The sequence below is a fragment of the Bradyrhizobium sp. SRL28 genome, from assembly GCF_018596315.1.
In the GTDB taxonomy this organism is placed as follows: Bacteria; Pseudomonadota; Alphaproteobacteria; order Rhizobiales; family Xanthobacteraceae; genus Bradyrhizobium.
Genome location: NZ_JAHEAG010000006.1, coordinates 228777 through 285196, shown reverse-complemented (window position 1 = coordinate 285196; position 56420 = coordinate 228777). Strand labels below are relative to the sequence as shown.

Annotated in this window: 52 protein-coding genes and 1 other RNA gene (2 of these 53 cut by a window edge); 33 read left to right on the top strand and 20 right to left on the bottom strand. The window is 63.8% G+C overall.

The features are described from left to right. On the bottom strand, positions 1-1449 hold the 5' portion of the coding sequence (locus KIP88_RS17010; protein WP_214489068.1) for a DNA polymerase III subunit gamma/tau. 396 nt of this gene lie to the left of the window's left edge; 1449 of the gene's 1845 nt are visible here — the first part of the coding sequence; it begins with the start codon at positions 1447-1449; its stop codon lies off the left edge, out of view. 109 nt (positions 1450-1558) lie between these two features. Next, an RNA gene (gene ffs / locus KIP88_RS17005) (signal recognition particle sRNA small type) lies at positions 1559-1655 on the bottom strand. Positions 1656-1879: 224 nt separating this feature from the next. Here ffs and KIP88_RS17000 point away from each other — a divergent pair. The 5 genes from KIP88_RS17000 (at position 1880) to KIP88_RS16980 (ending at position 5286) form a co-directional block, all read left to right on the top strand. Continuing rightward, positions 1880-2305, top strand: a complete 426-nt coding sequence (locus tag KIP88_RS17000; RefSeq protein ID WP_214489067.1) for an HIT domain-containing protein — start codon at positions 1880-1882, stop codon at positions 2303-2305. Positions 2306-2309: 4 nt separating this feature from the next. After that, positions 2310-3260, top strand: coding sequence for an NAD(+) diphosphatase (gene nudC, locus KIP88_RS16995; RefSeq protein ID WP_214489066.1), 951 nt, complete (start codon positions 2310-2312; stop codon positions 3258-3260). Positions 3261-3340: 80 nt separating this feature from the next. Next, complete coding sequence (locus KIP88_RS16990) at positions 3341-4303, top strand: sugar kinase (protein WP_214489065.1); 963 nt, start codon at positions 3341-3343, stop codon at positions 4301-4303. A gap of 68 nt (positions 4304-4371) precedes the next feature. Beyond that, positions 4372-4872, top strand: a complete 501-nt coding sequence (locus KIP88_RS16985) for an Lrp/AsnC family transcriptional regulator (protein ID WP_057839684.1) — start codon at positions 4372-4374, stop codon at positions 4870-4872. Positions 4873-4992: 120 nt separating this feature from the next. Beyond that, positions 4993-5286, top strand: coding sequence for a hypothetical protein (locus tag KIP88_RS16980; protein WP_308163588.1), 294 nt, complete (start codon positions 4993-4995; stop codon positions 5284-5286). 95 nt (positions 5287-5381) lie between these two features. Here KIP88_RS16980 and KIP88_RS48180 read toward each other — a convergent pair whose 3' ends face one another. Continuing rightward, complete coding sequence (locus tag KIP88_RS48180) at positions 5382-5615, bottom strand: hypothetical protein (RefSeq protein WP_308163587.1); 234 nt, start codon at positions 5613-5615, stop codon at positions 5382-5384. A 284-nt stretch (positions 5616-5899) separates the two neighbouring features. On the opposite strand from KIP88_RS48180, the gene KIP88_RS48175 reads away from it, so the two are divergent. Then, a complete protein-coding gene (locus KIP88_RS48175) occupies positions 5900-6778 on the top strand; it encodes a methyl-accepting chemotaxis protein (protein ID WP_308163586.1) in 879 nt (292 codons plus the stop codon). 167 nt (positions 6779-6945) lie between these two features. Here the strand turns inward: KIP88_RS48175 and KIP88_RS16970 are convergent, their stop codons facing one another. The 4 genes from KIP88_RS16970 to KIP88_RS16955 all read right to left on the bottom strand — a co-directional run bounded on the left by KIP88_RS16970 (position 6946) and on the right by KIP88_RS16955 (position 13122). Beyond that, positions 6946-8445 (bottom strand): phosphomannomutase/phosphoglucomutase, encoded by a 1500-nt coding sequence (locus tag KIP88_RS16970; RefSeq protein WP_214489063.1) that lies wholly within the window; start codon positions 8443-8445, stop codon positions 6946-6948. 121 nt (positions 8446-8566) lie between these two features. Next, positions 8567-9073, bottom strand: a complete 507-nt coding sequence (locus KIP88_RS16965) for a TIGR02281 family clan AA aspartic protease (RefSeq protein ID WP_214489062.1) — start codon at positions 9071-9073, stop codon at positions 8567-8569. A gap of 123 nt (positions 9074-9196) precedes the next feature. Continuing rightward, complete coding sequence (gene hrpB / locus KIP88_RS16960; RefSeq protein ID WP_214489061.1) at positions 9197-11674, bottom strand: ATP-dependent helicase HrpB; 2478 nt, start codon at positions 11672-11674, stop codon at positions 9197-9199. Between the two features lie 128 nt (positions 11675-11802). Beyond that, a complete protein-coding gene (locus tag KIP88_RS16955; protein WP_214489060.1) occupies positions 11803-13122 on the bottom strand; it encodes a UDP-glucose/GDP-mannose dehydrogenase family protein in 1320 nt (439 codons plus the stop codon). Between the two features lie 179 nt (positions 13123-13301). Between KIP88_RS16955 and KIP88_RS16950 the strand changes: the two genes are divergently transcribed. The 3 genes from KIP88_RS16950 (at position 13302) to KIP88_RS16940 (ending at position 18517) form a co-directional block, all read left to right on the top strand. Beyond that, positions 13302-14354 carry an acyltransferase family protein gene (locus KIP88_RS16950; protein ID WP_214489059.1) on the top strand — a complete coding sequence of 351 codons (1053 nt, stop codon included), beginning with the start codon at positions 13302-13304 and terminating at the stop codon, positions 14352-14354. Between the two features lie 189 nt (positions 14355-14543). Continuing rightward, positions 14544-17612, top strand: a complete 3069-nt coding sequence (gene polA, locus KIP88_RS16945; RefSeq protein WP_214489058.1) for a DNA polymerase I — start codon at positions 14544-14546, stop codon at positions 17610-17612. A gap of 269 nt (positions 17613-17881) precedes the next feature. Further along, on the top strand, positions 17882-18517 hold the full coding sequence (locus KIP88_RS16940) for a LysE family translocator (RefSeq protein ID WP_214489057.1): 636 nt from the start codon (positions 17882-17884) through the stop codon (positions 18515-18517). Positions 18518-18703: 186 nt separating this feature from the next. Here KIP88_RS16940 and KIP88_RS16935 read toward each other — a convergent pair whose 3' ends face one another. Next, positions 18704-19330 (bottom strand): glutathione S-transferase family protein, encoded by a 627-nt coding sequence (locus tag KIP88_RS16935; RefSeq protein WP_214489056.1) that lies wholly within the window; start codon positions 19328-19330, stop codon positions 18704-18706. Between the two features lie 192 nt (positions 19331-19522). Between KIP88_RS16935 and pyrE the strand changes: the two genes are divergently transcribed. Together pyrE and KIP88_RS16925 are read left to right on the top strand one after the other, a co-directional pair. Continuing rightward, positions 19523-20086 (top strand): orotate phosphoribosyltransferase, encoded by a 564-nt coding sequence (gene pyrE, locus KIP88_RS16930; protein WP_214489055.1) that lies wholly within the window; start codon positions 19523-19525, stop codon positions 20084-20086. 163 nt (positions 20087-20249) lie between these two features. Further along, positions 20250-21059, top strand: coding sequence for a DUF2865 domain-containing protein (locus KIP88_RS16925; RefSeq protein WP_214489054.1), 810 nt, complete (start codon positions 20250-20252; stop codon positions 21057-21059). A 198-nt stretch (positions 21060-21257) separates the two neighbouring features. Here the strand turns inward: KIP88_RS16925 and KIP88_RS16920 are convergent, their stop codons facing one another. Next, complete coding sequence (locus KIP88_RS16920; RefSeq protein WP_214489053.1) at positions 21258-21689, bottom strand: hypothetical protein; 432 nt, start codon at positions 21687-21689, stop codon at positions 21258-21260. A gap of 59 nt (positions 21690-21748) precedes the next feature. On the opposite strand from KIP88_RS16920, the gene KIP88_RS16915 reads away from it, so the two are divergent. Beyond that, a complete protein-coding gene (locus KIP88_RS16915; RefSeq protein ID WP_214489052.1) occupies positions 21749-22090 on the top strand; it encodes a hypothetical protein in 342 nt (113 codons plus the stop codon). Positions 22091-22110: 20 nt separating this feature from the next. On the opposite strand, the gene KIP88_RS16910 is transcribed toward KIP88_RS16915, so the two are convergent. Then, the gene (locus KIP88_RS16910; protein ID WP_214489051.1) at positions 22111-22341 is read right to left on the bottom strand and encodes a hypothetical protein; all 231 of its coding nucleotides are present in this window, start codon (positions 22339-22341) and stop codon (positions 22111-22113) included. A 222-nt stretch (positions 22342-22563) separates the two neighbouring features. On the opposite strand from KIP88_RS16910, the gene KIP88_RS16905 reads away from it, so the two are divergent. From KIP88_RS16905 to rocF, 3 genes are all read left to right on the top strand, one after another. Further along, a complete protein-coding gene (locus KIP88_RS16905; RefSeq protein WP_214489050.1) occupies positions 22564-25095 on the top strand; it encodes a glycogen/starch/alpha-glucan phosphorylase in 2532 nt (843 codons plus the stop codon). A gap of 346 nt (positions 25096-25441) precedes the next feature. Further along, positions 25442-26260 (top strand): acyl-CoA thioesterase II, encoded by an 819-nt coding sequence (locus KIP88_RS16900; protein ID WP_214489049.1) that lies wholly within the window; start codon positions 25442-25444, stop codon positions 26258-26260. Between the two features lie 118 nt (positions 26261-26378). After that, positions 26379-27350, top strand: coding sequence for an arginase (rocF, locus tag KIP88_RS16895; RefSeq protein WP_214489048.1), 972 nt, complete (start codon positions 26379-26381; stop codon positions 27348-27350). Between the two features lie 190 nt (positions 27351-27540). Here the strand turns inward: rocF and KIP88_RS16890 are convergent, their stop codons facing one another. Next, on the bottom strand, positions 27541-29157 hold the full coding sequence (locus KIP88_RS16890) for a phosphoenolpyruvate carboxykinase (RefSeq protein ID WP_214489047.1): 1617 nt from the start codon (positions 29155-29157) through the stop codon (positions 27541-27543). 115 nt (positions 29158-29272) lie between these two features. Here KIP88_RS16890 and KIP88_RS16885 point away from each other — a divergent pair, with 115 nt between their 5' ends. Beyond that, entirely contained in the window at positions 29273-29446 is a 174-nt protein-coding gene (locus tag KIP88_RS16885; protein ID WP_214489046.1) for a hypothetical protein, read from the top strand. A gap of 1 nt (position 29447) precedes the next feature. Here KIP88_RS16885 and KIP88_RS16880 read toward each other — a convergent pair whose 3' ends face one another. After that, entirely contained in the window at positions 29448-32045 is a 2598-nt protein-coding gene (locus tag KIP88_RS16880; protein WP_214489045.1) for a CHAT domain-containing tetratricopeptide repeat protein, read from the bottom strand. Positions 32046-32134: 89 nt separating this feature from the next. Then, positions 32135-32869 (bottom strand): HugZ family protein, encoded by a 735-nt coding sequence (locus KIP88_RS16875; RefSeq protein WP_214489044.1) that lies wholly within the window; start codon positions 32867-32869, stop codon positions 32135-32137. Between the two features lie 216 nt (positions 32870-33085). Between KIP88_RS16875 and KIP88_RS16870 the strand changes: the two genes are divergently transcribed. The 5 genes from KIP88_RS16870 to KIP88_RS16850 all read left to right on the top strand — a co-directional run bounded on the left by KIP88_RS16870 (position 33086) and on the right by KIP88_RS16850 (position 37074). Next, complete coding sequence (locus KIP88_RS16870; RefSeq protein WP_027541437.1) at positions 33086-33787, top strand: response regulator transcription factor; 702 nt, start codon at positions 33086-33088, stop codon at positions 33785-33787. 100 nt (positions 33788-33887) lie between these two features. Continuing rightward, on the top strand, positions 33888-35696 hold the full coding sequence (locus tag KIP88_RS16865) for a sensor histidine kinase (protein ID WP_214489043.1): 1809 nt from the start codon (positions 33888-33890) through the stop codon (positions 35694-35696). Beyond that, positions 35693-36217, top strand: a complete 525-nt coding sequence (locus KIP88_RS16860) for an HPr kinase/phosphorylase (RefSeq protein ID WP_214489042.1) — start codon at positions 35693-35695, stop codon at positions 36215-36217. The genes KIP88_RS16865 and KIP88_RS16860 overlap by 4 nt, the downstream gene beginning before the upstream one ends. Positions 36218-36349: 132 nt before the next feature. After that, entirely contained in the window at positions 36350-36751 is a 402-nt protein-coding gene (locus KIP88_RS16855; RefSeq protein WP_214489106.1) for a PTS sugar transporter subunit IIA, read from the top strand. Beyond that, the gene (locus tag KIP88_RS16850; RefSeq protein ID WP_214489041.1) at positions 36748-37074 is read left to right on the top strand and encodes an HPr family phosphocarrier protein; all 327 of its coding nucleotides are present in this window, start codon (positions 36748-36750) and stop codon (positions 37072-37074) included. Before KIP88_RS16855 ends, KIP88_RS16850 begins: the two co-directional genes overlap by 4 nt. Positions 37075-37174: 100 nt before the next feature. Here the strand turns inward: KIP88_RS16850 and KIP88_RS16845 are convergent, their stop codons facing one another. Together KIP88_RS16845 and KIP88_RS16840 are read right to left on the bottom strand one after the other, a co-directional pair. Then, positions 37175-37972 carry an SDR family NAD(P)-dependent oxidoreductase gene (locus KIP88_RS16845; RefSeq protein ID WP_214489040.1) on the bottom strand — a complete coding sequence of 266 codons (798 nt, stop codon included), beginning with the start codon at positions 37970-37972 and terminating at the stop codon, positions 37175-37177. 36 nt (positions 37973-38008) lie between these two features. Next, positions 38009-39607 carry a glycosyltransferase family 39 protein gene (locus KIP88_RS16840; RefSeq protein ID WP_214489039.1) on the bottom strand — a complete coding sequence of 533 codons (1599 nt, stop codon included), beginning with the start codon at positions 39605-39607 and terminating at the stop codon, positions 38009-38011. A gap of 112 nt (positions 39608-39719) precedes the next feature. Here KIP88_RS16840 and lepA point away from each other — a divergent pair, with 112 nt between their 5' ends. Next, on the top strand, positions 39720-41531 hold the full coding sequence (lepA, locus tag KIP88_RS16835; RefSeq protein WP_214489038.1) for a translation elongation factor 4: 1812 nt from the start codon (positions 39720-39722) through the stop codon (positions 41529-41531). A 119-nt stretch (positions 41532-41650) separates the two neighbouring features. On the opposite strand, the gene KIP88_RS16830 is transcribed toward lepA, so the two are convergent. Then, entirely contained in the window at positions 41651-42142 is a 492-nt protein-coding gene (locus KIP88_RS16830) for a GNAT family N-acetyltransferase (protein WP_214489105.1), read from the bottom strand. A gap of 223 nt (positions 42143-42365) precedes the next feature. Between KIP88_RS16830 and KIP88_RS16825 the strand changes: the two genes are divergently transcribed. The 4 genes from KIP88_RS16825 to KIP88_RS16810 all read left to right on the top strand — a co-directional run bounded on the left by KIP88_RS16825 (position 42366) and on the right by KIP88_RS16810 (position 45896). Further along, positions 42366-43601, top strand: coding sequence for an MFS transporter (locus KIP88_RS16825; protein WP_214489037.1), 1236 nt, complete (start codon positions 42366-42368; stop codon positions 43599-43601). Between the two features lie 89 nt (positions 43602-43690). Continuing rightward, positions 43691-44863, top strand: coding sequence for an acyl-CoA dehydrogenase family protein (locus KIP88_RS16820; protein WP_214489036.1), 1173 nt, complete (start codon positions 43691-43693; stop codon positions 44861-44863). Between the two features lie 96 nt (positions 44864-44959). Beyond that, entirely contained in the window at positions 44960-45346 is a 387-nt protein-coding gene (locus KIP88_RS16815; RefSeq protein WP_214489035.1) for a plasmid stabilization protein, read from the top strand. 79 nt (positions 45347-45425) lie between these two features. Beyond that, complete coding sequence (locus KIP88_RS16810) at positions 45426-45896, top strand: DUF1801 domain-containing protein (RefSeq protein WP_214489034.1); 471 nt, start codon at positions 45426-45428, stop codon at positions 45894-45896. A 102-nt stretch (positions 45897-45998) separates the two neighbouring features. Here KIP88_RS16810 and KIP88_RS16805 read toward each other — a convergent pair whose 3' ends face one another. Both KIP88_RS16805 and KIP88_RS16800 read right to left on the bottom strand, forming a co-directional pair. Continuing rightward, on the bottom strand, positions 45999-48206 hold the full coding sequence (locus KIP88_RS16805; protein WP_214489033.1) for a bifunctional diguanylate cyclase/phosphodiesterase: 2208 nt from the start codon (positions 48204-48206) through the stop codon (positions 45999-46001). 305 nt (positions 48207-48511) lie between these two features. Beyond that, the gene (locus tag KIP88_RS16800; RefSeq protein ID WP_214489032.1) at positions 48512-49696 is read right to left on the bottom strand and encodes an FAD-dependent monooxygenase; all 1185 of its coding nucleotides are present in this window, start codon (positions 49694-49696) and stop codon (positions 48512-48514) included. Between the two features lie 118 nt (positions 49697-49814). Here KIP88_RS16800 and KIP88_RS16795 point away from each other — a divergent pair, with 118 nt between their 5' ends. Continuing rightward, positions 49815-50816 (top strand): tripartite tricarboxylate transporter substrate binding protein, encoded by a 1002-nt coding sequence (locus tag KIP88_RS16795; protein WP_214489031.1) that lies wholly within the window; start codon positions 49815-49817, stop codon positions 50814-50816. Between the two features lie 275 nt (positions 50817-51091). Further along, the gene (locus KIP88_RS16790) at positions 51092-51898 is read left to right on the top strand and encodes a phytanoyl-CoA dioxygenase family protein (protein WP_214489030.1); all 807 of its coding nucleotides are present in this window, start codon (positions 51092-51094) and stop codon (positions 51896-51898) included. A 56-nt stretch (positions 51899-51954) separates the two neighbouring features. Here the strand turns inward: KIP88_RS16790 and KIP88_RS48170 are convergent, their stop codons facing one another. Beyond that, positions 51955-52152, bottom strand: coding sequence for a L,D-transpeptidase family protein (locus KIP88_RS48170; RefSeq protein WP_214489029.1), 198 nt, complete (start codon positions 52150-52152; stop codon positions 51955-51957). Between the two features lie 29 nt (positions 52153-52181). On the opposite strand from KIP88_RS48170, the gene mepA reads away from it, so the two are divergent. From mepA to modC, 5 genes are all read left to right on the top strand, one after another. Further along, positions 52182-53129 carry a penicillin-insensitive murein endopeptidase gene (gene mepA / locus KIP88_RS16780; protein ID WP_214489028.1) on the top strand — a complete coding sequence of 316 codons (948 nt, stop codon included), beginning with the start codon at positions 52182-52184 and terminating at the stop codon, positions 53127-53129. Between the two features lie 31 nt (positions 53130-53160). Next, the gene (locus KIP88_RS16775) at positions 53161-53685 is read left to right on the top strand and encodes a Spy/CpxP family protein refolding chaperone (protein ID WP_249790832.1); all 525 of its coding nucleotides are present in this window, start codon (positions 53161-53163) and stop codon (positions 53683-53685) included. A gap of 199 nt (positions 53686-53884) precedes the next feature. Further along, positions 53885-54670, top strand: a complete 786-nt coding sequence (modA, locus tag KIP88_RS16770; RefSeq protein ID WP_214489026.1) for a molybdate ABC transporter substrate-binding protein — start codon at positions 53885-53887, stop codon at positions 54668-54670. Then, positions 54670-55365 (top strand): molybdate ABC transporter permease subunit, encoded by a 696-nt coding sequence (gene modB / locus KIP88_RS16765; RefSeq protein WP_214489025.1) that lies wholly within the window; start codon positions 54670-54672, stop codon positions 55363-55365. Before modA ends, modB begins: the two co-directional genes overlap by 1 nt. 2 nt (positions 55366-55367) lie before the next feature. Beyond that, positions 55368-56027, top strand: a complete 660-nt coding sequence (gene modC / locus KIP88_RS16760) for a molybdenum ABC transporter ATP-binding protein (RefSeq protein ID WP_214489024.1) — start codon at positions 55368-55370, stop codon at positions 56025-56027. 165 nt (positions 56028-56192) lie between these two features. On the opposite strand, the gene ilvD is transcribed toward modC, so the two are convergent. Continuing rightward, positions 56193-56420 carry the end of a dihydroxy-acid dehydratase gene (gene ilvD / locus KIP88_RS16755; RefSeq protein ID WP_214489023.1) on the bottom strand. It continues 1617 nt past the right edge of the window, so the window shows 228 of its 1845 coding nt (coding positions 1618-1845); its start codon lies off the right edge, out of view — the gene reads right to left on this strand; the stop codon is at positions 56193-56195.

The following is a 56420-nucleotide window of genomic DNA, read 5'->3' as shown; positions in this document are numbered from 1 at the left end:
GGCTACGAGCTGCGGAAAAGTGGCGAGCCGCAGGACGGGTGCGGACTCGGTTTGGGCCGACGGCGCCACCATTTGCGGCCGCGCGGACGCTTCCGCGCCGGAGCGAGGCGATGCAGGCGTCCGCATCGGCGACGGGGCAGACATTGAAGATACCGGTGCGGTGGGCGCGGCCCGCGCCGGCGCCGCGCCGCCGGAAGCAATTTGCGCTCCGCCGCCATTCTGGTCGAGCATCCGGATCGCCTCATCCGGGGTCGGCAGGTCTGCGACATAGGCGATGCGGACCAGCACCATTTCCGCGGCCGCGGCGGGCCGGGTCGCGGTCTGGACTTCTGCGATGCCCTTGAGCAGCATCTGCCACATCCGCGACAGCACCCGCATCGACAGTTTTGCGGCGAATTCGCGGGCGCGGACGCGCTCGGTCTCACCGAACGCGACATTGTCGGCAGTGGCTGGAACGATCTTCACCCGGGTGACGAAATTGACGAATTCGGCGAGGTCAGACAGCACCACGACCGGATCGGCGCCGACGTCATATTGGGCGCGGAATTCACCAAAGGCGCTGGCGATATCGCCGCGCGCCAGATGCTCGAACAGATCGATCACCCGGGTGCGGTCGGCAAGGCCCAGCATCTGCCGCACCGCGTCGGCACGGACAAGGCCCGCCGCATGCGCGATCGCCTGGTCGAACAAAGAGAGCGAATCGCGCACCGAGCCTTCCGCAGCGCGCGCGATGATGCCGAGCGCCTCGGGCTCGACCTCGACGCCTTCCTTTTTCGCGATGTTGGAAAGGTGCCCCATCAGCACATCCGCCTCGACCCGGCGGAGATCAAAACGCTGGCAGCGCGACAGCACCGTGACCGGGACTTTGCGGATTTCGGTGGTGGCGAAGACGAATTTGGCGTGCTCGGGCGGCTCCTCCAGCGTCTTCAGGAAGGCGTTGAAGGCCGCCGTCGACAGCATGTGGACTTCGTCGATGATGTAGACCTTGTAGCGGGCGCTGGCCGGCGCATAGCGCACGCTGTCATTGATCTGGCGGACGTCGTCGACGCCGGTATGGGAGGCGGCGTCCATTTCCAGCACGTCCATGTGCCGGCTTTCCATGATCGCTTGGCAGTGCACGCCTAGGTCAGGCATGTGGATGGTCGGCCCCTTCACCGAACCGTCCTGCTTTTCGTAGTTCAGCGCGCGGGCGAGAATCCGCGCCGTGGTGGTTTTGCCCACACCGCGGACGCCGGTCAGGATCCAGGCCTGCGGAATCCGGCCGGTTTCGAACGCATTCGAAACAGTGCGGACCATGGCCTCTTGGCCGATCAGGTCGTCAAAACTGGAGGGGCGGTATTTGCGTGCCAGCACCCGGTAGGGCTTGGCGGCCTCGCCCTGGCCGCCGAGTTCGAAACCGCTCTGGCCGGCGCCGTCTGATTTGTCGGGGGGAGCGCCAGCATCACTCATCGGTCGATCCGCAATTGATTGTCTCTCGGCGCTGGCTTGCGGAAAGGAGCGAAATCAGGCGCAAGGCGCGGACTTTGCCGCCACCTAGCGCGATTCGCTCGAAAAACAGGTAGGAGACTGACGAGCGACCCGATCCGGACCTCGTTAGGGCTGCTTCCTTCCGGACCTGACCCGGTTGGCGAGTGGCTCGTCCACCGCCAATCTCCCGGTCCTTATTTGGGGCCAAAAGGGCCGGAAAGCAAGCGGGGCTTTCCCTGTCATACCCCGCGAAAGCGGGGTATCCAGTAGGCTGCGGCCCATCAGTAAACAGAGGCGCCGCGGCGTACTGGATCACCCGCTTTCGCGGGTGATGACGCCTTGCTATGAAACTGAAGGAGTGCCCCAGCAGGCACTTTATAGGCCCGACATAGATCGGGCGTGGGAACCCTTGATGCCCTCTGACGCCTCCGCCTGGTCGCTGCATTCCCAGCTCAAAAAGGACACGATCGACATCGGCGACCTGCCGCTGTGCAAGGTGCTGGTCATCAAGGATGCGCATTACCCATGGCTGCTGCTGGTACCGCGCCGGGAGGGTGCGGTAGAAATTATCGATCTCGACGAGGTCGCGCAGGCCCAGTTGATGACCGAAATCTCCCGCGTCTCGCGCGCCCTGAAAGAGGTCACCAATTGCGACAAGCTCAATGTCGCAGCCCTCGGCAATCTGGTGCCGCAGTTGCATGTCCACGTTATCGCGCGGCGCACCAGCGATGCGGCCTGGCCGCGTCCGGTCTGGGGCGTGATGCCGCCGCTGGCGCATGACGCCGAGGAAGTACAGAATTTCATCAACGCGCTTCGCCGCAAGATCTGGTTGGGTTGAACAGATGTCCGCATTCGACAAGTATCCGCTGGGAAAGCCCGCTTTCGTTACGCATATTCTCGATCGCGCCGCACATCTGCGCACCAATGACGAAAAACTGTTCACACTGGAGAGCCAACGCAACGCCGGCGCCTATGTGATCTACCGCGACTCGCTTCTGGTGAAGCAGGAGGCGGACGGGCCGCGCGTGCTGCTCGGGGTCGAAGAGGCCGTGAAGCTCGGCGCCAATCCCGGCACGATCTTTTTGGGGCTACGCGACGGCGCGCCTGTTTTCGGCATGGGCATCGCAGCCGCCGCGGTAGAGAAGCTGATGACGCGCGACGACGTCGCCGTGACCGAGCTGCGCGGCATGGCCATGCAGGGCACGGTGCCACCGGAACAGCTCTCCGCCATCGCCATGGCCAAATCGATGGTGACCTGGCATCAGCGCCACGGCTTCTGCGCCAATTGCGGCACGCGCACCGCGATGAAGGAAGGCGGCTGGAAGCGCGAGTGCCCGAGCTGCAAGGCCGAGCACTTTCCGCGCACCGATCCGGTCGTGATCATGCTGGTGACATCAGGCGACAAGTGCCTGCTCGGCCGCCAGAAGCAGTTCTTGCCCGGGATGTGGTCGTGTCTGGCCGGCTTCGTCGAAGCGGCGGAGACCATCGAAGACGCCGTCCGCCGGGAGATTTTCGAGGAATCCGGGATTCGCTGCACCGACGTGAGCTATTACATGACGCAGCCATGGCCCTATCCGTCATCGCTGATGATCGGATGCGCCGCGCGCGCGCTCAACGAGGATATCGTGGTGGATCGCACCGAGCTCGAGGACGCGCGCTGGTTCGATCGCGCCGAGGTCGCACTGATGCACCGGCGCGAACATCCTGACGGCTTATTTGCGGCGCATCCGTTTGCGATTGCGCACCATCTGATCGGACGCTGGGTGCATGGGGGAAACGAAACGAGTGCATAGCGGGAACCGTCCATGGATCAGTCGATTAACTCCGGACATTGGTTCCGGCTAAAGGCGGAACCGACATGACGGACTCCCGAATGAACTTTCAAGACAAAGCCCCCAAAATTTCGCCGCGGATTCTCTGCATCGGTATGCCGGTGCGCGACCTCACCTTTCATACGCCGGGTGTTCCTGGGCGCGGTTCAAAAGAGAACGCCACCGCATTCGACGAAATCTGCGGCGGCAACGCGCTCAATGGCGCGATCGGCATCGTTCGGCTCGGTGGCCGCGCCTCGATCTGCGGGCCGATGGGCGATGCCAAGGAAACATCGAGCCGCTTCATCTTCGATCAGATGGCGCATGAGGGCATCGAGACGAAACATCTCATCCACATGTCGGGGCTGGTGACGCCGATCTCGGCTGTCATGATCGACCCTTCCGGCGAGCGCACCATCGTGACCTTCCGCGATCCGGAACTGTGGCACGTGAAATTGCCCGACTTCGACACGCTGCTGGATGACTGCGCCGCCATCCTCACCGAGAGCCGCTGCGCCGAATTCTGCACCGAGCTTTGCGCCGAGGCCGTCCGCCGCGGCATTCCCGTGATCGTCGATGTCGATCGCGCGATGTCGCTGCGCGAGGGCCTGTTGAACGCCTCGACCCACCTGGTGTTCTCCAGCGAGCCGCTGCAGGAAACCGCAGATGTTACCGACGATGCCCAGGCGCTGAAGAAAATTGCAAAACTGACCCCGTCGTTCCTGGCGGGAACCCGGGGCCCGAGGGGCACGATCTGGCTCGACGAAAACGGGGAGATCCAGGAAACCCCGGCCTTCCCGGTGCATACGGTGGACACCCTCGGCGCCGGCGACGTCTTCCACGGCGCGTTTGCGCTGGCCATCACCGAAAAGCAGGAATTGCGACAGGCACTGCGATTCGCCTCCGCCGCTGCAGCGCTGAAATGCACCCGGTTCGGGGGCGCCTTCGCCGCCCCGCAACGTGCTGAAGTTGAAGAGCTTTTGAGCCACGGCCAGGTTGCAGACCGGGCCGCGACCGGTCAATAGATGGGCTTGCTATAGAAGAATTTTCTATATATGAGGGGATCAGACCTTTCATATGGAACATTCTTCTCATGACCGACGTAGCCATTCAGCTCCACGAAGGCAGCCGCCGCTTGGACGCCATCGACCGCAAGATCCTGACCGTGCTGCAGGAGGACGCCTCTCTCTCGGTTGCCGAGATCGGGGACCGGGTCGGCCTGTCGTCGACGCCGTGCTGGAAGCGAATCCAGCGACTGGAGGCCGACGGTGTGATCCTGCGCCGGGTGGCGCTGGTCGATCAGAACAAGATCGGGCTCGGCATTTCCGTGTTCGTCTCGGTCGAGAGCTCCGATCATTCCGAGGCCTGGCTGAAGACCTTCGCCAGCGCCGTCAGCGCCATGCCCGAGGTGATGGAGTTCTACCGGATGGCCGGCGACGTCGATTACATGCTGCGCGTCGTGGTCGCCGACATGGCGAGCTATGACGTGTTCTACAAGAAGCTGATCAGCGCGGTGCCGCTGAAGAACGTCACCTCGCGCTTTGCGATGGAGAAGATCAAGTCGGTGACGGCGCTGCCGGTGCCGGCGGCGTAAGTAACCTCCGTAATTCTACGGAGCGGGTCCGTTCACCGAACATTAGCCCTGTGTCCATAGACACGGGGGATGGGTCGGAATGTCACACTCAGCCACCGATGGCCCGCATGGCTCAACGCCGTGCTGTTGCTGATCGCCAGCTTCATCGGCGTCGCGGCACTGTCTATTCAGGCTCGCCCAGGCACCGAAGTCGTAGCCGTAGCATTTCCTGTTTGGTGGGATTCTCAGCAGGCCTTCTCGGCCGCCGCTTCAGCCAATGCTGCAATCGTCCGCGTGACCGCCGTTCCATCGCTGCTGGTGGTGCGGCCCGACGGCGTTGAGGGAATGTCACGGCTGCACGAGGCCGGGGCCTGGTTCGTAATCGATCCGCAAGCGATCGCGGCCTGCTTCACAAACAAAGCAGCTATTTATTGAATGCATATTGGGAATTCGGAAATGACCATTGAAAGCGATGATCTTGCAGCTTTGCGCGAAACCACCAGCAAGGCCTTGCTGGGATTGCTCTGGCTTCATGTTCCCATTGCGCTCGCCATCGGCCTGATGCGCGATAGCGGCTGGCTAGCGCCAACCGCGCTGATGGCGGCGATGGCGCTGGCCGCGACCCTGTCGTGGCGCACCTCGGGTAACGGGCTTTCGACGCGGCTGATCTTTGCCGTCGCCCTGATGGGCAGCGTGTCGGTGTTTACCTTCCAGTTCGCCGGCCATGCCTGGCAGGTCGACACGCACATGTATTTCTTCGCCACGCTGGCGTGTCTCCTCGCCTATTGCGACTATCGCCCGATCCTCGCCGGCGCGGTCGCGGTCGCGCTGCATCATCTGGTGCTGAACTTCCTGCTTCCGGCGGCGGTTTATCCCGGCGGCGCCGATCTCGGCCGCGTCGTGCTTCACGCCGTCATTCTTCTGATCGAGGCCGGCGTGCTGAGCTGGCTGGCGGTGAAGCTGTCCGGCCTGTTCGAGACGACCGCGCAGAAGACCGCCCGAGGCGGAAGCGGCAAATGCCGCCGAAGCCCGAGCCAATATCGACCGGATGACCGCCGAACGGCAGACCAAGCAGGACAGCGACGCGGCGCGCCGCGAACTCGCCGCGGGCTTCGAGCGCAAGATCGGCAGCATCGTCGAGGCGGTCGCGTTAACCGCCAACGAGGTGCAGGGCCTCTCCACCTTGATGAGCAAGAGCAACGCGGAAACCACGCGGCATACTGCAGAGGCAGCGGCCGCCTCGACCCGGGCCTCGTCGAACGTGGAAACGGTTGCGGCGGCGACCGAGGAGCTGACGGCCTCCATAAGCAACATTGCCCAGCAGGTGACGCGCTCCGCCGAAATCGCCAACAAGGCCGCCGAAGAGGCGCGCCGCACCAACTCCGTGGTTGAGGGGCTTGCCGCCGGCACCCAGAAGATCGGCGAAGTCGTCACGCTGATCCAGAGCATTGCGAGCCAGACCAACCTGCTGGCGCTGAACGCCACGATCGAAGCCGCCCGCGCCGGCGAACATGGACGGGGATTTGCGGTGGTGGCGAGCGAAGTCAAGGCGCTGGCCAATCAGACCGCGAAAGCAACGGAAGAAATCTCCGCGCAGGTGCAGGACATCCAGACGGCCACCAGCCAGGCCGTCAGCGCCATCCAGGCGATCGGCGGAACCATCGCCGAGATCGACGAGATATCCAATGAAGTCGCCGCCGCCGTCGATCAACAGGGCGCAGCGACGCGGGAAATCGCCGGCAATGTGCAGCAGGCGGCTAACGGTACGCGGGACGTCAACGGCAACATTCTCAGTGTCAGCCGTGCTTCGGAGGAGGCGGGCCGGGCAACATCGAAGCTACTGGATGCTGCGAACGGTCTGTCGTCGCAATCGGACCAGCTGAAGTCCGAGGTCAACAGCTTCCTGGGCTCGCTGCACGTGGCGTAAGAAGAATTCGAGAACACTGTCATCGTCCGCCTTGTGCGCAATTGCGCACTGGGGCGGACGATCCGGTGTTCCAGAGACATCAGCGACCTAACACGAAAGCCGCGGCGTACTGGATCCCCGCCTTCGCGGGGATGACGAGCGCGTGTTAGGCAAACACCGTCCGCCCCTCAAATCTTCTGATTATACGCGCCGACCTCCGGATGCGTTCGCAGCACCGAATCCATCGCCTCGAACATGTCGCGCATGCGCTGCTCGCTCACCGGGCTTTCGACCACGACAACCAGTTCCGGCTTGTTGGATGACGCCCGCACCAGGCCCCAGCTTCCGTCTTCGACCGTGACGCGCACGCCGTTGACGGTGACGAGGTCACGGATCTTCTGACCGGCGACCTTGTCGCCCTTTTTCTGAAGCGCCTCAAAGTGCTTCACCACGGCGTCGGCGACACCGTATTTGGTTTCGTCGGCGCAATGCGGCGACATGGTCGGCGACGACCAGGTCTTCGGCAGCGCGTTTTTCAGGTCCGCCATCGACTTGTCAGGTGCGCGGTCGAGCATCTCGCAGATCGCGATCGCAGAGACCAGGCCGTCGTCATAGCCGCGGCCGAACGGCTTGTTGAAGAAGAAGTGGCCGGATTTCTCAAACCCCGCCAGCGCGCCCATCTCGTTGGTGCGACGCTTCATGTAGGAATGGCCGGTCTTCCAATAGGCCACCTTCGCGCCCTGCTTCTGCAGCACCGGGTCCGTCACGAACAACCCGGTGGATTTCACGTCGACCACGAACTGCGCATCCTTGTGGATCGCCGACATGTCCCGCGCCAGCATCACGCCGACCTTGTCGGCGAAGATTTCCTCGCCGGTATTGTCGACCACGCCGCAGCGGTCGCCGTCGCCGTCGAAGCCGAGCCCGACATCGGCCTTGTGCTTGAGCACCGCGTCGCGGATCGCGTGCAGCATCTCCATGTCTTCGGGATTCGGATTGTATTTCGGAAACGTGTGGTCGAGTTCGGTGTCGAGCGGGATCACCTCACAGCCGATCGCTTCCATCACCTGCGGCGCGAACGCGCCCGCAGTGCCGTTGCCGCAGGCGACCACGACCTTGAGCTTGCGTTTGAGTTTTGATCGTTTGGTGAGATCGGCGATATAGCGCGCCGGGTAATTCTCGTGGAATTGATAGGAACCGCCGGCCTCGTTCTTGAAATCGGCGTTGAGCACGATTTCCTTCAGCCGCGTCATCTCGTCGGGACCGAAGGTGAGCGGACGGTTGGCGCCCATCTTGACGCCGGTCCAGCCATTGTCGTTATGCGAAGCCGTCACCATTGCGACGCAGGGCACGTCGAGATCGAACTGCGCGAAATAGGCCATCGGCGTCACCGCCAGCCCGATGTCATGCACCTTGCAGCCCGCCGCCATCAGCCCCGAAATCAGCGCGTATTTGATCGAGGCCGAATAGCCGCGGAAATCGTGCCCGGTAACGATTTCCTTGGCGACACCGAGTTCCTTGATGAGCGCGCCGAGCCCCATGCCCAGCGCCTGAACGCCCATCAGGTTGATTTCCTTCTCGAACAGCCAGCGCGCGTCGTATTCGCGAAAGCCGGTTGCCTTCACCATCGGCCCGGATTCGAACTCATAGGTATTCGGAACCAGCACGGATTTGGGCTTGGGGAACATGGGGTACCTTGTCAATAAATTGCGGGGGAACACCGCAGCCATAGCGAATACGCGGGCCGGGCGATAGGCGGGACCGGCGCCTTGTGGCGGTTAATTGCGGCGGTTTGGTAACCGGGAAACCTTACTGTTCCAGCACCATCTTGCCGTTCGCGTATTCGAAGCGCTTCAGCTTCGACAGGAACGACAGGCCGAGCAGGTTCTCCGACAGCGCCTCGTCGGGGAGCACCAGGGCGTCGACATCGCGCACCACGAGACCGCCGAGCTCGATCTTGGCAAGCCGCGTGCGCGCGGCCTTGATGGTGCCGTTGGCGGTGGTGACGGTCGCGTTGTAGTCGCTGCGCGAGGGACGCAGGCCAAACCGCGCCGCACTCTTTTCGTTCAGCGCCACCAGCGAAGCGCCGGTGTCGACCATGAAGTTGACGCGCTGACCGTCGATGTGACCGTCGGTCTGGAAATGGCCGCGCGCGTCGCGGGGAATGTCAAGACTGCGGCCGGAGGAGGCTTGTGCGACCGTTTGGGCGGGCGATGCGCTGGCGGAGGCCGGCGCCGGCGACATCTTCTCCGCCATCTGCGCCATGTAGGTGCCGAGGCCGACCAGGACGGCGGCAAGGATCATCAGGTTACGCATTACGCCACACTCGATTGCCAGACCGCCGATATCACCACGCCGGCCGCCAAGCCGCGACTAACAGCGGCGGCCAAGGCTGTCATTTTGACGAAAAGGATGAGTGAAGCGTTAACGGCAGCGCGTTCACGTCCCGCGCGGCTTGACCCGGCGGGTCGGCAGCGCGTTGGCGGGGTCTTCTGGCCACGGATGGCGGGGATAGCGGCCGCGCAGATCGGAGCGGACGGCGGCATAGCTGCCGCGCCAGAAGCCCGGAAGATCGCGCGTTACCTGCACCGGACGTTGCGCCGGCGACAACAATTCCAGCACCAGCGGCACCGCGCCCTTGGCGATCGAGGGATGGGTGTTGAGCCCGAACAATTCCTGCAGGCGCACGGCGATGGTCGGCCCCTGCTCGGCTTCATAATCGATGGCCAGCATGGTGCCAGTCGGTGCTTCGAAATGCGTCGGCGCTTCGCGCTCCAGCCGCGCACGCGACTCCCACGGCAATAGCGCCATCATCGCATCGGAGAGATCGCCGGGGGAAAGCTCCTTCAGCGAGGTCTTGTCGTAGAGAACAGGCACCAGCCAATTTTCGCTTTCGGCGGCGAGCGCCGCATCCGACAGATCGGGCCAACTATCTCCTTCCGCCTTGCGCAGGAACATCACGCGGTCACGCCATTGCTTGAGGGATTTCGACCATGGCAGCCTGTCGAATCCTGCGGCAATCAAACCCGCGGCGAAGATGCGCGCGGTCTCCGCCGAGGGCGACAGCGCGGTGGGGGCTTCCGACAGCGTGATAGCGTGCAGCGTCCGCTTGCGGCGGCCGCGCAACGCCATCGCGCCGCGATCGAACGAAATCTCTTCCGTGTTTTCGATCTGATCGGCGAAGCGCGCCTCAATATCTTCTTGCGCAATCGGCGCCGCCAGCAGAATGCGCCCTTGGGCTGCGGTGCCGGTCAGTTCGGCGACCGCGATATAGGGCGCGCGTGCCAGCGCCGAGGTCTGCTCGACGGCGGCGCCGCGGCCATTGGCCAGCACGAAACTGCCATTGCCGCGGTTGCGCGCAACGCGGTCAGGGAAGGCCAGCGCAAGCATGATGCCGGTGGACGGCGAGATGTCGTCGCCGGCCTCCCCCTCCGTCGCGGCCACCTGCTGCGCCCAGCGCTGCGCCAGACTGCGAGCGCTACTGGCGCGGGGCGAGCGGTCGCGGCGGAACTGGTCGAGCCTGTGATCGAGATCGACGCTGTCGCCGCCGAGGCCGCGCTCGGTCAGGATCGCCGCGATGTCAGCCGCCTCCTCGCCAGCCCCCAGCCGATGCGAATCCACGATCATGCGCGCCAGCCGTGGCGGCAGCGCCAGCGCGCGGAGACTCTGGCCTTCGGCGGTGATGCGGCCGTCGGTATCGAGCGCGCGGAGTTCGCCGAGAAGACTGTTGGCTTCCTTCAGCGCCGGCGCCGGGGGCGGATCGAGAAACGCCAGCGCGGAGGGGTCGCGGACGCCCCATTGCGCGAGATCGAGCACCAGCGAGGACAGATCGGCCGAGAGAATTTCGGGCTGGGTGTACGCCGCGAGCGAAGCGGTCTGCGGCTCGTCCCACAGCCGGTAGCACACTCCGGGCTCGGTGCGGCCGGCGCGGCCGCGGCGCTGATCGACGGCGGCGCGCGAGGCGCGCACGGTTTCCAGCCGCGTCAGGCCGATGTCTGGCTCGTAGCGCGGCACCCGCGCCAGACCGGAATCGACGACAATGCGGACACCCTCGATCGTCAGCGAGGTCTCGGCGATCGAGGTTGCCAGCACGACCTTGCGTTGGCCCTTTGGCGCCGGCGCGATGGCCCGGTCCTGCACAGCAGCGTCGAGCGCGCCGAACAGCGGCACGATCTCGACGCTCGCATCGTGAACCCGTTCGCTGAGAAAATTCTGCGTGCGGCGGATTTCGGCGGCGCCCGGCAGAAACGCCAGCACCGAGCCGGGATCGGCGCGCAGCGCGGTCGCGATCGCGTCCGCCATCTGCCGCTCGATCGGCGCATCCGCCTTGCGGCCGAGATAACGTGTCTCCACCGGAAAGGCGCGGCCTTCGCTGGCAACGACGGGCGCATCGCCCAAGAGTTTGCCGACCCGCGCGCCATCAAGCGTCGCCGACATCACCAGAATGCGCAGGTCTTCCCGCAAGCCGGTTTGCGCATCACGTGCCAGCGCGAGTCCGAGATCGGCGTCGAGCGAACGCTCGTGAAATTCGTCGAACAGCACAGCGGCGACGCCTGACAGCTCGGGATCGTCGAGAATCTGCCGCGAGAAGATTCCCTCGGTGACCACCTCGATCCGCGTCGCGCGCGATATCTTGGAGCCGAAGCGGACGCGATAGCCGACGGTCTCGCCGGCGCGCTCACCTAGCGTCCGCGCCATCCGTTCGGCACTGGCGCGGGCCGCGATCCGCCGCGGCTCAAGCATGATGATCTTTTTGCCGTTTAGCCAGGGTGCATCGAGCAGCGCCAGCGGCACCCGCGTGGTCTTGCCGGCGCCGGGAGGGGCTACCAGCACGGCGGCGTTATGATCCGTCAGCGTGGCCGCGAGTTCGTCGAGCACCACGTCGATCGGGAGGGGTGTATCGAAGCTTCGGGGCAAAGTGTCACCACGTCGTCATGCCCGGCCTTGTGCCGGGCATCCACGTCTTTCTTCATCGTTAGAAAACAAGACGTGGATGGCCGGGACAAGCCCGGCCATGACGGAATTCCTGATCGCGCGGCAGCGCATCAAGTTTTCGGGCCAGACGCCCGCCCGACACTGTCATACGTGAAGCCATGGGCCGCCATGTCCTCGCGACGATAGATGTTGCGCAAATCCACCACGACGGGCTGCGCCATCTCGCTCTTGATTCGCTCCAGATCGAGCGCGCGATATTGTACCCATTCGGTGACGATCACCATGGCGTCCGCCCCCTTCACGCACTCATAAGGGTCATCGCAATATTCGATGTCGGGCAATTCCTTGCGCGCCTGCTCCATGCCGACCGGATCGTGCGCCCGCACCTTGGCGCCCAAGTCGAGCAGGCCGGTGACCAACGGAATCGAAGGCGCCTCGCGCATGTCGTCGGTATCCGGCTTGAAGGTGAGCCCAAGCACCGCCACGGTCTTGCCGCGCAGGCTACCGCCCGCCGCGTTGGAAACTTTTCGCGCCATCGCGCGCTTTCGGTTGTCGTTGACGCCAAGCACCGCCTCGACGATCCGCAGCTGCACATCGTGATCGAGCGCGACCTTGACCAGCGCGCGGATGTCCTTTGGGAAGCAGGAGCCGCCAAAGCCCGGGCCTGCGTGCAGGAACTTCGTGCCGATGCGATTGTCGAGCCCGATGCCGCGCGCAACTTCCTGCACGTCGGCGCCGACTTTTTCGGAAAGATCCGCCATCTCGTTGATGAAGGTGATCTTGGTCGCGAGGAACGCGTTCGCCGCGTATTTGATCAATTCCGCGGTACGCCGCTCGGTGAACATCAGCGGCGCCTGGTTGAGCGACAGCGGCCGGTAGACGTCGCCGAGCACCTTGCGCCCGCGCTCGTCCGAAGTGCCGATCACGATACGGTCAGGGAATTTGAAGTCGCGGATCGCGGCACCCTCGCGCAGGAATTCCGGATTGGAGGCGACCACGACGTCGGCCGACGGATTGGTTTCGCGGATCAGCCGCTCGACCTCATCGCCGGTGCCGACCGGCACGGTCGACTTTGTCACCACTACCGTGAAGCCGGACAGCGCAGCCGCGATCTCGCGGGCAGCGCTGTACACGTAGGTGAGGTCGGCATGGCCGTCGCCGCGCCGCGACGGGGTGCCGACCGCGATGAAGACGGCGTCGGCTTCCGCGACCGGCGCGATCAGGTCGGTGGTGAAATCCAGCCGCTTGGCCTTGACGTTGGAGGCCACCAGCGCGTGGAGCCCGGGCTCGAAGATCGGGATCTCGCCTCTCCGCAGGGCTTCGATCTTGCCGGCATCCTTGTCCACGCAGGTGACCTGGTGGCCGAAATCGGCAAAGCAGGCGCCGGATACCAGCCCCACATAGCCCGTGCCAATCATGGCGATTCGCATGAAAACAATCCGTATTTGATGGTTAACGCCGAGCCTGAATTCGTCGGCGTCTTAGAGCATTTTTCGGCCAAGGGGAAACCGGAAAAGCGCAGAAAGCCGGCATGTCATTTGTATGAATAAAGGAGAAAGCAACGTATCGGGCCGAAGATGCGGCCACGGCGCGCCGAAAAGGGACACCGATGACTTTAAACGGCACATCCGCTGGGCCTGAGCGTTCCACCCGCATCGACTGGGTGGACTACGCCAAGGGCATCTGCATCGTCATGGTGGTGATGATGCATTCGGTGCTGGGCGTGGAAAAGGCGGCCGGCGACACCGGTTTCATGCATGCGTTCGTTATGTTCGCGCAGCCGTTCCGGATGCCGGATTTCTTCCTGATTTCAGGCCTTTTTCTCGCCGTCGTGATCGACCGCGACTGGCGCACCTATCTCGACCGCAAGGTCGTCCACTTCGCTTACTTTTACGTGCTGTGGATGACGATCCAGTTCGGCTTCAAGGCGCCGGGCTTCGCCGCCGAAAGCGGCTGGCGGCATGTCGGCTTCCTGTACCTGGAATCCTTTATCGAGCCGTTCGGCACGCTGTGGTTCATTTATCTGTTGCCGATGTTCTTCGTCGTCACAAAACTGTCACGCGGCATCCCCGCCATAGCGGTCTGGCTCGTCGCCGCTGCGCTGGAGATGGCGCATGTCGTGACCGGCTGGACAGTGATCGACGAATTCTGCGCGCGCTTCGTCTATTTCTATTCCGGCTATCTGTTCGCTTCCTACGTGTTCGCGCTATCGGATCGTTCACGGGAGAAGCCCGCGCTGGCGCTGATTGGATTGGCGCTGTGGACGCTCGTCAATGGCGGCCTCGTGATATCGGGCGTCAGCCATTGGCCGCTGATCTCGTTGGCGCTCGGCTTCGCCGGCGCCGGCGCCATCATCGTGATGGGCACCCTGCTGGCGCGGATGCAGTGGCTCAATTTCCTGCGCTATTGCGGCGAGCATTCCATCGTCATCTATCTCGCCTTCTTCCTGCCGATGGCGGTGACCCGAACGCTGCTGCTCAAGACCGGCGTGATCACCGATATCGGGACGATTTCCCTGATCGTCACCGTCGCCGGCGTTGCTGGCGCAATCGTGATCTGGCGGCTGGCGCTGGCAGTGCGCGCCGACTTCCTGTTCGAGCGCCCCGGCGCATTCTGGATCGCGCCGAAAAAGGCCGCGCCGGCGTTGCAGCCGGCGGAGTAGTTTCCTGTAGCCCGGATGGAGCGCAGCGCAATCCGGGGAAATCTCGCAACTAGCGCGAATCCCGGATTTCGCTGCGCTCCATCCGGGCTACGATTTTTGTCCGGGACAACGGCAATTTGGTTGTGCGGTAGCGACCAAAATCCACCTCCCAAGGCTGTCAATCCGCGCAAAAATCCCTAAATTTCGGCCATGCCGAAATCAGCCCCCAAAGCCACCGCGAAACCCGCTCCCGCCAAAACCCCTGCCAAGGCGCCAGCCAAGCAACCCGGCAAGGGCGACCATGTGTTCCTGGTCGATGGCTCCTCCTACATTTTCCGCGCCTATCACGCGCTGCCGCCCTTGAACCGCAAATCCGACGGACTGCAGGTCAATGCCGTGCTCGGCTTCTGCAACATGCTGTGGAAGCTGTTGCGCGACATGCCGGAGGATAACCGGCCGACGCATCTGGCGATCATCTTCGACAAATCCGAGATCACGTTCCGCAACAAGCTCTATCCCGACTACAAGGCGCACCGGCCGCCGGCGCCTGACGATCTGATCCCACAATTCGCGCTGATCCGCGAGGCGGTGCGGGCGTTCGACCTGCCCTGCCTGGAGCAAGTCGGCTTCGAGGCCGACGATCTGATCGCGACCTATGTCCGCATCGCCTGCGAGCGCGGGGCTTCCGCCACCATCGTGTCCTCGGACAAGGATCTGATGCAGCTCGTGACCGATTGCGTCACCATGTACGACACCATGAAGGACCGCCGCATCGGCATTCCCGAGGTGATCGAGAAATTCGGCGTGCCGCCGGAGAAGGTGGTTGAGGTGCAGGCGCTGGCGGGCGACTCCACGGACAATGTGCCCGGCGTCCCCGGCATCGGCGTCAAGACCGCGGCGCAACTGATCATCGAGTATGGCGATCTGGAACAACTGCTGTTCCGCGCCGGCGAGATCAAGCAGCCGAAGCGGCGCGAGGCCTTGATAGAGAACGCCGAGAAGGCGCGGATTTCGCGGCAGCTGGTGCTGCTCGACGACAAGGTCGATCTCGAAGTGCCGCTCGATGACCTCGCCGTGCACGAGCCCGACGCCCGCAAGCTGATCGCCTTCCTCAAGGCGATGGAATTCTCCACCCTCACCCGCCGCGTGGCTGAATACTCGCAGATCGACCCGGCCGACGTGGAGGCCGATGCGGGCAACAAGAGCGGCGCGAGCGTTTTCGCAGTGCCGCCCTCGGGCAAGAAGCCGGAAGGCTATTCCGAGGGAGCGACGCTGTTCGATGCCCCCGGCTCCTCTCCCGGCGCACCCTCGAGCAAGGGAGCCGCACCGGCCAAAGGCGCCGACAAACAGGACAAGGCGGCCAGCCCCAAGGGAGCGCCGATCTCGCTCGCCGCCGCCCGCGCCGAGGCTGCACGAAAACTGCCGGTCGACCGCAGCAAGTATCAGACCATCCGCAACCCCGATGAACTCAAAGCATGGATCGCGCGCGCCTATGACGCCGGCACTTTCGCGATCGACGCCAAATCGAATTCCGACGATCCGATGCAGGCCGACATCTGCGGCATTGCGCTGGCGCTGGCGCCGAACGACGCCTGCTATGTCCCGCTCGCCCACCGGCAATCCGGCGACGGCGCGGGCCTGTTCGACGCCGGGCTCGCGCCGGACCAGATCAAGGCCGGCGACGCGCTGGCGGCGCTGAAGCCGCTGCTGGAATCATCGGGCGTTCTCAAGATCGGCTTCAACATCAAGTTCAACGCCGTGATGCTGGCGCAGCACGGCATCACCCTGCGCAATACCGACGATGCGCAGTTGATGTCCTATGCGCTCGACGCCGGGCGCAATTCGCATACGCTGGGGTCGCTGGCCGAACTTTGGTTTGGTCATGCCGTGATTGGCGAAAGCGAGCTGATCGGCAGCGGCAAGAACAAGCTGACCTTCGATCAGGTCGCAATCGACAGGGCGACCGCCTATTCGGCCGAAAGTGCCGACGTAATCCTGCGACTGCACCGCGCGCTGAAACCGCGGCTCGCCGCCGAACACATGACGACGGTCTACGAAACCCTGGAGCGGCCGCTGGTCAGCGTGCTGGCGCGGATGGAGCGGCGCGGCATCTCGATCGACCGCCAGGTGCTGTCGCGGCTGTCGGGCGAGTTTGCCCAGACCGCGGCCCGCGTCGAGGCCGAGCTTCAGGAGATCGCGGGCGAGCCGATCAATGTCGGCAGCCCCAAGCAGATCGGCGACATCATCTTCGGCAAGATGGGAATAACCGGCGGCACCAAGACCAAGACCGGGGCGTGGTCGACCTCGGCGCAGATCCTCGACGAACTCGCCGAACAGGGCCACGAATTCCCGAAGAAGATTTTGGAATGGCGGCAGGTCTCCAAGCTGAAATCGACCTATACCGACGCGCTGCCGGAATATGTCCATCCGCAGACCCACCGCGTGCACACCACCTACGCGCTGGCCGCGACCACTACCGGACGGCTGTCATCCAACGAGCCCAACCTGCAAAACATCCCCGTGCGTACCGAGGACGGCCGCAAGATCCGCCGCGCCTTTATCGCGACGCCGGGCCACAAGCTGGTGTCGGCGGACTATTCGCAGATCGAATTGCGGCTATTGGCCGAGATCGCCGACATCCCCGTGCTGAAGCAGGCATTCCGCGACGGGCTCGACATTCACGCCATGACGGCATCCGAAATGTTCGGCGTGCCGATCAAGGACATGCCGGGTGAGGTGCGTCGCCGCGCGAAGGCGATCAATTTCGGCATCATCTACGGCATCTCGGCGTTCGGTCTTGCCAACCAGCTCGGCATCGCCCGCGAGGAAGCCTCCGCCTACATCAAGAAGTATTTCGAGCGCTTTCCGGGCATCCGCGCCTATATGGACGAGACGCGGGATTTCTGCCGCACCAACGGCTATGTCACGACGCTGTTCGGCCGGAAGTGCCACTACCCTGATATCAGGGCCTCCAACGCCTCGGTCCGCTCCTTCAACGAACGTGCCGCGATCAACGCACGCCTGCAAGGCACGGCGGCCGACATCATCCGCCGCGCGATGGTGCGGATGGAGGATGCGCTGGCGCAAAAGAAGCTATCGGCGCAGATGTTGCTGCAGGTTCATGACGAACTGATCTTCGAGGTACCCGACAGCGAAGTGGCGGCGACGTTGCCGGTGGTGCAGCACGTGATGCAGGACGCGCCGTTCCCGGCGGTGGTGCTGTCGGTGCCGCTGCAGGTCGATGCGCGGGCGGCGAATAATTGGGAAGAGGCGCATTGAGTCAACAACACTGGTCGTCGCCCGGCTTGACCGGGCGATCCAGTATTCCAGAGCGCGAAGTGTGAAACACAGTTCGTGCTGCGTTGACTACCGCACTTGATCGGCTAGGCCGCGGCGTACTGGGTCGCCCGGTCAAGCCGGGCGATGACAGACGCGTTTGCTGATTGAGTGCGCTCCAACACCGACAGAATTGTCCTCCGAGCAATTTGCGGACTGACATCGCGGGCCGGTGCGCGTTAGAAAACGCGCATTCCTCCCGCGAGTCTCCCATGCCTCACATTGCAACGCTGCTCGGTTTCGCCCTGGTCTCGCTCGGCATCGTGCTGACGCCGGGGCCGAACATGATTTACTTGATCTCACGCTCGATCACGCAAGGGCCCGCGGCCGGCATCGTGTCGCTCGGCGGCGTCGCGCTCGGCTTCGTGTTCTACATGCTGTGCGCGGCGTTCGGCATCACGGCGTTGCTGTTCGCCGTACCCTATGCCTACGACGCGCTGCGGTTCGCGGGTGCAGCCTATCTGCTGTGGCTGGCGTGGCAGGCGGTCAAGCCGAACGGGCGCTCGCCGTTTCAGGTGACGAAGCTCGCCGCCGACGGCCCGCGAAAATTGTTCGCGATGGGGTTCGTCACCAATCTGCTCGATCCGAAAATCGCGATGCTGTATCTGGCGCTGCTGCCGCAGTTCATCGATCCCGCTGTTGGGAGCGTGCTGACGCAGTCGCTGGCGCTGGGCGCGATCCAGATCGTCATCAGCGTCGGCGTCAATGCGATGATCGCACTCGCCGCCGGATCGATCGCGCGGTTTCTCGGCACACGGCCGAGTTGGCTTCTGCTGCAGCGCTGGCTGATGGGGACAGTGCTGGCGGGGCTTGCGGTGAAGATGGCGTTCGAAGCGAAAAGGGCTTGAGACCGGTCTCTCTCCAAGTTCAACGCTGTCATCGCCCGGCTTGACCGGGCGACCCAGTATCCCAGAGCACGTGGTTTGATGCGCAACTCGTGCCGCATTGACCACTTCAATTAGTCGGAAAGGCCGCGGCGTACTGGATCGCCCGGTCAAGCCGGGCGACGACAGCAGTGGGTGGGGACGACAATTTCAATCCAGCTTTGCTTCCATGCCGCGCTTGGTCGCCGGACGGGCCATCAGCGCGTTGTACCAGCGCTCGACGTTCGGAAAATCCTTCAGCTCCACCTTGTGGCGCGGGTGGCGCCAGGCCCAGCCGAGGATGGCGAAATCGGCAACCGATAAGGCATCCGCCACGAATTCGCGGCCTTCCAGCCGACGGTCCAGCACGCCATAGAGCCGGCGGGTCTCGGCCATGTAGCGCTTGAGGCCGTAGGCGCGTTCGGTTTCGTTCTCCAGCGCGATGAAATGATGCACCTGGCCCGGCATCGGCCCAAAGCCGCCCATCTGCCACATCAGCCATTCATAGACCGGGATACGCTCCGCCAGCGGTTTTGGCAGGAACTTGCCGGTCTTCTCGCCGAGATAGAGCAGGATCGCACCTGACTCGAAGATGCTGAGCGGCTTGCCGCCGGGGCCGTCGGGATCGACGATCGCGGGGATCTTGTTGTTCGGGCTGAGCTTGAGAAAGCCGGGCGCCATCTGCTCGCCCTTGGTGATGTTCACCGGGATCACCTTGTAGGGCAGCCCCATTTCCTCCAGCGCGACCGATATCTTGCGGCCGTTCGGTGTGTTCCAGGTGTGCAGTTCGATCGTCATTTACGGTTTCCCCCACAAAGGCTTGGGGTCTCCGTACCCCGGAACCTCCGGGCCTTACAACCCGCGCTTTCCACGGGGCGCCCCTGCGAAAGCAGGACGCATGCGCCGCTGTTGACGGCGCCGGATCAGCGCTGGAATGTGCCCACGAGCGCCGATAGATTGCGGCCCGCCTCAAACCCCGGGAAAACCGCCTTGTCCAAATCAGCCTCCCGCGCCCGCCTCGCCGAGATCATCCGCAAGCGTTCGTTCGGGCGCGGTGAGATCACGCTGGCCTCGGGCCGCAAGAGCGACTTCTACTTCAACCTCAAGCCGACCATGCTCGACCCCGAGGGCGCGGCGCTGCTGGCCGAACTGACTTATGAGGCGCTGAAGGACGACAATCTCGATTTCGTCGGCGGGCTGGAGATGGGCGCAGTCCCTCTGGCGGGCGCGATCGCGCAGCTCTCCTGGCTCAAGGGGCATCCGATCGCGGCGTTCTTCGTGCGCAAGAAGCCGAAGGAGCACGGCGCCCGCCTCGCAGTGGAGGGGCTCGCCAAGGGCGAGACGCTGCAAGGCAAGCGCATCGTCATCGTCGAGGACGTCACCACCACGGGCGGATCGGCACTGAAGGCGGTCGAGGCCGTGCGCGATGCCGGCGGCGAGATCGTGCTGGTGCTCACCATGGTCGACCGCGAGGAAGGCGCGACCGAAACTTTTGCGGAAGCCGGGCTGGAGTTTCGTTCGCTGTACAAGGCGGGTGAATTTTTGAAGGGGTGAGGTTGCTTCTGCTCCTCTTCCCGCTTGCGGGCAGAGGAACCTCTTTTCTTTTTCCTCCTCCCCTTGTCCCCGAATACCACTCCTTTACCATCCATCGTTAAGGTTACTCCCGACTGAAGCCTGTCGCGCTTCAGTGCGTTTGTTGCGTTGGGTGGAGTTGGCGTTGCGTACAGAGTTGGCTTTTTCGCGCGTGCGGCGCCGCGCGACGTTTGTGGCCGCTGCGACCTTTGCGGGCTCGCTTGCGCTGACGCCTGGCAGCGTCTCCGCCGAAGGTCTGTTCGATTTCCTGTTCGGCGGCGTCCAGAAACAGCAGACGCGGCAGGCCCCCTCACCGGCGAACTTCTTCGCCGATCCGTTCGGTCTTAATCAACCAGCCCAACCCGCGCCGGCGCCGCGCGTCGCGGGCTCCGGACCTGCCTTCTGCGTGCGAAGCTGCGACGGCAAATATTTTCCGCTGACCATGCGCGGCAACGCCTCGCCGGTTCAGACCTGCCAGGCGTTCTGCCCGGCAAGCGTCACCAAGGTGTTCTACGGCAGCAACATCGACAGTGCGGCCGCGGGCAATGGCGAGCGCTATGCCGACAGCGAAAACGCCTACGCGTATCGCAAGGCGCTACGCGCCGATTGCACCTGCAACGGCAGGAGCCCGTCCGGGCTGGCGCCGGTCGATCTCACGCTCGATACCTCGCTGCGCTCCGGCGACGTCGTCGCCACCACCGACGGCCTGGTGGCCTATACCGGCGTTCGCTTAGGCGCCGACCAGACCGCGGAATTCACCCCCGTCGCCGCCTATCCCGGCCTCACGGCAGATGTCCGCGCCCGGCTCGGCGAAATGAAGGTAGCGCCGGTCAGTGCAGAGATGGTCGCGGCCAGCGCGCCGCTTCCCGAGACAAGACGCGACGTCGAGTTGCCGACCGCCTCGATACCGAAGACGGTTGCGCCGAAGCCGGCGAAACGGGCGGAAGCGAATTAGGCGGTCTCGTAGCCCGGATGGAGCGCAGCGCAATCCGGGACTCTTTCGTCTGCGGCCGATCCCGGATTCCGCTGCGCTCCATCCGGGCTACAAGGGCAACGTCGCTCACCGCCCGACTGGACCCGGACACAAAATATCGAAAACAACCCCATGCAAAGTAGAATGGGGCCGGGTTACGCGGTTGATGCCCGAGTGCATTCACCGTCCGACGATCACCCCGATCACGTTCGGCGCCGACAGATATTTTTCCTCGATCTCCGCCCGCGCCGCGGCGCGATTTTCCGGGGTCAGCAGGCCGCGCTTTTCGGCCAGGATCATCCAGCAATAGCCCCACCAGTCCGTCAGCATGCCCTGATCGTCGACGAGGTCGTAGCCCGCCTGGGCGGCGAAGATTCGCGCCTGCGCTTCATCCAGTGTGTCGAGAAAGGCGTGGTCCTCGACCGAAAACAGCTCGTCGCTGAAATCGTCCGTGGTGTAGCCCCACACCGACATGCAGACCGCGTTGAACTCGCGGTCGATCGCGTCGTCGTCGACGAGCCGGCGGCGCGAGGCCTGGTGCAGGCGCGACAGCGAGCGCGCGAAGTCGGCGATACGGGTGAGAGCGAACTGATCGAAGGCGATGGTGGACATGTAGTCCTCGCAAACTCGGATAGACCATAAATGTTGTGTCGGCGACGCGCCGAATCACAATGATATATCAAATACTTGCTAAATTGTTCTTAATTTGTTCTGGTGGCGCGACAAAATATCTCCTATCAGAGGTTGTTTTGACGATTTGCCGCAAAGAATCGAAGACGATGGATGCAACACAGGCCACCCAGATCCGGACCCTGTTACTGGAAGCCGCCGACGCGATCGACCGCGCCCATGCGATCGTATCCGCTCTCGACGGCAGCGAGGCGCGAGCCTTGCTTGCCACGCCTCTTGACGAGATATCGTCCGCCTTGCACTTCGAGCTGCTGCAAAAGCTCTACCTCCGCTACCCCGGGCTTACCGAGCAAGGCGAAGGCTGGGAGGGCACCATGGTATGAGCCGGCTGGGGCTCAATCCTTCACATCGCCGACAACAGCTTGTCGCCGCAATAATTGGCGTAGAATTTTCCGCCGCATTGCCGCTTGATCGCCGCGCAGCGCGCCGCAGGCGAAGCGCCTTGCGCGACACTGAAGGAACAGCTCACGCCTTCGGCGCTCCTGCCGGCCTTGCCGGCGGCAGCGGCTGCGCTGGTCGCACTGATGCAGACTACCAGTAACGCAGCGGCGGCGATCTCGATCGCCAATCTCATGGCAAGCCTCCCGTTCTGGCGGCACGCGTTCCGGCGATCCCACAGGTTTTCGCGGCCCGATTATATCACCAAAAGGCGGCCGCCGGTGCCGCGAAATCGGCCCGGTCCTTGCATAAAATCATGCCAGCGCAGCGCACAACATACTCCGGCGTTTTCCGGCGTTTCGATTGCCGGGCAAGGCGCGTATCTTTGTTGTGAGTCTCAACCGCAGGAACCGACGTATTGCAGGAACAAATCCCAGGAAACTACCCGGCAAACTATCCGGCGCTGGGCCAGCCGATCGACGAACTGGCGCTGGCCGAGATCAAGGGTGCGATCCTCGCCAAGCTTCGGCTTGCGATCGGCAAGGACGCCGGCATGGCGACACGACGCGACTGGTACAAGGCCGCGGCGCTGGCGCTGCGCGACCGCATCGTGCACCGCTGGCTGACGGCCGAAAAGGAGAGCTACGATTCCGGCAGCAAGCGGGTCTATTACCTCTCGCTCGAATTCCTGATCGGCCGTCTGTTCACCGACGGGCTGAACAATATGGGCCTGCTGCCGCTGTTCGAGACGGCGCTCGGCGATCTCGGCGTCGGGCTAGACGACCTGCGCAAATGCGAGCCGGATGCGGCGCTCGGCAATGGCGGCCTCGGGCGGCTCGCGGCGTGCTTCATGGAGAGCATGGCGACGCTGGCCATTCCCGCCATCGGCTACGGCATCCGTTACGATTTCGGCCTGTTCCGCCAGATCATCGCGCAGGGCTGGCAGCAGGAATATCCGGACGAATGGCTGGGCTTCGGCAACCCCTGGGAATTCCTGCGGGCGGAGGTGGTTTATCACGTTCATTTCGGCGGCCATGTCGACCATGTCGACGACCACGGCCGTGACCGGGCGACGTGGCGGCCGGCGGAAACCGTGCAGGCCGTCGCCTACGACACGCCGATCGTCGGCTGGCGCGGCCAGCACGTCAACGCGCTGCGGCTGTGGTCGGCGCGCTCGCCCGACCCGCTTCGGCTCGACGTCTTCAACACCGGCGATTACCTCGGCGCCATCGCCGAGGAGGCGCGGGCGGAATCGATCTGCAAATTCCTCTACCCGAACGATGAGAGCCCCGCGGGGCGCGAGCTGCGGCTGCGGCAGGAATATTTCTTCGTCTCGGCTTCGCTGCAGGATCTGATCAAGCGGCACCTCGCCTCGGACGGGCAGTTGCGCAATCTCCCCGCCAAGGTCGCGGTGCAGCTCAACGACACCCATCCGAGCCTTGCCGTCACCGAGCTGATGCGCATCCTGGTCGACCTGCATAATTTCCGCTGGGACGAAGCGTGGAAGATCACGGTGGCGACGCTGTCCTACACCAATCACACGCTGCTGCCGGAAGCGCTGGAGACCTGGCCGGTCGAACTGTTCGAGCGGCTGCTGCCGCGGCATCTCGAGATCATCTACCGCATCAATACCGCGCATCTGGCGCTGGCGGATCAGCGTTGCCCCGGCGACATCGATTACCGCGCCTCGGTGTCCCTGATCGACGAGAGGTCCGGACGGCGGGTGCGGATGGGGCAACTCGCTTTCGTCGGCTCCCACCGCATCAACGGCGTCTCGGCGATGCATTCCGACCTGATGAAGGAGACCGTGTTCCACGATCTCAACCATCTCTATCCCGGCCGCATCACCAACAAGACCAACGGCATCACCTTCCGCCGCTGGCTGATGCTCGCCAACCCGAAGCTGACCGCCCTGATGCGCGAGGTCTGCGGCGAGGCCGTGCTTGACGACTTCTCCCTGTTCGAGCGCCTCGAAGCCCGCGCCAGCGACAACGTGTTCCAGCAGCGTTTTCGCGAGGTCAAGCATCAGAACAAGGTTGCGCTGGCGCGGCTGATCAACGAGCGGCTCAGCATCAAGATCGATCCGTCGGCACTGTTCGACGTCCAGATCAAGCGCATCCACGAATACAAGCGGCAATTGCTCAACGTCGTCGAGACCGTCGCGCTGTATCAGGCGATCAAGGACGAGCCCCAGCGCGACTGGGTGCCGCGGGTGAAAATCTTCGCCGGCAAGGCGGCGGCGAGCTATCGCTACGCCAAGCTGATCATCAAGCTGATCAACGACGTCGCCGAAGTCGTCAACAACGATCCCGACGTCGCCGGAAGACTGAAGGTCGTCTTCCTCGCCGATTACAATGTCAGCCTCGCCGAAGTGATCATTCCGGCCGCCGATCTCTCCGAGCAGATTTCGACCGCCGGCATGGAGGCCTCCGGCACCGGCAACATGAAGCTGGCGCTCAACGGCGCGCTCACCATCGGCACGCTTGACGGCGCCAATATCGAAATCCGCGACCATGTCGGCGCGGAGAACATCGCGATCTTCGGCATGGAAGCCGGCGACGTCATGGTCCGGCGCAAGCAGGGGCTGGATGCGACCGACGTGATCAGCCGCTCGCCGCGGCTGGCGCGGGCGATTACCGCGATCGAGAGCGGCGCGTTCTCCCCCGACGATCCCGCCCGCTTTGCCTCCATCGGCCACGCGCTGCGCTATCTCGACCACTACATGGTCTCGGCCGATTTCGATTCCTACTACGCGGCGCAGCGCGGCATCGACGCGCGCTGGCAGGTGGTGCCGGCCTGGACCCGGGCCTCGATCCTCAACGTCGCGCGGATGCCGTGGTTCTCCTCCGACCGCACCATCCGGGAGTATGCCGAGGATATCTGGCACGTGCCGGTGCGCGCAGCCGCGCCGGTGCCGGAGGCCAGCGCCCAGCGTGGGGCGACGCGGTAAGACTATCGATCGTCATGCCCGGGCCTGTCCCGGGCATCCACGTCTTGGGCGTTGCCGCAGGAAAGACGTGGATGGCCGGGCATAGGCAAGCGGAAGCGACGCCGTCCTTCAGACGGCTATGCCCGGCCATGACGAAGGATAGAACCATTACCTCTGGCGTCATTGAATTCTGCGAAATAGCCGTGATAGCAACGGCGTCATAGCCCGCGACAAACGCGAAGCGTTTGTGCAAGGGAGCTCGCGACAAAATTGCAAAACAATTTTGTGCTGAAGCGACGAAGCAATCCACACTTGCCTTGTCGCCTCTGGATTGCTTCGCTTGCGCTCGCAATGACGGAAAGGTTCCATGCTGACAAAAGCCCCGCATCTTTTCGACGACGCCACAAAAGTCACCGCCGGCGATAGCTGCTGGCAGGGCAGGACCAGCCCGGATTACTGGGCCTTCGTCGGCCCCTTCGGCGGCTGCACGGCCGCCACCATCCTGCGCGCGCTGATCGACCATCCGCAGCGGGCGGGCGATCCGTTGTCGCTTACCGTGAATTTCTGCGCGCCGATCGCCGAAGGCGCCTTCGATCTCGACGTTCGGCTGGTCAAGGCCAACCGTTCGAGCCAGCATTGGTGCGTGGAGATGACGCAGGGCGGCGGTGAGGTCGCGACGCTGGCGACCGCTGTATTCGCCGAGCGCCGCCCATCCTGGTCGCACCAACAGAAGGCATTTCCTGGTGCTGCGCCGTTCGAGCAGGCGCGCGCGTTTCCGAACACGCCGATGACGTGGACACACCAGTATGATTTCCGCTTCGTCGAGGGCGAGCCGAGCTTCTACGGCTCGCCGGCGGCGTCGCCGCTCGATGCGTATTCCAAGCAGTGGATCGGCGATCATGTGCCGCGAAAGATCGACATGCTGTCGCTGATGTCGATGTCGGATGCGTTTTTCGGCCGGGTATTTCTGGCGCGCCGGGAATTGATACCATTCGGCACGGTCTCGCTAACGACCTACTTCCACACCTCCTCGGACGAACTCGCGGCCGAGGACATCACGCGGGTGTTGGCCGTGGCGGACGCCAAGATCTTCCACAGGAGCTATGGCGACCAGAACGGCGAATTATGGTCGCCGTCGGGACGGTTGCTCGCGACGACGACGCAGATCGCCTATTTCAAGGCGTAGTGGCGTAGGGTGGGCAAAGGCGCGTTTGCGCCGTGCCCACCATCTATCCGGCTGGTGACCTCGATCGGTGGGCACGCTACGCTTTGCCCACCCTATGATTCTTAGGAGGCCCCGACCTATGTCCGACGGCAACGCTGCCCGCATCGCCCTGCTCGGCGTCCCCATCGAGATCGGGGCCTCGCAACTCGGAACCTTGATGGGGCCGGACGCGCTGCGCACCGCGGGCATTGGCCGCATCCTCGATCAGCTCGGCTTTGCCGTGGAGGACCACGGCAACATGGCCACGCCTGGCGCTGCTCCGGATGAGGGATCGCCGCCGGCGAATGCCAAATATTACGACACTATCAAGAACTGGATCCGCGCGATCAGCGAGCGTTCCTATTCACTGGCGCGCTCCGGCGCTGTTCCGATCTTCATGGGCGGCGACCATTCGCTGTCGATGGGATCGGTGAACGGCGTCGCGCGCTACTGGCAGGAGCAGGGCCGACCGCTGTTCGTCATGTGGCTCGATGCCCATGCCGACTACAACACGCCGCACACGACGGAAACCGGCAACATGCACGGCATGTCGGCGGCCTTTCTGTGCGGCGAGCCCGGGCTCGACGGGCTACTCGGCAACCATCCCCGCGCCTCGATCGGTCCCGACAAGCTCGACCTGTTCGGCATCCGCTCGATCGATCCGCTGGAGAAAAAGATGGTGTTCGAGCGCCGCGTCGCGATCGCCGACATGCGCGCGATCGATGAGTTCGGCGTCGGCGTCTTGATCCGCAAGGTCATCGAGCGCGTGCGGGCGCAGAACGGCGTTCTGCATTTGAGCTTCGACGTCGATTTTCTCGATCCCGCCGTCGCGCCCGGCGTCGGCACCACGGTGCCGGGCGGCGCGACCTATCGCGAGGCGCATCTGATCATGGAGCTGCTGCACGATTCGGATCTGGTGCGCTCGGTCGACATCGTCGAGCTCAACCCGTTTCTCGACGAGCGCGGCCGCACCGCGCGTGTTGCCGTCGAACTGATCGGGAGCCTGTTCGGACTGCAGATCACCGACCGGCGAACGCCGAGCAATGCGGTATTGCCGGGCAACGGCGCTTAGTGCTGTCGATGCGGCTGGGGATCCTCGCCAACACCGTCAAAACCCATCTGCGGCGCGCGCCGCTGGAGCTGCGTGCCACGACGTCTGCCGCGGCAGAGACGGGAACGCAGCGAGCGGTATGAAAAAGGGCGACCTCGCGGCCGCCCTCTTTGCGTTCATGGCAGATGGTCCGCTTTGGACCATCCTCGCCCTACTCGGCCGCGAGCTTCAGATCCGGCGCAGCGGCGCGGACTTCGGCGTCGACCTGGGCTTCGAACTTGGCAAAGTTCTTCTGGAACATGCCGACCAGCGCACGCGCTGTCTTGTCGAACTCGGCCTTGTCCTTCCAGGTGTTGACGGGATCGAGGATCTCGCTGGGCACGCCGGGCAGCGCGGTCGGCACCGCGAAGCCAAAATACTTGTCGGTGCGGAATTCGACGTTGCGCAGGCTGCCGTCGAGCGCGGCGGTCAGGAGCGCACGCGTCACCTTGATCGGCATCCGGCTGCCGGTGCCGAATTTGCCGCCGGTCCAGCCGGTGTTGACCAGCCAGCAATCGACATTGTGCTTGGCGATCAGCTCACGCAGCATGTTGCCGTAAACGGAAGGATCGAGCGGCAGGAACGGCGAGCCGAAGCAGGTGGAGAATTCCGGCTGCGGCTCGTTGCCGAGACCGCGCTCGGTGCCGGCGACCTTGGCGGTGTAGCCGGACAGGAAGTGATACATCGCCTGCGCCGGCGAAAGCTTTGCGATCGGCGGCAGCACGCCGAACGCATCGGCGGCCAGCATCACAACGTTCTTCGGCTGGCCGGCGCGGCCGGTGCGCGAAGCGTTCGGGATGAAGTCGAGCGGATAGGCCGAACGGGTGTTTTCGGTTTTCGAGCCGTCATCGAAGTCGGGAACGCGGGTGCGCTCGTCCATCACGACGTTTTCCAGCACGGCGCCGAAGCGGTTGCTGGCCGCGAATATCTGCGGTTCGGCTTCTTCCGACAGCTTGATGCACTTGGCGTAGCAGCCGCCCTCGAAATTGAAGACGCCGTCATTGCCCCAGCCGTGCTCGTCGTCGCCGATCAGCGTGCGGTTGGGATCGGCCGACAGCGTGGTCTTGCCGGTGCCGGACAGGCCGAAGAAGATCGCGGTGTCGCCCTTGGGCCCGACATTGGCCGAGCAGTGCATCGGCAGCACGCCCTTGGCGGGCAGATAATAGTTCAGCGTCGTGAACACCGACTTCTTCATCTCGCCGGCATAATAAGACCCGCCGATCAGGACGATCTTGCGGGCGAAATCGATCGCGACGACGTTCTCGGACTTGCAGCCGTGACGTTTCGGATCGGCGCGGAAGCTCGGAAGGTCGATGATGGTCAGTTCCGGCACGAAATCCTTCAGTGCGGACACCTCGGGGCGGATCAGCAGCGTGCGGATGAACAGCGAATGCCAGGCGAGCTCGGTGAAGACACGCGTCTTGATCTGGAAGCTCGGATCGGCGCCGCCGTAGAGGTCCTGCGCGAACAGCGTCATGCCTTCGGCATGCTTGAGGAAGTCGGCATAGAGCGCGGAGAACTGATCTGATGTGATCGACTGGTTGCCGGCCCACCACATGTCCTTGTCGGTGGTCGCATCGCGAACCGTGAACTTGTCCTTCGGGCTGCGGCCGGTGAACTCACCGGTGTCCGCGCACAACGCGCCGTCGGCCGACAGCACGGCCTCGCCTGCCGAGAGTGAATATTGATAGAGCTGCGGCGCACCGAGGTTCCAGTGCACCGTGTTGAGATTCTTTAAGCCGAATTTGTCGGCGCCGAAAGCACCGTTGCGTAGACCCGTCTCTTGCACGAAGAAATCCTCCTCGAACCCGCGTTACTCGAATCGCGCGCATGTCGCTTGACGCGCTCTGTCGCGGTGACCCCTGAATATAGCCTTCCGGCCCCGGTCCGGCGACCTAATACTGATGAACGCCGTGCTTGCCAAGCCGATCCACGCGAATTGGTTTATTCAAGCCGGCGCGCTTGATCTGCATCAATTGCTTGCTGCGGCGCTTTTCGCTGGTTTGCCGTCGTGGTTGCGCGACCATCCGTCGCTGTCCGGCCCGGGCGAAGATTGCTGCGACGCACAATCAGAATAATTCAACGCGCGGCGCCCTCTCCGATCAGCGCAAACGGCCCCCAGAACGCCGGATAGGCGTTGCGCGGCGAGGACGCATCGTTGAGATAAGCCAGCATGGCCTGACGCAGCGCCTCGGCGCGGCCGAGCTTGGGATCGGCATTCAGCCGGTCGAAGGTCGAAATCGAGAGCCGCGTGGCGGCCTCCGAATTGACAGCCCAATGCGACACCAGCAGCGCCCGCGCACCGGCATAGAAGAACGACCGCGCCAGCCCCGAGAGCGCTTCGGCGCCGGGCTTGTCGCCGGCGATCGTGTTGCAGGCTGACAGTACCACCCAATCGGCGTTGAGCTTCAACTGCGCGACTTCGCTCGCGGTGAGCAGGCCGTCATCGAACTCCGTCGGCTGTCTTGGAATGCTCAGCACCAGCGACGGTTCGGCAAGCCCTTTCACGTCACCGGCGACGAGACCATGGGTGGCGAAATAGACGATGCCGTAATCGGCGAGCGGCGTGCGCTTGAGCGTGGTTTCGCTGGCGTCCTCGCCGAGGTGAATATCGGCAGCCGCGACGCCGAGGTTTTTGGCAATCGCGTTCAGCTCGTCGGCGGTGTCGGGCAGTTGCGCCAAGGCGTCCGACAGCCGCGCGCGATCGACGCCGGCGCCCTGCCAGAAATCCGTGTAGGCGCCGGTCGCAAGGCTGCGCGCGGCAGTCCTGGTGGGGCGATTGCCATCGCCAGGCTTCATAGCCGGATTGAAAATCGGATCTCCGAAGCCCGTCATCGGCTTTGTGCTTTGCTCCTTGCGGGCAAACACCCGCAGCGCCTTCAAGCTCGCCGCCGACGGCAATATCGACACTGCCTGACGCTTCAACAGCCAGGCCGCATCGCGGTAGCCCTCGAATTTTTCCGGGATGGCCGCCGCCGGCTTTTCGGTCACCAGCAGATGGAACGGCAGCGCCGTCAGCGCGCCCGGTGCCACGACCAGAAGCGACGGCTTGTCCTTGATCAACGCATCTACCGGCGCAAGCAGCATCTCATGCAGTTCGTTGGCGAGGGCCAGATCGAACAGAGCGGATTTCCCGGAAGCATCGTTTGCCTTGCCGAGATCCAGCCCGCGGCGGAATGCGGCGATCTTCTGCGACAAGGTTTCCGCGCCGCGCGGGATCGGCTTCCAGTCAAGGCTGTCGCGGGTGATCGCAATGACGTAGCTTTCCACCTCGGTGACCGCAAACAGCACCATCGCCTCGTCTCCCGACAACAGCGACTGCATCTCCTTCACCGTTAACGGCAACGGATTCGACAGCGCGGCGTAGTCGGGAAACTCCGCGGACAAGGCCTTTTGCAAGGACGCCCGCTCGGTCGCGATAGCGGCAAGCCGCGTGCGGGCGCGCTGCTCGGCGACTGCGTCGCGCTTCGACCGCTCCTTCGAGACGGCCGCCACGATAGACTTGTCCAGCACTTCCGCCTCGGTGGCAAGATCCTGATCCCGCCGCACCAGTTCCGCCAGGCGATCGCTTCCCGCGGCCAGCCGTACCGCCAGCTTGTTCACGGCGGAGGCAACCGACGACTGGGTGCCGCGCTGGATCACGTTGAGCATATCGTTCACCGCGTTTTCGCGCGGCATCAGCTGCTGGCGCTCGGCGTCTGCGAGCACCGGAAGGGCTGAGCGGGGTTGCGCGCGGCCCTGCCCGATCAGCCGCTGCACCAGCGGCAGCGCGTCGCCGGGACGGCCCGATGCCTGATAGAATGCCGCCAGATTGTTGGTCGACGTCGCGGTATCCGGATGGTCGGGGCCGACGGCGCGCTCACGGATCGCCAGCGCCCGCTCGAACAGCGGCTGAGCCTCGGCATAACGGCCCTGCCGTTCATAGAGGTCGGCGAGGTTGTTCAGCGAGCGCGCGACGTCAGGATGCTCGCGGCCCAGCACTTTTTCGCGGATCGCCAGCGACCGCCGGATCAGCGGTTCGGCCTCGGCATAGCGGCGCTGGACCTTCGTGACCTGGCCGAGATTGTTCAGAAGCGTCGCCACCGCAGGATGCTCCGGGCCTGCGGCCTTCTCGTAGATCGCCAGCGCCCGTTTGAACAACGGCTCCGAATCGCCGTGGCGGCCGAGTTTCTCGTAGTGCGTCGCCAGATTATTCAGGGATTGCCCGAGGTCCGGATGACCGTGCCCCAGTGATTTTTCGCGCACGGCCAGCGCGCGCTTGAACAGGGGCTCGGCGTCGGCATAGCGCTGCTGCCGCTGGTACAGCGCTGCCAGATTGTTCAAGACGGCCGCGATCTCAGGCGAGTCGGGCCCCATTGTCTTCTCAAGAATTGCGATGGCTCGCTTGAACAGCGGCTCGGCCTCGCCATCCCTGCCCTGGTTGCCGTAGGCCTGCGCCAGATTGTTCAGCGCCGCCCCGACGTCGCGGTGTGCAGGCCCGAACTTCTTCTCGAGGCTTTCGACTTGTCCCTGCGCCAGCGCGACAGCTTCGGCGTATTTGCCGGCACGGCCGAGTTCATTGATCCTGGCGCTGAGCGCGGCGACATCGCCTTTTTGCGCCAGCGACGGCGCGGAGAGGCACGTGCCCGACAACAGCGCGAGGCACACTGAAAATATCAATCGATGGCGGGATTTCATGCGGGCTTTCGCTGGTCACCTTCGTGGGCTTGCCTTAGGTCGCGCAAATGGCCGCGCCCGTTCAAATCCGCGATCGATGTTAACCCTTGTCAGCCCTTGGCCCGCGCCTCGCCCGCCAGCCGCACCAGCATCTTGCGCAACACCATGGCGCTGGTGGCCCGTTCCGGGAAGTCCATCCGCAGCGTCGCGTTCCCGGCCTGCATGTCCATGCCGTCGGGGTCGCAGCCCGTGCAGCGCCAATCGTCGGATTCGGCCCCCAGCAGTTTGGTCGCATAGAGGTTCATCGCCTCGCGGTGATCCTCGTTCATGTGCTCCACTGCGCCCTGCTCGGCTTCCAGCAATTCGGCGGCATCGCCGATTTCGGTCAGAAACTGCTCTGGCTTGAGGTCGATGATGCGACCAAACCCGGCGACCAGATGGAGGCCTGACGGGGCGATCCGAAAGAACGAAAAGTCCTTGAAATCCACAAAGGCTTCCGCGGATGGATGGGCGTTGAGGTAGCGCCGGCGCAGGATTTTCGCAGCCTCCCCGGTGGCCTCCTCGGCCCGTCCCGCCAGCATGATTCGCGCCCCCTCCAGGGGATCGCCGGCGGCGCGCTCGTCCAGCATCAGCGACACGCGGCTGTCGCCGAGAATGTTTTTCGTATGCAGCGCGAGCCGCGAAATCAGCAGAATCGGGGAGGCGTCGGCGTGGCTGGCGACGTTAAGCAGGGAGCAGTAGGGATCGCCGCTTTCAGGCATAAGCGTGGCCAGCGCGCCCTGGCGGCTGCGCCGCAGCAGCGAACGGGCAAGTTTGGAAGCATCAAAATCTGCAGTGGGCTGCATGGTTCCTTTCCGGCCATCTTATTGCAAAAAGGGCCTTTTCTCGACCCGACAGGGTGCTATATGGAGGACGGCGTATCTCCGCAGAAACGTTTTGTGGAACTCGGTCACACTTCAGCCCAGCTTGCATTGCTCGTTGACCGTGTACGAAGCCCATTTATGCGGCGTCTGGCTGACTTGCCCGCCGTTTAAGCCACTCTCTTATTCGAAAGCAGGCTCATGCCCACAATCGCCCTGGTCGATGATGACCGCAACATTCTCACTTCCGTGTCGATCGCGCTCGAAGCCGAAGGCTATCGCATCATGACCTACACGGATGGTGCCTCGGCGCTCGACGGCTTCCGCACTTCGCCGCCGGATCTTGCGATCCTCGATATCAAAATGCCGCGCATGGACGGCATGGAAACGCTACGCCGGTTGCGGCAGAAGTCCGATCTGCCGGTGATCTTCCTGACCTCCAAGGATGAAGAGATCGACGAATTGTTCGGCCTCAAGATGGGTGCCGACGATTTCATCCGCAAGCCGTTCTCGCAGCGCCTTCTGGTCGAGCGCGTCAAGGCCGTGCTCCGCCGCGGCCAGCCGAAGGATCCGACCGCCGTGCCGAAGGAGCCGGATGCCCGCGCCCTCGACCGCGGCCTCTTACGGATGGATCCGGAACGTCACACCTGCACCTGGAAGAACGAGCCGGTGACGCTGACGGTGACGGAATTTTTGATCCTGCAGGCGCTGGCCACCCGGCCGGGTGTGGTGAAAAGCCGCAACGCGCTGATGGACGCGGCCTATGACGATCAGGTCTATGTCGACGACCGCACCATCGACAGCCACATCAAGCGGCTACGCAAGAAGTTCAAGGTGGTCGACGACGATTTCGAGATGATCGAGACGCTGTACGGCGTCGGCTATCGCTTCAAGGAAGCCTGATCTGCGTTCTCCGGGCGGAAGTGCCGACTGACACATCCGCCCGTTCGGCGCAGAAGCGTAGAATTACAAAGCGACGCATCACAAACGGCAGTTTCAGCTCTTGCTAGATCGAACGCAGTCCGATCCCAGCCTGAACCACGAGGATGCTTCGGAGCTCCTCGACCGGGATCGCGTTGCCGACGCTAACACGGGCGAAAAGGGCTGGCGGCGACCGCTCGGCTGGTTGCGCCGGGCCGGGCAATTCTTTTTCGCGCTCTCCTTCTCCAGCCTCACGCGCCGAATCGTTTCGCTCAATCTGGCGGGCCTCGTCGCGCTCGTGGCGAGCATTCTCTATCTCTCGCAGTTCCGCGCCGGCCTGATCGACGCGCGCGCGCAGAGCCTGCTGGTGCAGGCCGAAATCATTGCCGGCGCGATTGCCGCCTCCGCCACCGTCGAAACCAACACCATCACCATCGATCCGGACCGCCTGCTCGACCTCAAGCCCGGCGAAAGCTACGGCGCGCCGGACGAATCCTCAGGTCTTGATTTTCCGATCAATCCGGAGCGGGTCGCGCCGGTGCTGCGGCGGCTGATCTCGCCGACCAAGACCCGCGCGCGCATCTATGGCGGCGACGGCGGCATGATCCTCGACAGCCGCAGCCTCTATGGCCGTGGCGATGTGTTGCGCTTCGAACTGCCGCCGCCTTCGACGGAGAAGCCGGGCTTCGTCGAGCGCGCCACGATCTCGATCCGCACCTGGCTCAACCGCGGTGATCTCCCGCTCTATCGCGAGCTCGGCCCCGAGAACGGCAAGGGCTACCAGGAAATCGTGCAGGCGCTCGACGGCGTCAAAAGCAGCATGGTGCGGGTCAACGACCGCGGCGAGGTGATCGTCTCGGTCGCAGTCCCCGTGCAGCGGTTCCGCGCCGTGCATGGCGCGCTGATGCTCTCGACGCAGGGTGACGACATCGACCAGATGGTGACCGCCGAGCGGCTGGCGATTCTGAAGGTCGGCGGCGTTGCCTCCGCTGTCATGATCGTGCTGTCGCTCTTGCTGGCCAGCACGATCGCAGGGCCGGTGCGGCGGCTGGCCGACGGCGCCGAGCGCGTCCGCCGGCGCATCCAGACCCGCGTCGAGATTCCCGATTTCACCCGCCGCCGCGACGAGATCGGCCATCTGTCCGGCGCGCTGCGCGACATGACGAATGCGCTGTATAGCCGCATCGAGGCGATCGAGATGTTTGCCGCCGACGTCGCCCATGAATTGAAGAACCCGCTGACCTCGCTGCGCTCGGCGGTGGAAACGCTGCCGCTGGCGCGCAACGACACCAGCCGCGCGCGCCTGCTCGAGGTGATCGAGCACGACGTCAAGCGGCTCGACCGGCTGATCTCGGATATTTCCGACGCCAGCCGCCTCGATGCCGAATTGCAGCGCCAGGACATGGCGCCGGTCGATCTGCGCCGGCTGCTGACGACGCTGACCTCGGTCGCCAACGAAACCCGGCTCGGTCACGACGTCGTGGTCGAAACGCGCTTCGAGGGCCGCGACACATTCTCGGTGCCAGGCCATGATTCCCGGCTCGGGCAGGTGGTCTCGAACCTGTTGTCCAACGCGCAATCCTTCTCCAACCCCGGCGGGAAGGTGCGCGTCACCTGTCGCCGTGTGCGCTCGGAAATCGAAATCGTCGTCGATGACGACGGGCCGGGCATCGGCGAGGATGCGCTGGAGCGCATCTTCGAGCGCTTCTATACCGACCGGCCGCATCAGGGCTTTGGCCAGAACTCGGGCCTGGGACTGTCGATCTCCAAGCAGATCATCGAAGCGCATAACGGGCGGGTCTGGGCGGAAAATCGCCACGGCCCGGCCGATGCCGACGGCAAGCCGACGGTGGTCGGCGCGCGCTTCGTGGTTCGGCTGCCAGCGCCATGATGACGCAGGGGGCGAGCGTGCACGCCTCCGCCGTGCTGGTGGGGGACCGCGCCGTGCTGATCCGCGGGCCGTCGGGCGCCGGCAAGTCCCGCCTGGCCCTCGATCTGATTCTCGCCGGACGCGCCGGACAGCTTCCGCCAGCCGTTCTGGTCGGTGATGACCGTGTCCATCTCGACACAGTCGCCGAACAATTGTGGGTCCGCCCGGCGCAGGAACTGGCCGGCCTGATCGAGGTCCGGGGCCTCGGCATTCGCCGTTGCGACTTCGCCATTAAGGCTATTGTCGGCATTGTGGTCGATCTCGCGGCCAACGATGCGGAGCGACTGCCGCCGCCAGAAGCGCTCTCAATTCGCCTAAACGGTGTACTGTTACCGAGAATCCCCGTTGGAATCGGCTTTAATCCCCTCCCGCTGATTGCAGCTGCCCTGACGACAACCGCCGGTTCAGGTCCTGTTCAACCTTCGCATGATTGCTTGAAGGGGATTGGTAACCATATAAGCCCCAATATCGCCTCCGATTAAACCGGCACAGGCCTCACTGTTTACCGCCAAGTACTGGAACAATAGCCAAGATGCCCTCTTGCGCGGGGCCTCTGGATGGTCAAAGTGGCGCGTTCGTGCGGTGCACCAAAAAGCACCCGCGAGGAGTTTCCGATGATTGGTCTAGTGCTTGTGACCCATGGGCGCCTTGCCGACGAGTTCAAGGCGGCGCTCGAACATGTCATGGGTCCGCAAAAACAAATTGAAGCCATCACGATTGGAGCCGAGGACGACTCCGATCTGTGTCGAAGCGATATCATCGAAGCGGTGAATCGCGTCGACAGTGGCGATGGTGTCGCTATCCTCACCGACATGTTCGGTGGCACCCCTTCCAACCTTGCGATTTCCTGCATGAGCCGTCCCAAGGTGGAAGTGCTCGCAGGAATCAATCTTCCCATGCTGGTCAAGCTTGCCAAGGTGCGCGAAGAGCGCCCGCTTCCCGAGGCCATCGCCATGGCCCAGGAAGCCGGCCGCAAATACGTCACCATCGCCAGCCGCGTGCTCGCCGGCAAATGAGCGACGAAGCCGCGCCCGAAAAGGAACTCGGGCCGAGCGTGCCTGCGGGCGCCATTTCGCGGGAACTTCAGATCATCAACAAGCGCGGCCTGCATGCGCGGGCCTCGGCCAAGTTCGTCCAGATGGTCGAAAAGTTTAATGCCGAGGTCTGGGTGACGCGCGGCAGCGAGACCGTCGGCGGCACGTCGATCATGGGTCTGATGATGCTGGCAGCGGGACCGGGAACCTCGGTTACGGTCTCCGCGAAGGGACCGGAAGCGCAAGCTGCGGTCGATGCTCTCGCCGGGCTGATCGCCGACAAGTTTAACGAAGAAGGTACGTGAGCGGAATTCGTAGGGTGGGCAAAGTGCAGCGTGCCCACCATTCAAGACAACGTTTTCGGAGAGATGGTGGGCACGCTCCGCTTTGCCCACCCTACAGCCTTCAAAACGGGTTCGTGACAATCCCTCCGTCGACACGAAGCGCGGCGCCGTTGGTGGCGCTGGAGGCTTTCGAGCAGACGTAGCAGATCAGATTGGCGATCTCTTCCGGCTTGGCGTAGCGCTGCAGCAGCGACGCCGGGCGGCGTTCGGTGAAGGTGCGCTGGACGAGATCGTCGACGGTGGTTCCGGCAGCCTCGGCGCGGGCGGCCAGACGGACCGGCGCCATCTCGACCCAGGTCGGGCCAGGCATCACCGAATTAACGGTGACATTGGTGCCTTTGGTCGTCTCCGCCGCGCCGCGCGCGATGACGAGCTGCGCCGACTTCGAGAAGCCGTAGTGCACCATCTCCTTCGGGATATAGACACCGGACTCGCTGGAGACGAACACGACGCGGCCCCAGTCCTTGTTATCAAGCATCCGCTTCAAATAATGCCGCGTCAGCCGGACCCCGCTCATGACGTTGACTTCGAACATTTTGGTCCAATCGGCGTCCTCGATGTCGAAGAAGCCCTTCGGCTCGTAGATGCCGAGATTGTTGACGAGGATGTCGACGTCAGGGAATTGCGCAACCAGCGCGGCACAGCCCGCCGCATTGCCGAGATCGAACGTCGCCGCGTGCACCCTGGCCGACGGCGTAGCCTGTTGGACTTTTGCCACCGCCTCGCCGACCGCCGCCTTGTCGCGCCCGTTGACGATCACTTCCGCACCCATTTGCGCAAGCCCGATGGCGGTAGCGAGCCCGATGCCGCGCGTCGAACCGGTGACCAGCGCCGTCTTGTCCGTCAGGTCGAGATCCATGCGTTACCCCCTTCCATTTTTCTTGGTTAGCCGCTTCTATTTGGCTGGCGGCACGATGAAGATGTTCCAGGCCGTCGCGGGGCCGGGGTAGCCCAAGAAGAATCGCCGCGTGGTCATCACCATGCGCTCGGCATTGGCGGCATGGGCCTTCATCCACGCCTCGCATTTTTCCAGCTTCCAGTCGCCGACCTCGCAGATGCCGATGAAGCCCGATCGCTTCGCGTCGTCCAGCGAGGTCAGGCCGGACGACCACGACTCGTCAGGGGTCAGCGGCGCCGGGTGATCGGGGCTGTAGAAGGTGACGGGCTGGCCGGTATCGGTATAGGCCGCGACCACCGGCCAGCGCGAATAAAAGCGCGTGTGCCAGGCTTCCGTCAGTTCGCGGGCGAGTTCGGAACGCGCCCGGTAGGTCGCGCCCGCGGTGCGCTTTTCGCTGAGTTCGTGGGCGACGATCCTTGGCGATATCCCCAGCACAACGAGCGAAATCACCAGCCAGGTCGTCGTCAGGTTCAACAGCGCGATTTTCCGGATCCGTACCGCCGGGATCGCGATCAGCGCGAGCGGCATCAGGAAGAACAGCGGGATCCCCCAGTCGGTCTTGATGTAGACCTTGAATAACAGGGCGCCGAGCGGCGGCCCGATCGCGACCACGGCCTGGATGATCCAGACATTGAGCGCCTGGGACATGTTCACGCCGGAATTGGCGCCGCGCGACCAGAACGGAAACAGCTTCCAGCGCCGCAGCGGCCATACCAGCGCGATCGCACCGAGCACGATCGGCAATGCCAGCAGCGCGACGTTATGGCCGACATAGCCCAGCGCGAGATCGTCGATCAGCGCGCGGTCGGTGATCGAATAGGTATCGCCCGCATAGGTGAGCGGGACGAAGTCCACCTGCTTCAGCCACATCACATGCGGGAGCATCGCGACGGTAAGCGTGGCAATCGCAACCCACGGCGCCGGCGAGCGCAGGAACTGCAGGCGCGCGGGATGGATCAGCGCGGCAAGGCCGACGGCGCCGATCATGGTCAGCACCCAGTATTTGGTCATCAGCGCCAGCGCACCGGCGAGCCCGAGCCACACGCCGGATCTGATGCTGCGCTTCTCGAACGCGTCGAGATAGGCCAGCACGACAAGCGGCAGCGTGACGAGCTGCAACAGATCCGGATTGTATTTAAAACCCTTGAAGTTGAAGATCGGATAGAGCGCCAGCATCACCACGACGAAGAACGCGCGGCGGCGATCGACCACGCGTAGCGCCAGCAGCCAGCAAATTATGAGGCCACAGCCGAGCGTCGCCATCGCCAGCGCATAGGTCGCCCAGTCGGTGACCGGAAAGAGCATGAACCAGACGCCGGCGACCCATCCCGACAGCGGCGGGTGCTTGCCATAGCCGAGCAGGAACTTCTGCCCCCAGGCGTAGGCTTCCGCGACGTCCATGTGGACGTCCTGCCCGGTCTTCAGATTGACCAGAATCAGCGTCCACAGGACCGCGTGAACCGCCGCAAAGCCGGTCACCAGCCACAGGCCGGCTTTGGGATCGCTCGCGCGCGGGGCCAACCATGCCCCGAGCCGCCGGATCGTGGGAATGCGCTTGCCGCGCGCGGCCGTGGGCAAAATGGATGCAGTCGACATGGCCCGTGCGTAGCGCGTTTTGGGGTCAAGTGGAAAGCTTGGCGTGAAGAATCCCCCTTAGAATACAGCAATATGGTTGCCGCACAGGGGTGTGAATGCTATCCCGCGCCCCATGACAACTGCCCCCATTTCCAACATCCGCAACTTCTCCATCGTCGCCCATATCGACCATGGCAAATCGACGCTGGCCGACCGCCTGATCCAGATGACGGGCGGGCTGACGGACCGCGAAATGGCGGGCAAGGAACAGGTGCTCGATTCGATGGATATCGAGCGCGAGCGCGGCATCACCATCAAGGCGCAGACGGTGCGGCTGAACTACCGCGCCAAGGACGGCAAGGATTACATCTTCAACCTGATGGACACGCCCGGCCATGTCGACTTCGCCTACGAAGTCTCGCGGTCGCTGGCGGCCTGCGAGGGGTCGCTGCTGGTGGTCGACGCCAGCCAGGGCGTGGAAGCGCAGACGCTCGCCAACGTCTATCAGGCGCTCGACAACAATCACGAGATCGTGCCGGTCCTGAACAAGGTCGACCTGCCCGCCGCTGAACCCGAGAAGATACGGCAGCAGATCGAGGACGTGATCGGCATCGATGCCTCCGATGCCGTGATGATCTCCGCCAAAACAGGACTGGGCGTTCCCGACGTGCTGGAAGCCATCGTCACCCGCCTGCCGCCGCCGAAGGGCGACCGGGATGCGACGCTGAAGGCGCTATTGGTCGACAGTTGGTACGACGTCTACCTCGGCGTCGTCGTGCTGATTCGCGTGGTCGATGGCACGATGAAGAAGGGTAGCCGCATACGCATGATGGGCACCAATGCAGCCTATGATGTCGAACGCGTCGGCTTCTTCACGCCGAAGATGGAGCAGGTCGACGAACTCGGCCCCGGCGAGATCGGATTCATCACCGCGGCGATCAAGGAAGTGGCCGACACCCGCGTCGGCGACACCATCACCGACGACAGGAAGCCGGTCACCGAGATGCTGCCGGGCTTCAAGCCGGCGATCCCGGTCGTGTTCTGCGGCCTGTTCCCGGTCGACGCCAACGATTTCGAGACGCTGCGCGCGGCGATGGGCAAATTGCGGCTCAACGACGCCAGCTTCTCCTACGAGATGGAAACTTCAGCCGCCCTCGGCTTCGGTTTCCGCTGCGGCTTCCTTGGGCTCTTGCATCTGGAAATCATCCAGGAACGGCTGTCGCGCGAGTTCGACCTCAACCTGATCGCGACGGCGCCGAGCGTGATCTACAAGATGCACCTGACCGACGGCCAGGAAATCGAGATCCACAACCCCGTGGACATGCCTGATGTCGTCAAGATCGCCGACATCGAGGAGCCGTGGATCGAGGCCACCATCCTCACGCCGGACGAATATCTCGGCAGCGTACTAAAGCTGTGCCAGGACCGTCGCGGCGCGCAGAAGGAACTGACTTACGTCGGCTCCCGCGCGATGGTGAAATACGATCTGCCGCTCAACGAAGTCGTGTTCGATTTCTACGATCGCCTGAAATCGGTCTCCAAGGGCTACGCCTCGTTCGACTATCATCTGACCGACTACAAGGTGGCCGACCTCGTCAAGATGCAGATCCTCGTCAACAACGAGCCGGTGGATGCGCTGTCGATGCTGGTGCACCGGACCCGCGCGGAAGGGCGCGGCCGCGCCATGGTCGAGAAGATGAAGGAACTGATCCCGCCGCACATGTTCCAGATCCCGATCCAGGCCGCGATCGGCGGCAAGGTGATCGCCCGCGAAACCGTTCGCGCGCTGCGCAAGGACGTCACCGCCAAATGCTACGGCGGCGACATCACGCGCAAACGCAAACTTCTGGAGAAGCAGAAGGAAGGCAAGAAGAAGATGCGGCAGTTCGGCAAGGTCGATATCCCGCAGGAAGCGTTCATCGCCGCGCTGAAGGTGGATAGCTGATAGCGCGAGAAAGAAAAATGTAGGGTGGGCAAAGCGCAGCGTGCCCACCACCCTTCCAAATCGCGGCCTCTATGGTGGGCACGCTTCGCTCTGCCCACCCTACGACTTCGCCGATCGCGTCACGACACGCTCAGGACATAGAATTTCGAATCGACGGCCATGACCGGAAAAGCCTTGGGCAGGCCGGCTTTTGGCAGCTCCCTGAAATTCCGCTTTTCATAGAAGCGATGCGCCGCCAGGAATTTATCCGTGGTGCCGAGAAAAATCTCGGCAACGCCTTTCGCGCGGGCATGCGCCAGCAGCATGTCGAGCAGCTTTCCGGCTACGCCCAACTCCCGGCCGCGAAACGGAGCGGCAACAAACATCTTGCGCAATGCCGTCTGCCCTGAACCGATATCCTTCAATCCGACCGTGCCGACGACGTCGCCATTGGATCGAGCCACCCAAAAGCCGCCAGTTCCCGACTGGTAGAACTCGGGAATATTCGTGAGGTCAGGCTGATCGGCTCCGGTGATAGGAATGCCAAATTCGCGTTGCTGGATTGGCAGGATGACATCCAGGACTCCCTGCTGATCGGCATCGGAAAACGGGGTAATCAGAATTTTCGGCATTGACGTCCTACCGTTTCCATCCAGCTCGCGCATCAAGCGCAGACGCATATCTGGGCGTTGCGAGCCCGATGGGCAATCCACAAACGAGCCAGTGTAACGAACGCAACGCACAATCGCATCATCTCCGAATGAGAGGGTTGCTTTTCGCTGCATTGCGCGAGGGCGGCGGATAGGCCACCATCACCCCGCGCACACAAACAACACCACAAGCGCGGGGAAACGCATGAGCAAGCCATCTCGGTTCAACTATGGCTGGGTCGTAGTCGGCGTAGGCGCGCTGATGACCTGCGTCGCGTTCGGGTCGATGCTGTCGCTGGCGGTGTTCCTGCAGCCGATTTCGGAGGCGATGGGCTGGTCGCGGAGCGGCGTATCGGCGGCGGCCACGATCGACTTTCTTGCCATGGGACTGGCTGCATTTTTCTGGGGCGCGCTGTCCGACCGGTTTGGCACCCGGATCGTCGTACTGTCGGGCACGCTGTTGCTGGGAGCCGGCTTGATCGCGGCGAGCCAAGCCACCACGCTCTGGCAATTTCAGTTGGCGTTCGGCGTCCTGATCGGGATTGCCGCCGGCAGTTTCTACGCGCCGATGATGGCGGCCGCGAGCGCCTGGATCGAGGATCACCGCAGCCTCGCGGTTGCGCTGGTGTCGGCTGGCATGGGCGTGGCGCCGCTGACGGTCGCGCCATTCGCAAGCTGGCTGATCACCACCTACGACTGGCGCACGGCGATGCTGGTGATCGGCATCGTGGCACTGGCGCTGCTGATTCCGGCTTCACTGCTGGTGCGCCCAGCGCCGCAGGCCGCGGCGTCTGCAACAGCAGGCGTAGACGGCGAGCCTGACGTGCCGTGGACGGCCGCCCAGGCATTCAAAACCCCGCAATTCATCACGCTAGCGCTCGCGCATTTCGCCTGCTGCGCGGCGCATTCGGGGCCGATCTTCCACATGGTGAGCTACGCCATGGTCTGCGGCATCGCGCCGCTAACCGCCGTCACCGTCTACAGTCTTGCCGGGTTCTCCGGTCTTGGCGGACGTCTGCTGCTCGGCGCGCTGGCCGATCGCATCGGCGCCAAGCACGTTTTGGTCGGCGGCCTGTTCGTGCAGGCCTTGTCGGTCGCGAGCTATCTCGCGGTCGGCCAGCTCGGCGAATTCTATGCGCTATCGGTGGTGTTCGGCCTCGCCTATGGCGGCGTGATGCCGCTCTACGCGGTGCTGGTGCGCGAATATTTCGGCGCGCGGATCATGGGCACCGTGTTCGGCGCCGTCTCCGCCTTTGCGAGCCTTGGCATGGCGCTGGGGCCGTTGGCCGGCGGATGGGTGTTCGACACCTTCCACGCCTATAACTGGCTCTATGTCGGCTCCTTCGCCATCGGCATAGCCGCCGTCGCCGTGGCGCTAAGCTTCCCGTCGACAAAGCGGCCGTCGCAGCCGTCGCTCGATCTGGGGCGAGCGACGGCGTGAGAGGCTGGCAATCGCCGCCGCCTTGATCGAGGGCGGCGGATGGGTCACCATCGCGTTCATACCAAGAACAAGAGAATGCGAGGAAGCGCATGAGCAAGCATCCCGGCCTCGACCTTGTCGAGCGTGCACGCGCGCTTGCTCCTCTGATCACGCGCGAGGCCGACGAGATCGAGCGGACGCGGCGGCTGACATCAGCGGTGACACAGGCGCTGATCGAGAACGGGCTTTACCGCGCACTGCTGCCGAAGAGTTTTGGCGGCATCGAGGCTTCGCTGGAAGCGTTCATGCAGATGCAGGAGGAAGTCGCCAAGGCAGACGCCTCGACCGCGTGGTGCCTCGGCCAGTGCAGCGTCTGCGCGATGACGGCGGCCTATCTCGATCCCGACGCCGCCAATGAGATCTTTAACGTCGCGCCCGGCATTCTGGCCTGGGGCGCGATCAACCATGAAGTACAGGCGGTTCCGGGCGGCTACAAAGCCAGCGCGCGCTGGGATTTTGCCTCCGGTTCGCGGCAGGCGAGCTGGCTGGGCGCCCATGTCCGAGTCGTCGAGGCCGACGGCACCCCGCGGCGCAAAGCGGATGGCTCGCTGGAGATCCGCACCATCCTGTTTCCGGTGACCAGCGCCACGATGTACGACGTCTGGGACGTCATCGGCCTGCGGGGCACCGGCACCGATTCCTATTCGGTCGATAACCTTTTCATCCCCGAAAAATTTGCCGCGCTTCGCGACGAACCCCAGGCACGGCGCGAAAACGGTCCGCTGTACAAGCTCTCCACCAACATGGTGTTCGGAATGGGCTTTGCGGCAACTTCGCTCGGCGTCGCCCGCGCCACGCTCGACGCGGCGATCGATCTGGCGCGCGCCAAGACGCCGCAGGCGCTGAAGGCGATGCGCGACAACAATGCCGTGCAGGGAGTGATCGGCCGCACCGAGGCGAGCTTGCGCGCGGCGCGGGCCTATCTCTACGCGACCGCCGCCGAAGTCTGGCGCGATCTGGCGCGCGGCGAGGCCACCACGGAAGCGCATCGCATCGCGCTGCGCATCGCCACCACCTGGACCATCCATCAATCGGCCGCCGTCGTCGACGCTGCCTATCGCATGGCCGGCGCCACCGCCGTATTCAACGCCAACAAGTTCGAGCGCCGCTTTCGCGACATGCACGCCATCGCGCAGCAGATCCAGGGCCGCGATGCTCACTATGAAGACGCCGGCAAGGCGATCCTTTCCGGCAATCTCGATACGCCGCCGACGATGCGATAACGTGGCTGGCGGCCTGGCCCGTGCGGGCCCCACGTATCGGAACCCCCATACCCGCTATGCGTTGCACTTCATTGGCAACAGCGATGGAGACACCGCATGCCCCGTGGTGACAAATCGAGCTATACCGACAAGCAGAAGCGCAAGGCCGAACATATCGAGGAAGGCTACGAGAAGCGCGGCGTCAGCAAGGATGAAGCCGAGCGGCGCGCCTGGGCGACCGTCAACAAGGAAACCGGCGGCGGCAACAAGAGCGGCTCCGGCCGCGGCGTGAAGGACACCAATGTCGCGGCGAAGAAGGGCGGCCGGATCGGCGGCAAGGCTGCGGCAAGCCGTCCCGCAGCGGCGCGATCGCGCTCCGCCAAGAAGGCCGCTGCAACACGGAAGCGTAAAGCTGCGGCAAGGTCGAGCGCACGCAAGATGACACGATCCGGTGCACGCAAGACGGCCCGGCCGGGCCCGCGCAAGACCGCGCGAAGGAGATAGGCGTTTCGTTTTTCGCTTCTGCCGGCTTGCATCCTGCTTTAGGTTGGTTCAGATCCAGGCAGGATGCGCTGACACTGCAATGAAGAAGGCGGCACAAAAGCAAGCGGCAAAGCGCATCGCCAAAAAGCCAGGCGCTGCCACCGGGAATGCCGCGGTGGATGCGGTCTTCGGTGCCTACCCCAGTCCGGTCAAGGCTCGGCTAGCGGCCCTGCGCCGGCTGATCTTCGATACCGCGGAGAGTACCGAGGGCGTCGGCGCGCTGGAAGAGACGCTGAAATGGGGGCAGCCGAGCTATCTCACGGCCGAGAGCAAGAGCGGCAGCACGATCCGGATCGACCAGGTGAAGGCGGAAGCCGGCCGGTACGCGGTCTATTTCCACTGCCAGACCGATCTGGTCGAGACTTTTCGTGAGCTCTATCCGGAACTGAGCTATGGCGGCAACCGCAGCATTCTGCTCGACGCCGGCGAGAAGCTACCCGAGAAAGCGCTGCGCCACTGCATCGCGCTGGCGCTGACGTATCATTTGAGGAAGCGGGTACGGGTGAAATAGCCATCCGTCATTGCGAGCGAAGCGAAGCAATCCATCGCGCAGCAAAGCAAGAGTGGATTGCTTCGCTTCGCTCGCAATGACGACTGGGCCTGCACCTTGGCCTCACGCCACCAGCGCCGCGCCTGCCGGCGAGCTCCAGTTGCCCTGCGTCTTCAACATGCTCACGATCTCCGCATTGGGCCGCGCACGGCTGAACAGAAAACCCTGCCCCTCGTGGCATCCCTCGTTGCGCAGGCAGTTTACTTCGGCTTCGGTCTCGACACCTTCCGCCGTGATCGTGACGCCCAGGCCCTTGCCGAGGCTGATGATCGAACGCACGATCGCCTGTGCGTCAGGATTGGCGGCGAGGTCGCGCACGAAGGACTGGTCGATCTTGATCTTGTCGAACGGAAAGCTGCGCAGATAGCTCAGGCTGGAATAGCCGGTGCCGAAATCGTCCATCGAGATGCGAACACCGAGCGCGCGCAGCGCATGCAGGGTCGCCAGCACCTCGCTGCTCTTTTCCAGAAGCAGCGTCTCGGTGATCTCGAGTTCCAGTCGCCTCGCCGGCAAGCCGGACTGCTTCAGCGTATCCACGACCAATGCCAGCAGGTTGCCGAGGCGGAACTGCAGCGGTGACAGATTGACCGCGACGTGGACGTCGTCGGGCCATTGCGCCGCATCCGTGCAGGCGCGGCGCAGCATCAAGCCGCCGACGGCGTTGATCAGTCCGGTTTCCTCCGCGACGGGGATGAATTCGGCGGGCGAGATCATGCCACGCTCGGGATGCGGCCAACGCACCAGCGCTTCGAAGCCGGTGATGCGCCCGCTCGCAAGATCGACCAGCGGCTGGTAATAGGGCCGCAGCGTATCGCCCTGGACGGCCTCGCGCAGCTCGGTTTCGATCTTGCGGCGGGTCTGGGCGCGCGCGTCCATTCCGGCCTCGAAGAACGAGAATGTGCCGCGTGAATCGTTCTTGGCGCGCGACAATGCGAGGTCGGCGTTCTTCAAAACCTTCTCGGATTCATCGCCGTCGCCGGGCGCCATCGCAATGCCGATGCTGGCACCGATCACGACGGAATGCCCGTCCAGAAGATAGGGGTCTCCGATGGCGTCCAAGAGGCGCCTCGCCAGGAAGGCCGCATCCTCAGGCCGCGTCACCCCACTCTGGACGATTGCGAATTCGTCGGAGTTGAGCCGCGCCAGCGCATCGTCGTCGCGCAGCATCGACCGCAATCGCTTGCCGACACCGCGCAGGAGCTTGTCGCCGATGCCATGGCCGAGCGTATCGTTGACCGCCTTGAAATGGTCGAGGCCGAGCACGAGCACCGCCACCTGCTCGGCGTTGCGGCGTGTGCGCAGCAGGATGTCGTCCATCTGCTGACGCAGCAAATTGCGGTTCGGCAGCCCGGTCAGGCCGTCATGCTGGGCCATGAAAGTCAGCCGCGCCTCGGCGCGCTTGCGTTCGGTGGTGTCCATCAGCGCCAGCAGGATCGCGGGCCGATCGCCGTACACGAGCTGGCGTGAATAGATCGCCAGATCGATCAGCGTGCCGTCGGCCCGGACATGCTTCCAGGTGCGCGCGGCGCTCTCGTTGCCGGACAGCTCGGCGGTCCACGGCAGCTCGGGATCGAAGGCTTGCAGGCTGCGGATCGTAAGCTTCTCGAACTCGCTGCGACTGTAACCATAGTGCTGGATCGCAGCGTCGTTGACGGCGAGAATGTGCTCGTCACCCAGCGCGCAGACGATCATCGGAATCGGGTTGCTGTCGAACAGCAGCCGGAACGAAGCCTCGCGCTGCTTCAACTCGGTGATATCGACACGCAAGCCGATGATGCCGCCGTCCTCGGTCATACGTTCATCGATCAGGATGACGCGGCCATCGGCCAGCGTCTGCTCATGCCGCCCACCCGGCTGGTACAGCTTCTTCAGCCGTTCGGCGATCCATTCTTCTTCGTGCCCGATAGCCTCCGGGTAATCGCCGCGCGCAACGCCGACGCGGATCGTATCTTCCAGTCGCACGCCCGGACTGAACAGCTCCGAGCTGCGCCTGTACATCTCCGCATACTTCTTGTTCCAGAGAATGTAGCGGCCGTCCGCATCGAGAAGCACCATGCCTTGCGGCAGGATATCGATCGCCTCCCGCAAGCGCTCGTGCGATTTGCGCGCCTCCGCAAGGGCGGCCTCGAGCTCGACACACTTGCGTGCGGCTTCGCCGGTCGCGTGCCGACGGCTGGCCGACAGTTTTGCAGCGGGCTTTGCTGGCCGGCCGAGAAAGCGGACAATCGCCGTCTGCTTTGGCTTTCTGGTCTTTTTTGGCTTCTTCGGCATTGCTACGCTCTACTCGCACCCTGCGTGCAAAGTTTTCGGATAAGTTGTCTGAAAAAATAGTATCTCTTGTCGATGAAACTGGCCTCGTGCGTGGTCGTGCGCCGCCTGAGAAGAACGGCAACCGCACGCTTTGCGTGTATCATCGATCGACGTAACCGGCGGGAGACGCTAATTCACGCGGCAAAATCACCGCATCCGTGCCGCATGCACAAGGAATGCGCGAAACTCTGGGCGTTCGCATGAGCAGACGCCAACGATCGACAGGGTTATCGCGCGGTTAACAACGGTAGTGATATAACGCCCGTTCAACTCAAGGCGGCCGCCGCGGCTTGCGCTTCCGGCACGACGTCGTGATCGTAAAGCCTCTTTCGGAACGCCGCATGCGCCGATATCTCGGCATCGCGAACGCCGAGATCGGCGTAGGAGGAGTCGTAACGCATGCCATTCTCGCGCGCACCGCGCTGAACCGCCGCCACCCGCTCACGCCGCAGCCGCTCATACGCAAGCAGCGCCGCCGGCACGCTGGCGCGTGACGTCTGCGCCAGAATTGTCGCCAGCGCCATGCCGTCCTCGATCGACTGGTTGGCGCCCTGGCCGAGATGCGGCAGCATCGGATGCGCGGCATCACCGAGCAGCGTCAAGCGACCGCGCGTCCAGGTCGGCAGCGGCTCGCGGTCATACAGCGCCCATCGGAATGTCTTTTCAACCTGGCTCAGCAGCGTCCCGATGCGCGGGTCCCATCCCCAAAACTCGCGGCGCAACACGTCGGGATCTCCGGGTGCCGACCAGGATTCCTTCATTTCCTCATCGGCCGGCACGAAGCCGACATAGTTGATGAGCTCGCCTGATCGCACCGGAAAACTGAGGAAATGTTTTCCCTTGCCGAGCCACATCTGCCAGCAATCGGTCGGCCAGTGCGGAATGCGTCCATGTGGCAGCACGCCGCGATAGGCAACGGACCCGTGGAAGATCGGCCGCGACGGCGGCGCCACATAGTGCCGGAGTTCGGAGTGGATGCCATCCGCCGCGATGACGACGTCGCCTTCGGCGACCGCACCGTTGGCGAATGACACGCGCGCGACCTCGCCGGCCTGCTCAAAGCCGGTGCCGCGATGTCCCGTGCGCACCACGCCTGATGGCAATGCGCGCGCCAGCATCTCGACGAGGTCGGCGCGATGCATGCCGAAGGTGGCGTTCCAGCCGGCAGAATCCGTCACCTGGACCGGAGCTATCGGCGCGCCGTCGTGACGAAAATAGTGAGAACCGTGGCCGACCCTGGCGCCCCATCGTTCCACCTGATCTCCAAGGCCTACCCGCTGCAATTGCCGCACGCTGTTCGGCGTCAGGAATACCCCAGCCCCGACCTCGCCGAGAGCAGGCGCCTGCTCATAGACGGAAACATCGAAGCCGTGGGCGATCAGCGCATTCGCGGCGAACAGCCCGCCAATTCCGCCTCCAATGATCACGACAGTGAGCTGCGGCTGCGTCATTGTCCCACGCAAAAATTGCTTCGGAAGCCTGCCCGTTCAAGCTATCCTCCCTTGCTGCAAACACCAAGCGCCGACAGCTCAGACTGGACGGAGTAAATCTGCAGCGGGAGGAGTTTGAATGCCCGGCTCTGCGCCAGCTCTGCTTCCCGTCCGCCGTAAATTGGCCGTCCTGACGCTGCTTTTGACCTTCTTCGCGCATGGTCACATGCCGGCGCTGGCCGGTGATTACCCGGACCGTGCCGTCAAAATCGTCGTTCCGTTTCCGGCCGGAGGAACGGCCGACGCGATTCCACGAATTGTCGGCGACTGGCTGTCACGCAAATGGAGCCAGCCGGTGGTCATCGAGAACCGCACGGGCGCCGCCGGAAACATCGGCGCCGAACAGGTCTACCATTCGGCGCCCGACGGCTACACCCTGCTCTCGTCACCGCCGCCGCCGCTTGTGATCAATCACAATCTGTATCCCAAACTCGGCTTCGATCCGACGAAGTTCGAGCCTGTCATCGTCATGGCCCAGGTGCCAAATGCGTTGATCGTCAATCCGAACAACATCAAGGCATCGAGCGTGCCTGAGTTGATCGAATACCTGAAGGGCAATTCAGACAGAACCATCTGCGCCACGCAAGGCAACGGCACGACCTCGCATCTCACCTCGGAGCTGTTTCAACTGATGGCAAAGGTGAAGCTGCGGCATATTCCGTATCGCGGTTCGGCGCCTGCGCTGCAGGGTCTCGTCGCCGGTGACGTCGACGTCATGTTCGACAATCTCGGCGTCTCGCTGGCGCTGGTTCAGGCCGGCAAGCTGAAGCTGCTCGCTGTGGCCTCGTCCGAACGTCTGCCGGCGCTGCCGGATGTACCGACGATGGCCGAAACGCTTCCGGGTTTTGAAGCGGTCGCCTGGTACGGCATCGTGGCCCCGCCCAAAACTTCGAAAGACATCGTTGACAAGATCAATGCCGACGTGAACGAGGCATTGCGTCAGCCCGCGGTGCAGGACCAGCTCAAGAAACTATCCGCCGGAATTTTCGGCGGCCCGGTCGACAAGACGTCCAAGTACATGCGCGAGGAAGTCGACCGGTGGGCCGCGGTGATAAAGTCGGCAAATATCGAGCTGCAGTAAGGCCGATCTCTGGTTATCTCGATCCACATGTTGAGGTCTATTGCGCTGTATCGGAGGCGAAACAGCGCCGCCGATCGCCGAGTTGAACACTGGTAGCCGGTTTGCTAGATTATGTTTGCCATGATGATCCGCACCTCCAATATCGCTTCGGTCTTCTTCCTCGCGCGCTGACCGCGTTGCCCGCTCACATGCGGGCGGAAGTCTCCCACCGAAACAGCGCGGCCGCTCTGCTTCGCGCAGGCCATGGCCGTTTGCCCAGCGATAAGAGGATTTTCATGCCTACCAGCAAACCAGCGCGCGCGCTCAGCGACGCGCAAATCGAGCAATTCATTCAAGACGGCTTCGTCAGGATCGATCACGCCTTTCCGCGCGAGCTTGCCGAGCAGGGTCGCACCATCCTGTGGCGCGACCTGCCCTGCGATCCCGACGACCCCGCAACGTGGACGCAGCCAGTGATCCGCCTCGGCTATTACAACGACGAGCCTTTCCGAAAAGCCGTCAACAGTCCGCTGCTTCATGCTGTCTTCGACCAGCTCGTCGGAAAGGGACGCTGGTGGCCGCGAGCCGACCTCGGCACCTTCCCCGTGCGATTTCCGAGTCCGCACGATCCCGGCGACGCCGGCTGGCATGTCGATCTCAGTTTCGCGGGCGAAGACGAAGCTGTCGACAGCAACGATTACGCCGCATGGCGGGTCAACGTGACGTCGCGCGGACGGGCGCTGCTGATGCTGTTCCTGTTCTCCGACGTGGGGGAAGCCGACGCGCCCACCCGAATAAGGCCGGGCTCGCATCTGGACATGGCGCGCTTTCTCGAACCGGCCGGCGAGGCCGGCATGTCACATTTGATGCTGGACGAGATCGGAAGCGGCCGGCCCGAGGTACTTGCGACCGGTGACGCCGGCACAGTCTATCTGTGCCACCCGTTCCTCGTTCACGCCGCGCAAATGCACCGGGGATCCACGCCACGTTTCATGGCGCAGCCGCCGCTGCACCCGTCTGAGCCGTTCAGGCTTGAGCGAGCCGACGGAGATTATTCGCCGGTTGAGCGAGCCATCCGGCAGGCCTTGCAGGCGCGCGCGTAACAAGAACCAGCAATGAAGCTGGAGCGGGGTCACCAACGAGGATGGTCGTCCCCGCTCTAGTTGATCTGGATCCGCGTAATGTGCGGGCCGTTGCGCTGGACCAACGCGAACAGCGCCGCCGCATGCGACGGGTGCAGCCGGACGCAGCCATGCGAGGCAGGAACCGGGTCAATCCTGACCTCGGGGGCGGGCAGCCTGGCTGTGCGAGTCTCAGCATTACGTATGCCGCACCTGTCTCCCGTTGCCAATTTCATGCTACGTTTTTCGCGAATAGAGTGATCCGATGAACCCTCGCCTGATTCTGATTCCCCTCATAATCCTGATGGCCGCCGTCAATGCCGCGGGCGCATGGGCGCAGGACAAGGGCACGGTCAATCCAAAACCGCTGCCGCCGCTCGCCAACCCCAACGACCCCAACATCGCCGCCAAGGAGCTGTTCGGCCGCAAGGTGCTGCCGGCAGCGATGCCGACGCGCGTGCATGGGTTCTATGCCCATGGCTGCATCTCGGGCGCGGAAGGGCTGCCGATCAACGGCGAAAATTGGCAGGTGATGCGGCTGTCGCGCAATCGTTACTGGGGCCATCCCGACCTGGTCGCGCTGGTCAAGCGGCTGGCCGCAAGGGCGCGCAGGGATGCCGGCTGGAACGGCATATTGGTCGGCGACATGTCGCAGCCGCGCGGGGGGCCGATGCTGACCGGGCACGCCAGCCACCAGGTCGGGCTGGACGCCGACATCTGGCTGACACCGATGCCGGGCCGGCAATTGTCGCGTAACGAGCGCGAAGAGATGTCGGCCGTGATGATGGTGCGTGCCGACCGGCTCGACATCGAGCCGAGCGCCTGGACGCCGACGCATCTGGCTGTCATACGCGCCGCCGCGCTGGAGCCCACCGTGCAGCGCATCTTCGTCAATGCCGCGATCAAGAAGGCGCTGTGCCGCGAAGCCAAAGGCGATCGATACTGGCTGCACAAGGTGCGGCCGATGTACGGCCACGACTATCACTTCCACATCCGCCTCAAATGCCCGCCCGGCGCCAGCGAATGCGACAGCCAGCCCGAGCCGAACGATGGCGAAGGCTGCAGCACCGGCGATCTCGCCTACTGGTTCAGCGATGCGGTGCTGCATCCGAAGCCGCCGAAGGTGCCGCCGAAGCCGAAGCCGCCGATGACGATGGCGTCGCTGCCTCCGGCGTGCAAGGCGGTATTGCACGCGCCGGACACAAAGCATTGACCGCGCAAGATCAATCCGCAGGAGAATGACGATGAAGATTTTGCCCCTGATTGCATCCATCGCTTTCGTCACGAGCGTGCATGCACAAACCCCTTATGCCGGGATGCAGACGCGCCCGATCAAGGCGCTTTCCGAGCAGCAGATTGCCGACCTCGGCGCCGGCCGCGGAATGGGCCTGGCGCTCGCGGCCGAACTGAACGGCTATCCGGGGCCATTGCACGTTCTCGAGCTCGCCGACAAACTCGAACTCTCCGCCGAGCAACACGCCAGCATGCAGCGCCTGTTCGATTCCATGAAGGCCGAAGCGATGCCGCTGGGCGCGAAGCTGATCGAGCAGGAAGCCGAACTGGACAAGCAGTTCGCCACCCGCACAGTCACTCCGAAAAGCCTGAAGGCGTCCACCGCGGCCGTTGCGGCCACGCAGGGGACGCTGCGCGACACCCATCTGAAATATCATTTGTCGACCGGAAGCATCCTGACCCCGTCGCAGATGACAAAGTATGCGGAATTGCGCGGTTACGGCGGCGGCGGGCACAAGCGACACCACCACCATTGACACGCCCGGCTGCTCCTTGGGCGGTGCAGCCGCCTTTACCTCCTGCTCTATCCTGACTATTGTCAGGGCTGGCGACATCCTGATCGACCGCAAGTCCTCCAGGGAATACCGGAACGGCGCTTCCGACGGTCGCCTTAACCCAACCAACGCCTGTCCTGCGCGCGGCAACCGCGGCTCGCAATCATGCATGGAGCGCCCGATGAACCGTCTTGCCGGCCTTTTCCTGGCTTTCGCCGTATCGTTAGCAGCCATCCCCACGCCCGCCACCGCGCAGGACAAGTCCCTGACGATCTTCGCCGCGGCCTCGATGAAGAATGCGCTCGACGAGATCGACGCTGCCTACACCGCGAAGACCGGCGTCAAGATTACTGTCAGCTATGCGGCCAGTTCTGCGCTCGCCAAGCAGATCGAACAGGGCGCACCGGCCGACGTATTCATCTCCGCCGACACCGACTGGATGGATTACGCGACGTCGAAAAAGACGATCAATGAACCGAGCCGGGTCAATCTGCTCGGCAACAGCATCGTGCTGATCGCCCCGAAGGATTCCAAGATCGACACTGTGAACGTCGGCGCCGGATTCGACCTCGCCAAGCTTGCCGGCGACGGAAAGATCGCGACCGGCGACGTCAAATCTGTGCCTGTTGGCAAATACGCCAAGGCCGCGCTGGAGAAGCTCGGTTCATGGCAGGCCGCCGAGCCGAAATTCGCGATGGCCGAAAGCGTGCGCGCGGCGCTGACGCTGGTCGCGCGCGGTGAAGCGGTGCTGGGCATCGTCTATTCCACCGACGCCAAGGTCGAGCCCGGCGTCAAGGTTGTCGGCACCTTCCCCGCCGATTCCCATCCGGCGATCATCTACCCCGTCGCGGCGACCACCACCGCAAAGCCGGAGACGACCGGCTATCTCGCCTTCCTGCGCTCGACCGCCGCGAAGACCATCCTCGAAAAATACGGCTTCAAGTTCCTCGTCAGCCCTTCCACCTGATGTTCGATATCTCGCCCGCCGAATGGACGGCCATCCTGCTTTCGCTGCGGGTGGCCGTCGTGGCGACCCTGGTGGCGACGCCGTTCGGCATCGCTCTGGCGTGGCTGCTGGCGCGGCGTGAATTCTGGGGCAAGTCGATCCTCGATGCGCTGGTTCATCTGCCGCTGGTGCTGCCCCCCGTCGTCACGGGTTATCTGCTGCTGCTGACCTTCGGTCGCCGCGGCCTGGTCGGCGCATGGCTCGCCGATAACCTCGGCATCGTGTTCGCCTTCCGCTGGACCGGGGCTGCGCTGGCCTGCGGCATCATGTCGTTCCCACTTCTGGTGCGGCCGATTCGATTATCGATCGAGGCGATCGACCGCCGGCTGGAGCAGGCATCGAGCACCCTCGGCGCCGCGCCGTGGCAGGTGTTCGCCACCGTGACCCTGCCGCTGGCGCTGCCGGGCGTGCTCGCCGGCATGGTGCTCGGCTTTGCCAAGGCAATCGGCGAGTTCGGCGCTACCATCACCTTTGTCTCCAACATTCCCGGCGAGACCCAGACCATTTCTTCCGCGATCTATTCGCTGATCCAGACCCCCGACGGCGACACCGCGGCGGGGCGGCTGGTGCTGATCTCCATCGTGATCGCAATGGGCGCCCTGATCGCATCCGAATGGTTCGCGCGGCGCGCCACCAAACGCCTGCACGGGAATTGACCATGCTGCGCGTCGATGTCACCAAACAGCTCGGCGAGTTCTCGCTTGAGGCTTCGTTCGAAAGCCAGGGCCGCGTCACCGGCCTGTTCGGCGCGTCGGGGGCCGGCAAGACGTCGCTGATCAACATGATCGCAGGGCTGCTGCGGCCCGATCGCGGGATTATCGCGCTCGACGGCGAAACGCTGGATGACACGGCCAAAGGTGTCCATGTGCCGCCGCATCGTCGGCGTATCGGCTACGTGTTCCAGGACGCCCGGCTGTTTCCGCATCTCGACGTGCGGCAAAATCTCGATTACGGCCGGCGCATGAACGGCCTCGCTGAGGATTCATCACAGCACGCACGCATCACTGACCTGCTCGACATCGGCGGCCTCCTTGACCGCCGGCCGGGCCAGCTCTCCGGCGGCGAACGTCAGCGCGTCGCCCTTGGCCGTGCGCTGCTATCAAAACCGCGACTGCTGCTGATGGACGAGCCACTGGGATCGCTCGACGAGGGCCGCAAGGAGGAAATCCTGCCCTATCTGGTGCGGCTGCGCGACGAAGGCATTCCGATGGTCTATGTCAGCCACGACGCCGCCGAACTGCGCCAACTGGCGACGCAGATCGTGATGCTCAAGCGCGGCCGCGTGACCGCGCTCGGCGGCGTCAAGGTGCTGACGTAAGCGAGGACGTTTCGCAGGATGGATGGAGCGCAGCGGCTCGTCCGCCGTTAGCCTGTAGCCCGGATGAAGCGAAGCGCAATCCGGGACAGTTTCAAACCGGGATCAACCTGCCCCGGGTTTCGCTGCGCTTCACCCGGGCTACGAGGCTACCCTCAAGTCAGAGTCTCACTCCGGAACGATGCGCACCGCGCCGCGGGCGGCGCTCGTGGTCAACGCGGCATAGGCCTTCAGCGCCATCGTCACCTTGCGGCTGCGCTTCTTGGCGGGCTTCCATGCGTCCGCGCCGCGGGCCAGCATAGCTTCGCGCCGCTTCGCCAGCGTGGCGTCATCGACCATGAGGCTGATCGAACGCGAGGGGATGTCGATCTTGATAAGGTCGCCCTCTTCCACCAG

What these genes read in the sequence shown, in the direction of transcription:
- KIP88_RS16805 (WP_214489033.1), bottom strand. Translation starts at nt 48,206, where the DNA reads ATGCCGAAGAAGCCAAAAAAGACCAGAAAGCCAAAGCAGACGGCGATT.
- KIP88_RS16840 (WP_214489039.1), bottom strand. Translation starts at nt 39,607, where the DNA reads ATGTCGACTGCATCCATTTTGCCCACGGCCGCGCGCGGCAAGCGCATT.
- KIP88_RS16885 (WP_214489046.1), top strand. Translation starts at nt 29,273, where the DNA reads ATGAACGCCGTGCTTGCCAAGCCGATCCACGCGAATTGGTTTATTCAA.
- rocF (WP_214489048.1), top strand. Translation starts at nt 26,379, where the DNA reads ATGTCCGACGGCAACGCTGCCCGCATCGCCCTGCTCGGCGTCCCCATC.
- modA (WP_214489026.1), top strand. Translation starts at nt 53,885, where the DNA reads ATGAACCGTCTTGCCGGCCTTTTCCTGGCTTTCGCCGTATCGTTAGCA.
- KIP88_RS16870 (WP_027541437.1), top strand. Translation starts at nt 33,086, where the DNA reads ATGCCCACAATCGCCCTGGTCGATGATGACCGCAACATTCTCACTTCC.
- polA (WP_214489058.1), top strand. Translation starts at nt 14,544, where the DNA reads ATGCCGAAATCAGCCCCCAAAGCCACCGCGAAACCCGCTCCCGCCAAA.
- KIP88_RS16920 (WP_214489053.1), bottom strand. Translation starts at nt 21,689, where the DNA reads ATGTCCACCATCGCCTTCGATCAGTTCGCTCTCACCCGTATCGCCGAC.
- KIP88_RS16825 (WP_214489037.1), top strand. Translation starts at nt 42,366, where the DNA reads ATGAGCAAGCCATCTCGGTTCAACTATGGCTGGGTCGTAGTCGGCGTA.
- modB (WP_214489025.1), top strand. Translation starts at nt 54,670, where the DNA reads ATGTTCGATATCTCGCCCGCCGAATGGACGGCCATCCTGCTTTCGCTG.
- KIP88_RS48175 (WP_308163586.1), top strand. Translation starts at nt 5,900, where the DNA reads ATGACCGCCGAACGGCAGACCAAGCAGGACAGCGACGCGGCGCGCCGC.
- KIP88_RS16800 (WP_214489032.1), bottom strand. Translation starts at nt 49,696, where the DNA reads ATGACGCAGCCGCAGCTCACTGTCGTGATCATTGGAGGCGGAATTGGC.
- KIP88_RS17000 (WP_214489067.1), top strand. Translation starts at nt 1,880, where the DNA reads ATGCCCTCTGACGCCTCCGCCTGGTCGCTGCATTCCCAGCTCAAAAAG.
- KIP88_RS48170 (WP_214489029.1), bottom strand. Translation starts at nt 52,152, where the DNA reads ATGAAATTGGCAACGGGAGACAGGTGCGGCATACGTAATGCTGAGACT.
- KIP88_RS16810 (WP_214489034.1), top strand. Translation starts at nt 45,426, where the DNA reads ATGAAGAAGGCGGCACAAAAGCAAGCGGCAAAGCGCATCGCCAAAAAG.
- KIP88_RS16790 (WP_214489030.1), top strand. Translation starts at nt 51,092, where the DNA reads ATGCCTACCAGCAAACCAGCGCGCGCGCTCAGCGACGCGCAAATCGAG.
- KIP88_RS16955 (WP_214489060.1), bottom strand. Translation starts at nt 13,122, where the DNA reads ATGCGAATCGCCATGATTGGCACGGGCTATGTGGGGCTGGTATCCGGC.
- KIP88_RS16935 (WP_214489056.1), bottom strand. Translation starts at nt 19,330, where the DNA reads ATGACGATCGAACTGCACACCTGGAACACACCGAACGGCCGCAAGATA.
- nudC (WP_214489066.1), top strand. Translation starts at nt 2,310, where the DNA reads ATGTCCGCATTCGACAAGTATCCGCTGGGAAAGCCCGCTTTCGTTACG.
- KIP88_RS16860 (WP_214489042.1), top strand. Translation starts at nt 35,693, where the DNA reads ATGATGACGCAGGGGGCGAGCGTGCACGCCTCCGCCGTGCTGGTGGGG.
- KIP88_RS16820 (WP_214489036.1), top strand. Translation starts at nt 43,691, where the DNA reads ATGAGCAAGCATCCCGGCCTCGACCTTGTCGAGCGTGCACGCGCGCTT.
- KIP88_RS16775 (WP_249790832.1), top strand. Translation starts at nt 53,161, where the DNA reads ATGAAGATTTTGCCCCTGATTGCATCCATCGCTTTCGTCACGAGCGTG.
- KIP88_RS16875 (WP_214489044.1), bottom strand. Translation starts at nt 32,869, where the DNA reads ATGCAGCCCACTGCAGATTTTGATGCTTCCAAACTTGCCCGTTCGCTG.
- KIP88_RS16910 (WP_214489051.1), bottom strand. Translation starts at nt 22,341, where the DNA reads ATGAGATTGGCGATCGAGATCGCCGCCGCTGCGTTACTGGTAGTCTGC.
- mepA (WP_214489028.1), top strand. Translation starts at nt 52,182, where the DNA reads ATGAACCCTCGCCTGATTCTGATTCCCCTCATAATCCTGATGGCCGCC.
- KIP88_RS16950 (WP_214489059.1), top strand. Translation starts at nt 13,302, where the DNA reads ATGACTTTAAACGGCACATCCGCTGGGCCTGAGCGTTCCACCCGCATC.
- KIP88_RS16940 (WP_214489057.1), top strand. Translation starts at nt 17,882, where the DNA reads ATGCCTCACATTGCAACGCTGCTCGGTTTCGCCCTGGTCTCGCTCGGC.
- KIP88_RS16990 (WP_214489065.1), top strand. Translation starts at nt 3,341, where the DNA reads ATGAACTTTCAAGACAAAGCCCCCAAAATTTCGCCGCGGATTCTCTGC.
- KIP88_RS16855 (WP_214489106.1), top strand. Translation starts at nt 36,350, where the DNA reads ATGATTGGTCTAGTGCTTGTGACCCATGGGCGCCTTGCCGACGAGTTC.
- KIP88_RS16985 (WP_057839684.1), top strand. Translation starts at nt 4,372, where the DNA reads ATGACCGACGTAGCCATTCAGCTCCACGAAGGCAGCCGCCGCTTGGAC.
- KIP88_RS16915 (WP_214489052.1), top strand. Translation starts at nt 21,749, where the DNA reads ATGATATATCAAATACTTGCTAAATTGTTCTTAATTTGTTCTGGTGGC.
- KIP88_RS16830 (WP_214489105.1), bottom strand. Translation starts at nt 42,142, where the DNA reads ATGCCGAAAATTCTGATTACCCCGTTTTCCGATGCCGATCAGCAGGGA.
- KIP88_RS16965 (WP_214489062.1), bottom strand. Translation starts at nt 9,073, where the DNA reads ATGCGTAACCTGATGATCCTTGCCGCCGTCCTGGTCGGCCTCGGCACC.
- modC (WP_214489024.1), top strand. Translation starts at nt 55,368, where the DNA reads ATGCTGCGCGTCGATGTCACCAAACAGCTCGGCGAGTTCTCGCTTGAG.
- KIP88_RS16880 (WP_214489045.1), bottom strand. Translation starts at nt 32,045, where the DNA reads ATGAAATCCCGCCATCGATTGATATTTTCAGTGTGCCTCGCGCTGTTG.
- KIP88_RS16850 (WP_214489041.1), top strand. Translation starts at nt 36,748, where the DNA reads ATGAGCGACGAAGCCGCGCCCGAAAAGGAACTCGGGCCGAGCGTGCCT.
- KIP88_RS16970 (WP_214489063.1), bottom strand. Translation starts at nt 8,445, where the DNA reads ATGTTCCCCAAGCCCAAATCCGTGCTGGTTCCGAATACCTATGAGTTC.
- KIP88_RS16795 (WP_214489031.1), top strand. Translation starts at nt 49,815, where the DNA reads ATGCCCGGCTCTGCGCCAGCTCTGCTTCCCGTCCGCCGTAAATTGGCC.
- KIP88_RS16815 (WP_214489035.1), top strand. Translation starts at nt 44,960, where the DNA reads ATGCCCCGTGGTGACAAATCGAGCTATACCGACAAGCAGAAGCGCAAG.
- KIP88_RS16845 (WP_214489040.1), bottom strand. Translation starts at nt 37,972, where the DNA reads ATGGATCTCGACCTGACGGACAAGACGGCGCTGGTCACCGGTTCGACG.
- lepA (WP_214489038.1), top strand. Translation starts at nt 39,720, where the DNA reads ATGACAACTGCCCCCATTTCCAACATCCGCAACTTCTCCATCGTCGCC.
- KIP88_RS16900 (WP_214489049.1), top strand. Translation starts at nt 25,442, where the DNA reads ATGCTGACAAAAGCCCCGCATCTTTTCGACGACGCCACAAAAGTCACC.